General features: G+C 45.8%; 42 protein-coding genes (2 of these 42 cut by a window edge). 13 read left to right on the top strand and 29 right to left on the bottom strand.

Annotated features, from left to right (window positions below; genetic code table 11):
- Window positions 1-699, bottom strand: partial view of an amidohydrolase gene (locus B2U97_RS09465; protein WP_286823360.1) — the 5' portion only. Its footprint begins 585 nt before the window's first position; 699 of the gene's 1,284 nt are visible here — the first part of the coding sequence; it begins with the start codon at window positions 697-699; the stop codon falls past the left edge of the window.
- A 69-nt stretch (window positions 700-768) separates the two neighbouring features.
- Here B2U97_RS09465 and tadA point away from each other — a divergent pair, with 69 nt between their 5' ends.
- Window positions 769-1,242 (top strand): tRNA adenosine(34) deaminase TadA, encoded by a 474-nt coding sequence (tadA, locus tag B2U97_RS09460; RefSeq protein ID WP_286823361.1) that lies wholly within the window; start codon window positions 769-771, stop codon window positions 1,240-1,242.
- On the opposite strand, the gene B2U97_RS09455 is transcribed toward tadA, so the two are convergent.
- The 4 genes from B2U97_RS09455 to B2U97_RS09440 all read right to left on the bottom strand — a co-directional run bounded on the left by B2U97_RS09455 (window position 1,235) and on the right by B2U97_RS09440 (window position 12,619).
- On the bottom strand, window positions 1,235-2,704 hold the full coding sequence (locus B2U97_RS09455) for a Na+/H+ antiporter NhaC family protein (protein WP_286823362.1): 1,470 nt from the start codon (window positions 2,702-2,704) through the stop codon (window positions 1,235-1,237). The genes tadA and B2U97_RS09455 overlap by 8 nt on opposite strands.
- A gap of 107 nt (window positions 2,705-2,811) precedes the next feature.
- Window positions 2,812-5,964: a TonB-dependent receptor gene (locus B2U97_RS09450; RefSeq protein ID WP_286823363.1), complete on the bottom strand. Its 3,153-nt coding sequence runs from the start codon at window positions 5,962-5,964 to the stop codon at window positions 2,812-2,814.
- A 155-nt stretch (window positions 5,965-6,119) separates the two neighbouring features.
- Window positions 6,120-9,254, bottom strand: coding sequence for a TonB-dependent receptor (locus B2U97_RS09445; protein WP_286823364.1), 3,135 nt, complete (start codon window positions 9,252-9,254; stop codon window positions 6,120-6,122).
- Between the two features lie 143 nt (window positions 9,255-9,397).
- On the bottom strand, window positions 9,398-12,619 hold the full coding sequence (locus tag B2U97_RS09440) for a TonB-dependent receptor (RefSeq protein ID WP_286823365.1): 3,222 nt from the start codon (window positions 12,617-12,619) through the stop codon (window positions 9,398-9,400).
- Between the two features lie 437 nt (window positions 12,620-13,056).
- Between B2U97_RS09440 and B2U97_RS09435 the strand changes: the two genes are divergently transcribed.
- Window positions 13,057-14,220 carry an endonuclease/exonuclease/phosphatase family protein gene (locus tag B2U97_RS09435; protein ID WP_414019106.1) on the top strand — a complete coding sequence of 388 codons (1,164 nt, stop codon included), beginning with the start codon at window positions 13,057-13,059 and terminating at the stop codon, window positions 14,218-14,220.
- Window positions 14,221-14,408: 188 nt separating this feature from the next.
- Window positions 14,409-14,933, top strand: a complete 525-nt coding sequence (locus B2U97_RS09430) for a hypothetical protein (RefSeq protein ID WP_034818364.1) — start codon at window positions 14,409-14,411, stop codon at window positions 14,931-14,933.
- A 76-nt stretch (window positions 14,934-15,009) separates the two neighbouring features.
- Here B2U97_RS09430 and guaA read toward each other — a convergent pair whose 3' ends face one another.
- The 7 genes from guaA to B2U97_RS09395 all read right to left on the bottom strand — a co-directional run bounded on the left by guaA (window position 15,010) and on the right by B2U97_RS09395 (window position 20,113).
- Window positions 15,010-16,587 (bottom strand): glutamine-hydrolyzing GMP synthase, encoded by a 1,578-nt coding sequence (guaA, locus tag B2U97_RS09425; protein WP_034818366.1) that lies wholly within the window; start codon window positions 16,585-16,587, stop codon window positions 15,010-15,012.
- 80 nt (window positions 16,588-16,667) lie between these two features.
- A complete protein-coding gene (guaB, locus tag B2U97_RS09420; protein WP_034818368.1) occupies window positions 16,668-18,137 on the bottom strand; it encodes an IMP dehydrogenase in 1,470 nt (489 codons plus the stop codon).
- Window positions 18,138-18,277: 140 nt separating this feature from the next.
- Window positions 18,278-18,985 carry a nucleotidyl transferase AbiEii/AbiGii toxin family protein gene (locus B2U97_RS09415; protein WP_034818370.1) on the bottom strand — a complete coding sequence of 236 codons (708 nt, stop codon included), beginning with the start codon at window positions 18,983-18,985 and terminating at the stop codon, window positions 18,278-18,280.
- Window positions 18,986-18,991: 6 nt separating this feature from the next.
- Window positions 18,992-19,198, bottom strand: a complete 207-nt coding sequence (locus B2U97_RS09410; RefSeq protein ID WP_011233833.1) for a hypothetical protein — start codon at window positions 19,196-19,198, stop codon at window positions 18,992-18,994.
- Between the two features lie 65 nt (window positions 19,199-19,263).
- Window positions 19,264-19,617: a hypothetical protein gene (locus B2U97_RS09405; protein ID WP_034818510.1), complete on the bottom strand. Its 354-nt coding sequence runs from the start codon at window positions 19,615-19,617 to the stop codon at window positions 19,264-19,266.
- A 9-nt stretch (window positions 19,618-19,626) separates the two neighbouring features.
- On the bottom strand, window positions 19,627-19,860 hold the full coding sequence (gene brnA / locus B2U97_RS09400; protein ID WP_034818371.1) for a type II toxin-antitoxin system BrnA family antitoxin: 234 nt from the start codon (window positions 19,858-19,860) through the stop codon (window positions 19,627-19,629).
- Window positions 19,847-20,113 carry a BrnT family toxin gene (locus B2U97_RS09395; RefSeq protein ID WP_034818372.1) on the bottom strand — a complete coding sequence of 89 codons (267 nt, stop codon included), beginning with the start codon at window positions 20,111-20,113 and terminating at the stop codon, window positions 19,847-19,849. Before B2U97_RS09395 ends, brnA begins: the two co-directional genes overlap by 14 nt.
- A 362-nt stretch (window positions 20,114-20,475) precedes the next feature.
- Here B2U97_RS09395 and B2U97_RS09390 point away from each other — a divergent pair, with 362 nt between their 5' ends.
- From B2U97_RS09390 to B2U97_RS09380, 3 genes are all read left to right on the top strand, one after another.
- Window positions 20,476-22,224 carry a DUF5666 domain-containing protein gene (locus B2U97_RS09390; RefSeq protein WP_034818373.1) on the top strand — a complete coding sequence of 583 codons (1,749 nt, stop codon included), beginning with the start codon at window positions 20,476-20,478 and terminating at the stop codon, window positions 22,222-22,224.
- A 448-nt stretch (window positions 22,225-22,672) separates the two neighbouring features.
- Entirely contained in the window at window positions 22,673-24,010 is a 1,338-nt protein-coding gene (locus B2U97_RS09385; protein ID WP_286830475.1) for a sensor domain-containing diguanylate cyclase, read from the top strand.
- A gap of 67 nt (window positions 24,011-24,077) precedes the next feature.
- Window positions 24,078-24,362, top strand: a complete 285-nt coding sequence (locus B2U97_RS09380) for a hypothetical protein (RefSeq protein WP_145914798.1) — start codon at window positions 24,078-24,080, stop codon at window positions 24,360-24,362.
- Window positions 24,363-24,426: 64 nt separating this feature from the next.
- On the opposite strand, the gene cysQ is transcribed toward B2U97_RS09380, so the two are convergent.
- From cysQ to B2U97_RS09305, 15 genes are all read right to left on the bottom strand, one after another.
- Window positions 24,427-25,161, bottom strand: coding sequence for a 3'(2'),5'-bisphosphate nucleotidase CysQ (cysQ, locus tag B2U97_RS09375; protein ID WP_034818376.1), 735 nt, complete (start codon window positions 25,159-25,161; stop codon window positions 24,427-24,429).
- A 55-nt stretch (window positions 25,162-25,216) separates the two neighbouring features.
- Window positions 25,217-25,561, bottom strand: a complete 345-nt coding sequence (locus B2U97_RS09370) for a helix-turn-helix transcriptional regulator (protein ID WP_034818377.1) — start codon at window positions 25,559-25,561, stop codon at window positions 25,217-25,219.
- A 197-nt stretch (window positions 25,562-25,758) separates the two neighbouring features.
- Window positions 25,759-26,244, bottom strand: coding sequence for a S8 family serine peptidase (locus tag B2U97_RS09365; protein WP_034818378.1), 486 nt, complete (start codon window positions 26,242-26,244; stop codon window positions 25,759-25,761).
- A gap of 15 nt (window positions 26,245-26,259) precedes the next feature.
- A complete protein-coding gene (locus B2U97_RS09360) occupies window positions 26,260-28,464 on the bottom strand; it encodes a S8 family serine peptidase (protein ID WP_286823298.1) in 2,205 nt (734 codons plus the stop codon).
- 134 nt (window positions 28,465-28,598) lie between these two features.
- On the bottom strand, window positions 28,599-30,068 hold the full coding sequence (pgi, locus tag B2U97_RS09355) for a glucose-6-phosphate isomerase (protein ID WP_034818380.1): 1,470 nt from the start codon (window positions 30,066-30,068) through the stop codon (window positions 28,599-28,601).
- A gap of 19 nt (window positions 30,069-30,087) precedes the next feature.
- On the bottom strand, window positions 30,088-31,992 hold the full coding sequence (locus B2U97_RS09350; RefSeq protein ID WP_286823301.1) for a nucleoside-diphosphate sugar epimerase/dehydratase: 1,905 nt from the start codon (window positions 31,990-31,992) through the stop codon (window positions 30,088-30,090).
- 45 nt (window positions 31,993-32,037) lie between these two features.
- Window positions 32,038-34,905 (bottom strand): YjbH domain-containing protein, encoded by a 2,868-nt coding sequence (locus B2U97_RS09345; RefSeq protein WP_286830473.1) that lies wholly within the window; start codon window positions 34,903-34,905, stop codon window positions 32,038-32,040.
- Between the two features lie 8 nt (window positions 34,906-34,913).
- Entirely contained in the window at window positions 34,914-35,597 is a 684-nt protein-coding gene (locus tag B2U97_RS09340; RefSeq protein WP_286823297.1) for a YjbF family lipoprotein, read from the bottom strand.
- A gap of 140 nt (window positions 35,598-35,737) precedes the next feature.
- Window positions 35,738-36,046, bottom strand: a complete 309-nt coding sequence (locus B2U97_RS09335) for a hypothetical protein (protein WP_110013753.1) — start codon at window positions 36,044-36,046, stop codon at window positions 35,738-35,740.
- A 127-nt stretch (window positions 36,047-36,173) separates the two neighbouring features.
- Window positions 36,174-38,840 carry an SLBB domain-containing protein gene (locus tag B2U97_RS09330; protein ID WP_286830470.1) on the bottom strand — a complete coding sequence of 889 codons (2,667 nt, stop codon included), beginning with the start codon at window positions 38,838-38,840 and terminating at the stop codon, window positions 36,174-36,176.
- Window positions 38,841-39,099: 259 nt separating this feature from the next.
- Window positions 39,100-40,251, bottom strand: a complete 1,152-nt coding sequence (locus B2U97_RS09325) for a site-specific integrase (RefSeq protein ID WP_286823295.1) — start codon at window positions 40,249-40,251, stop codon at window positions 39,100-39,102.
- 124 nt (window positions 40,252-40,375) lie between these two features.
- Entirely contained in the window at window positions 40,376-41,608 is a 1,233-nt protein-coding gene (locus B2U97_RS09320) for a hypothetical protein (RefSeq protein ID WP_286823294.1), read from the bottom strand.
- Entirely contained in the window at window positions 41,605-44,562 is a 2,958-nt protein-coding gene (locus tag B2U97_RS09315; protein ID WP_286823293.1) for a tyrosine-type recombinase/integrase, read from the bottom strand. Before B2U97_RS09315 ends, B2U97_RS09320 begins: the two co-directional genes overlap by 4 nt.
- Complete coding sequence (locus tag B2U97_RS09310) at window positions 44,559-46,898, bottom strand: hypothetical protein (protein WP_286823292.1); 2,340 nt, start codon at window positions 46,896-46,898, stop codon at window positions 44,559-44,561. The genes B2U97_RS09315 and B2U97_RS09310 overlap by 4 nt, the downstream gene beginning before the upstream one ends.
- Window positions 46,891-47,448: a hypothetical protein gene (locus B2U97_RS09305; protein ID WP_286823291.1), complete on the bottom strand. Its 558-nt coding sequence runs from the start codon at window positions 47,446-47,448 to the stop codon at window positions 46,891-46,893. Before B2U97_RS09305 ends, B2U97_RS09310 begins: the two co-directional genes overlap by 8 nt.
- Window positions 47,449-48,441: 993 nt before the next feature.
- On the opposite strand from B2U97_RS09305, the gene B2U97_RS09300 reads away from it, so the two are divergent.
- The 3 genes from B2U97_RS09300 (at window position 48,442) to B2U97_RS09290 (ending at window position 49,661) form a co-directional block, all read left to right on the top strand.
- The gene (locus B2U97_RS09300; RefSeq protein WP_158511968.1) at window positions 48,442-48,618 is read left to right on the top strand and encodes a hypothetical protein; all 177 of its coding nucleotides are present in this window, start codon (window positions 48,442-48,444) and stop codon (window positions 48,616-48,618) included.
- A gap of 489 nt (window positions 48,619-49,107) precedes the next feature.
- Window positions 49,108-49,380 carry a CopG family ribbon-helix-helix protein gene (locus B2U97_RS09295; protein WP_034818393.1) on the top strand — a complete coding sequence of 91 codons (273 nt, stop codon included), beginning with the start codon at window positions 49,108-49,110 and terminating at the stop codon, window positions 49,378-49,380.
- Window positions 49,377-49,661, top strand: coding sequence for a type II toxin-antitoxin system RelE/ParE family toxin (locus B2U97_RS09290; protein WP_235598890.1), 285 nt, complete (start codon window positions 49,377-49,379; stop codon window positions 49,659-49,661). Before B2U97_RS09295 ends, B2U97_RS09290 begins: the two co-directional genes overlap by 4 nt.
- 1,080 nt (window positions 49,662-50,741) lie before the next feature.
- Here B2U97_RS09290 and yjjJ read toward each other — a convergent pair.
- Entirely contained in the window at window positions 50,742-52,121 is a 1,380-nt protein-coding gene (gene yjjJ, locus B2U97_RS09285) for a type II toxin-antitoxin system HipA family toxin YjjJ (RefSeq protein ID WP_286823290.1), read from the bottom strand.
- Window positions 52,122-52,594: 473 nt separating this feature from the next.
- Here yjjJ and B2U97_RS09280 point away from each other — a divergent pair, with 473 nt between their 5' ends.
- On the top strand, window positions 52,595-53,062 hold the full coding sequence (locus B2U97_RS09280; RefSeq protein WP_110013761.1) for a hypothetical protein: 468 nt from the start codon (window positions 52,595-52,597) through the stop codon (window positions 53,060-53,062).
- A gap of 308 nt (window positions 53,063-53,370) precedes the next feature.
- Here B2U97_RS09280 and B2U97_RS09275 read toward each other — a convergent pair whose 3' ends face one another.
- Window positions 53,371-53,787, bottom strand: a complete 417-nt coding sequence (locus B2U97_RS09275; RefSeq protein WP_110013762.1) for an MbcA/ParS/Xre antitoxin family protein — start codon at window positions 53,785-53,787, stop codon at window positions 53,371-53,373.
- Window positions 53,788-54,084: 297 nt separating this feature from the next.
- On the opposite strand from B2U97_RS09275, the gene B2U97_RS09270 reads away from it, so the two are divergent.
- The 3 genes from B2U97_RS09270 to B2U97_RS09260 all read left to right on the top strand — a co-directional run.
- On the top strand, window positions 54,085-54,951 hold the full coding sequence (locus tag B2U97_RS09270; protein WP_286830468.1) for a WYL domain-containing protein: 867 nt from the start codon (window positions 54,085-54,087) through the stop codon (window positions 54,949-54,951).
- A 116-nt stretch (window positions 54,952-55,067) separates the two neighbouring features.
- Window positions 55,068-55,733, top strand: coding sequence for a Wadjet anti-phage system protein JetD domain-containing protein (locus tag B2U97_RS09265; RefSeq protein WP_286823288.1), 666 nt, complete (start codon window positions 55,068-55,070; stop codon window positions 55,731-55,733).
- Window positions 55,730-57,671, top strand: the 5' portion of a protein-coding gene (locus B2U97_RS09260) for a hypothetical protein (RefSeq protein WP_286823287.1). It continues 995 nt past the right edge of the window; only the first 1,942 of its 2,937 coding nucleotides appear in the window; its start codon is at window positions 55,730-55,732; the stop codon falls past the right edge of the window. Before B2U97_RS09265 ends, B2U97_RS09260 begins: the two co-directional genes overlap by 4 nt.

Raw genomic sequence — 57,671 nt, 5'->3', positions numbered from 1 at the left:
GTGCGCTTGCTTACCCTTTACTTTAATTTCGAACTGATCCGAGGACGCCATCAGCGGACCTTTACGATAGCCAACATGACCTGTAGGGAAACCTGCCCAGACATGAATACCAAAGACTTTTTCTGGTTTATTGTCGGCAAACAAGCCTTCTTCAAGCATTAACTCAGCGCCGCCCTCTTCGCCTTCAGGCGCGCCTTCTTCAGCTGGCTGAAAGATAAACATAACGTTACCGGCAAGTTCATCCTTCATTTCGGCTAGCTTTTCCGCCGCCCCCATTAACATAGCAACGTGATTATCGTGTCCGCAGGCGTGCATTACACCCACTTCTTTACCACGATACTCCGACTTTACCGTCGACTTAAAAGGCACATCGGTCTGTTCAGTAACAGGCAATGCGTCCATATCCGCACGTAACGCTATGGTTGGGCCTGGCTTACCGCCTTTTAGCATACCCACAACACCGGTATGCGCCACACCGGTTTCCACTTCCATGCCCAGAGAGCGCAAATGCTCAGCTACCATTTTTGCGGTTTCAAATTCGCGGTTACTCAGTTCAGGGTTGGCATGAATATGACGACGCCATTCAATGACCTGAGCTTCTAAGTCACTGCTGACTTTTACCGGTGACTGCTGAGCAGCAGCCTGAGCGCTATAGGCAAAGCTACTGGCCAGCATTAAGCTAATAATGAGCTTTTTCATTGTTCTCTCCTGCATAAGTGCGGATTGTTATTCTGGTACTGGGTAATATCCTGCGCTAAAATCGCCCTCATGACAACCGATGAAATCTACATGCAGCGAGCCTTAGAACTTGCTGAACAGGCGCAAAACGCAGACGAAGTGCCCGTTGGCGCGGTGTTGGTCATGGACGATAAAATTGTTGGCGAAGGTTACAATCAGGTTATTTCTTTGTCCGACCCGTCCGCTCATGCCGAAGCACAAGCCATTCGTTCTGCCGGTCAGGCTATCGATAATTATCGGTTGGTCAACGCCACCCTGTACGTAACCCTCGAACCCTGCGCCATGTGTGCCGGTTTAATCACTCATGCACGAGTCAAACGCTTGGTGTTCGGCGCAACCGACCCGCGGACAGGAGCCACCGGTACCGCCATTGAGGTTATCAACCACGCCTCTATGAACCACAAAGTAGATGTGCAGAGCGGCGTACTGGCCGAAGAATGCGGCGACATTTTACGCCGCTTTTTCCGCGCCCGCCGCAAATCCGCCAAGGCTAACGCTAAATAAGCATGCCCGTTATAGCGTAAGCCACAGTCGCTGCAAGCCCGGCTAATAAAGCATAAGGTAATTGCGTACGCACATGGTCTATGTGCTCAACTCCCGACGCCATAGAAGCAATAATAGTGGTATCAGAAATAGGCGACGCATGGTCACCGAATATGCCACCGGAAATTGCCGCTGCTATAAAGGGCGCGGCCGGCAAACCTAACGTCATTGCCAACGGTATCGCCAGAGGCAGCATAATGGCAAAGGTTCCCCAACTGGAGCCAATAGAAAAACCGGTAATAGCCGACAGCACAAATATCAGCGGTAACAGCATCCACAATGCCACCGAACCATCCAGAGCAGCCGCCAAAAACTCTCCCGTACCTAAGTCGCGGGTTAAGCCACCCAGTGCAATAGACAACCACAAAATGACCGCCAGTGGCAGAATATTCCAGGCACCTTTTAACAGGTACTTACCAATATCGGCTAAACCTGCCGGCTGTGTCATCAGGGTTCCGGCTACAGCAATACCCAGCGCCACATAAATAGCGACAAACACACTTAAAGTGCCGTTGCCGTCAACCAATACGCCGTTCCCGGTAACCAGCAGCATAACCGGAACCATCACCACCAGCGAAATCAGGCTGGTCATAACCACCGCTGTGCCTTTGCCAAAACTGGCCTCATCATCCGGACCATCGCCCCAGGTATTTTTGGAAACCTGATCGGGCACAGCATTCTTTTCAAAAGCTTTCATGGGCCCAATGTTCCAGTCGAACAACGCCACAAACAGCGCCAGCAATACCGCAAAAATGGCATAGAAGTTAAAAGCAATAGACTGAATAAACACCAGCAATGGTTGCTCAACGCCCTGGTTCGTAATGAGCGTTAAATTAAACGCCCCCCAGGCATTCAGCGGAATTAAGATACAAATAGCAGCACAAGTGGAGTCGACAATATAAGCGAGCTTTTCGCGGGCAATGCCCAGGCGGTCATAAATAGGCCGCGAGGTGGTGCCGGAAATCATAATAGTCACGTTCGATTCAATAAAGACCACAACGCCCAGTATCCAGGTCATTAACCGTGCCCGGCGCTTGTTTTCTATCCACTGTTTTTTTTCCAGCTTCAGCACAAACTCTTTAAACGTACCGCCATTTTCCAGCACGCCAAACAACGCACCAATACCCAGAGTAAAAAACCACACCAGCATATTACTGGGGTCGATAAGGGTGTCCCAAGTGCTCTCTAAAGTGCCGTAAGCAATATTGTCAGGAGCAGGCCAGAACAGCAGTATATTGGCCAGAATAATACCGCCAATAAGCGCCAGCAGAACTTTTCGGGTGACTATGGCAAATACAATTGCCAATAAGGAAGGTAAAAGACTGGTCCAGCTCAGTTCCATTAGGGTGCGTTTGTAAATGTCTGATACTGGGAGGTTAAAACAATAAACCGCCGCGGGCAATACCAGCGGCGGTTTATTCATAACACTAACTCATAACCTGACATTCCGTAATCTGAAATGCCACCCCGTAGCCTGACATTTATGTCAGGTGGGATATCGTTCCTGACGTAAACGTCAGGTTACGTCCGTTAGAACTTGTATTCTACGCCTATGCGCACAGACCATAGTGAAGGTTCACCCTGGCGTGACTGAACGTTTGATACGTCGCGGAAATTGTTGAACTGGTACTGACCCGCGTCATTAATTTCAACGTCAGCAATATTGATGGCGCGTGGGAATCGAGCTTCATACAGCACGCCCCAGTCGTCGTTCAGCATATTACCTAAGTTTTCAATAACGAAGAAGGCAGATGCTTTGTGTCCGTCCATAAAGCCTGGTAATTCCTGCTCAACACGCAAGTCCACTTTAGTCCACCATTTGCTGTTGAACTCGTTACGTGGTGCTATGCCGCCCGCGTATTTGCTCAAACCAGACTCTTCAAGGAAGTCGAAGAAAGCACCTGTTTCAAATGGGTTACCATCACCGTCTGTACCGACGGCAAAGTTTGGATCATCCAGACCTGTTGGTACGTAAAGCAAGCTACGTCCCTGATAGGCTATGTCGCCAAAAGGACCATCGCTCATTGTATAAGAGAACGGACGACCTTTGTTGCGTGTACCAAACAAGGTCACAACAGTTTCGTAGCCATCAAAGAACTCTTTAGTGTAGTTCGCTTTAAAGGTAAAGCGGTGCGGTATTTCGTAGTTAGACGTAGAAACACCAGGATTCTGAGCGTTAGCTGTTGCCAGATTCGTGTAGTTAGAGAACGACACTGAACTGGTCATTGGGTTAACGTCTTCCGCTTTGTTGTAAGCATAACCAAAGGTCCAGTCCAGACCAAAGTCATGAGTCTTACTCAACGCCAGTGAAACAGTCGTCTGTGAGCCTGAATCACCATCAACATTCGTCAGCAGGAAGTCATCGCCCTGGTCACGTCCATCAGTCGACAACTCTTCAAAAATTGGACGACCGTCCGGTGCCGTACCAACCTGCTCCAGACCCATGTTGTAGATAACTGCAGCGTCTTTCTTATCAGTGTATAAGAAATCAGCCATCAGAATGTAGTTATCCGGCAAGGTGTAAGTTGCACCTAAAGCATATTTCCATTCTTTTGGTAATTCGAAGTTAGGGTCCATAGTATTAATTGGGCCCTGACCACTTGCGTTAGCCACCTCGTCGAACAGCTCTTGAGGAACATCATAAATTGGACGGCCTTCGCCAGTGTGCGGCACATTAAATAACGGCTCGTCTGCAAAGCTGCGAGAAGCCTCGTACTGAGTTACACCGTTATTTGAGTAGTTATTAGAAATCCACACGTTCGGGTTACCGCCAGAATACAAGCCAACACCACCGCGAACTTCTAAGTCCGGGTTAACAAACCAGTTGAAACCAAAACGGGGTTGCAATAAGTCCTGACCATCCATGTTTTGCTGGTTAGAGAAGCCGTACAGTTCCTGGTTCAATGGGTTATTCACCGGCAAGTCATCGCTGGTATACCAGTCATAACGCAAGCCATAAGTGAAAGTAATGTCCATTGGAGCGTAATAGTATTCGTCCTGAACATAAGCAGTATTTACCGCGTAAGCAAATTCAGCGGCTGCGTCTTGCGGATTGTTAGTACCGGCAGCGCTTTCATAAATTACAGTACTCGGTGTACCCGCTTCAAAGTCATCAATAGAGCCGAAACGGTACTCACCCTCTGCTTCCTGAACAAACAGGTTAAACACGTCATATTCTTCGCGCTCGATACCGGCAGAAATAACGTGATCACCGGCTAAGTAGGTACCTTTTAATTTGAAGAAGGTCGTATCGTATTTCAGCTTGTTCGCATGACGAGAGTCATCCGCACCTAAGTAAACCGTTGCGTCATTAACACCAATCTGCACTTCACCGAAATCGGTGCCGCCCAACGGGTTAACACGAGCATCTAACTCAGAGTAACCAATACGTGCTTCAGTCGAGAAGTTATCACTCCAGTCAGAGTATAACTCACCAACATAAGAAGTGAACTTAGCGCCACGCTCGTAGAAGTGGTTAGAAAACTCTAACTCGTCTGAATCACCATCAGACTCCGCAATAGAATAACCGTCGTTATAGTTGTAAGTTAATGACGCACGATGCGCATCATTAATATACCAATCTAACTTAGCAAGGAATTTTTCGTCTTCGACTGGCATGCTTGCCGGAAAACCACCAGGATTGTATCCGTAAACATTCTGTGCAATATCAGCGATACGCTCAACGTCAGCCTGGCTTACGCCAACAACTTCTGTCGCCGCACCTGAGCCTTCAGGACCACGATCAAAAGTGTCAGAACCTTCCAGTTTTTCGTACGCAGTAAAGAAGAATAATTTGTCTTCAATAAACGCACCACCAAGGTTGAAGCCATAACGTTTTTCGCTGAAGTCACCAACGTTAATACTGTCGCCTTCCAGCTCGTCACCTTGCAATGAATCGTTGGTGTAGTCATAGAACACACCACCGAACATTTCGTTGTCGCCAGTTTTGGTAACCGCGTTGATATTACAGGCAGTGAAACCACCGTACTGTACATCAAATGGTGCAAACTCTACCGCAACCTGCTCAATGGCATCGTAAGAGAACGGCATGCGTTCAGTCGGATAACCGCTGCTGTTCAGGCCGAAGTTATCATTCATACGAACGCCATCAACAGTCAAGCTGTTAAAACGAGGGTTAGCGCCGCCACACTGAATAGCACCAGAGTTCGTTTCATTGATATAGATGCGCGGATCAATCGACACAACATCACGCAAGTCACGGTCACTCGCCGGAGCGTTTTCTAAATCCTGAAGATTAAAGTTTGCAGCCGGACTGTTGCTACCATACAACGCATTGCTGGTCATAGAACCAGTAACGCTTAAGCGTTCCATCTCTTCCTGAGACTGAAGCATAACATTTACATTTTGTGAGTCACCTAAGGTCAGGTAAACGTCTTCTACAACCTGGGTGCGGCCGTTTGGACCTTCCACCACGATAGTGTACGGACCACCAACCGGCAAGCCCCGTGAAGAGAATGTGCCTTGCTCGTTTGAGCGTAAGGTTTTGGTTGTTCCAGTACGGTCATCGCGCAACTGGATAGTCGCGTTTGATACAACCTGTCCGGACTCAGTGGTAACAACACCACGCAGGCTGGATGAAGTTTCCTGAGCCATAGCAGCACCGCTAAGACCCATAGCAATAGCAGCTGCAACAGCTGTACGCTTGAAAGTGGCATTAAACATAGTGTGTTCTTCCCGGTTTTGTTTTTTTGGTGTTAACTGCAGATAAGGTATAGCTTATTTGTGACAGTTTTGTGAATTTTGGGTAAAAAAAAGCCGCGCTCAAGGCGCGGCTTTATATTCTTTTTGAATCAGCGCTTTTTGCGCTTAAATCTAAATTAGAAGCTGTACTTAATGCCGAGCTTCACACGCCAAGTTGATTCTTCAGCCTCGAAGATACTCCAGTTAGAGTTTTCGAATCCACCGAATACCGGAGCATATATGTAACGACCTTCACTATCCAGGCCGCCAAAATCAACTACTGCCTGATTAGTATATTGCTGACGCAACACTTCACCTTTCGAACTGTCAATCAAGTTCAGCAGGTTATTGATAGTGACATAAAACATGCCTTTATGACCTTCCATGAAGCCAGGAACTTCTTGCTGGAACTGGAAATCCATATTAGTTACCCACGGCGAACGGCCGGTACCTTTAGGTGCGAAACCACCAGCATACTGACTCAAACCTGCAGCATCAAAGTTAGCCATCATATCTTCATAGGAAATAGTGCTTTCCGGGCTGATATTTGGATCATCTGCGCCATTAGGAATGTATGGTAAGTAAGAGCTACCGCCCTGGAAGTATGGCTGGTCGCCGAAATCTCCATCTTGGTATAAGCCCATTACGTGGCTATACGCAGTACCTGAGCGGCGCTGGAAGAACAAATTAAACTTAGATGCATAACCATCAAAGAATTCAGTGCTGTAGCCTAAAGCTAATTTCAAGCTGTGCTCTACCTGATAGTCCGCTGTGCCAACTAACGCCTGATTACGGTCACGAACAATGTTGTACTGGTAGTTAGATGTTGCTGTTGAAGACGTTCCTGGGTTGCCTTCTTCAATGTCCTGATGCGTATAAGCAGCATAAGCACTGAAGCCATTATCCCAGTCTTTTGCCAAAGAAGCGGTGTAAATCCACGCTTTTCCGTTAGCATCTTCATTCGTCAGCATTAAGTCATAATGACCTGAAGGCGCTGTTGGGTCACATGGCTCGTAAATGTTAACTCCAGCAGCTGTTTCATCTGCAACACAGCGTGAGATATCTTTCCACTGGCTGTTATCAGTCATCCATTTACGCATAACTTCAGCAGTCATGTTGAAGTCGTCACCAACACCCGGAATATCAAAGCGGTAATCGACACCTACACGAGCAACCCAGTCAGACGGAATTTCGTAGTTAGGGTCGATGCTATTAGTATCGCCGTCACCTGCAACCATGCTATCCAGCACAGATTGTGGAACTTGGCTAACGTCCTGGTTATTCAGGTAGTCACTTTCAGCAACCGCATCGCGGTCAAACTGCACAAGCGTGTAACCATCGTTTGAGAACGAGTTTGAAATCCAAACATTAGGACGACCACCAGAGAAGCGACCAGCACCGGCGCGAACAACTACGTCGTCTGCTGCAAACCATTTGAAATCAACACGAGGAAGGAAAATATCCAGACCATCCAGGTTTTCCTGGTTGCTGAAGCCATAACGCTCTACGAAGTTTTCGTTCAACGTTGGCTTGTCACTTGAATCGTAGCGCTCATAACGTAAACCTAAACCTAACTCCATAGAGTCGTTAAGGTACCAGTTATCCTGTACGTACAAGTTAATTTGACCCAGGCTGAATTTCGCCGCTGCGTCATTTGCATCATTAGTGTATGCATTCTCGTAGAAGAACTCACTTGCGGTGCCATTTTCAAAATCATCAATTGACTCGAATGACCATGAACCTAAAGAGTTACGAACGAATACGTTGTAGACTTCAACTTCATCATATTCACCGCCGAATTCGATTTCGTGATCACCAATCAAGTAATCAAAACGGGCACCAATTTTGAAGTTATCGTTTTCTAACTGGTTTGCGTGGCGGTTGGAATCAGGACCAAAGTTCAAAGTACCTTCAGCTGTACGTACGCTTACATCACCAAAGTCTTTAGTAACCAAACCTGAGATAGCTTCAACCGCTTTATGGCTAACATAAAACTCACTTGAGAAATCAGCACTCCAGTCAGAGAACAAGGTCAAACGATACAGATCCATGTTTTGCTGATAGTTATACCAATTAGTATCCAGGTTTAATGAAGATTCACCACTGCTCACGTTACGCAGGTTATTACCTTCAGTGCGGTTGTAAGTAAACGCCGCACGGTGATCATTATTGATGTTCCAGTCTAACTTAACCAACAAGTTATCGTTTTCAGTATCCTGAACAGAATCCCAGTTACCGATATCAATACCGTACTGTGAACTCGCAATTTCTTTCACACGATTGTACTCTTCCTGAGTAACATCGCTATCGTTAGCGGCGCCTGCGCCTGCAGGACCAAATTCAATTTGAGCCGGCTCTTTAGCGTTTTCGTAGTTAACGAAGAAGAACAACTTGTCCTTAACGATTGGGCCGCCCAGTGCCAGACTGTATGTATCGCGCTCAAAGTCTAATGGTACTTCTTCACCCTCTGGGTTCTTAGGATCACCAGCCCACGCATCGCTCATACGCTCGTATGTCAATGAACCGTGAAATTCGTTTGTACCTGACTTAGTCACTGCGTTGATACGACCACCTGAGAAACCACCCTCTGCAGCGTCAAAGGGTGCGACATCAACAGCAACCTGTTCAACAGCGTCCAAAGAAATTGGTGAACGTTGGGTTGGGTAACCGTTACCGTTCAGACCAAAATCGTCGTTGACGCCAACACCATCAATCGCAATACTGTTGTAACGTGGGTTCGCACCGCCAATACTTAGTGGAGATTCGGAACCTGAAAGCAAGTTTACGTAAGGGTTTAATCGTGCAACTTCTTTTAGGTCACGATTAAAGGTTGGCGTATTGGCAATATCTTCTTCGCCAAAGTAACTGCTGCTACCGCTGTTCGCACCGCCAAGAATTGCGCTTCCTGTTACTTGCAAGCGTTCCATATCACTAGACTCTAGTTGAGCATTGACACGGTAAGGTTCGCCTAAAGACAGGTAAACATCTTCATAGACTTTTTTGCCTTCACTGCTTTCGATAACGATGATGTAAGGACCACCAACACGTAAACCTGAGTTAGAAAAGGCACCAGACTCATTCGTTGTAGCAACTGAACGAGTTCCGGTTGGAATGTGAATAATTTCAACGCGTGCGTTTGCAGCAACTTCGCCAGACTCAGTAACAACGTTACCGCGAACTACTGATGAAGTATCTTGTGCAATGGCCGCACCGCTAAGGCCTAAAGCTATAGCTGCTGCAACAGCTGTACGCTTGAAAGTAGAGTTAAACATAGTTTTGTTCTTCCCGATTTTGGTTTTGGGTATTTATGCGAGGAAGAGGGTAAAGCTTGTTTATGACAATTTAGTGAAAGTACTCCAAAAAAAAAGCCCCACAAAATTGTGAGGCTTTTATTTGTTTTAGTTTGTTTTTTGCTTTAGAAGGTATAACGAACACCTAATTTAGCGCTCCACGAAGAGCTGCTCATATCAACCGAGCTGTAATTATTTGGATAGTAGCCATTATAGACTGAGTCAATCTGGTACTTGCCTTCATCACTTAAACCACCAAAGTCATACAGGGCAACTTGCGGGTAAGTCAGATAGCGCTCAACACCCCAGTCACTGTTCAGTAGATTAGCAAAATTATCAATTGTTAAGTATAGAATTCCTTTGTGCCCATCCATAAAGCCCGGAATTTCCTGCTGGATACTTAAGTCGATATCCGTTACCCACGGTTGGTTGTGAGTATTGCGATCAAGGATATAGCCCTCGTCACCGCCATAGGCGATACCGGCGTTATCGAGTAACATTTTAATTTCATCCCAACTGATTGAGTTATCCCAATCAACGTTAGGATCTTCGCCGTTAGCTGGAATATATGGCAGATAGGCCGACTGAGTATACATACTCTCGAATGAACTATCCCCAAAGTCACCATCTTCGAACATACCCATAATATAGCTGAACGGACGACCTGAACGACGTTCAAAGAATAAGTTAAAGCGTGTTTCATAGTCGGCAAAAAACTCTTTCTTGTAACCCAGAGTAATTTTCACACTATGCTCAACTTCGAAGTTGCCCGTCGCAGAAAATGCCTGGTTACGACTTTTAGCGACGTAGTGCTTATAGTTGCTTGCCGCCTGGGACGATGAACCCGCGCCATTGTCTTCAACATCCTGATACGTATAGCTGGCGGTGAAACTTAAACCGTTATTCCATTGCTTAGCTAAAGACTGTGAGAAAATAAATGCACGACCGTCATCAGGTGAGTTAGTCAGCATAATATCGTAGTTCTGAGCTCGGTCACCGTCGTAGCGAGACTCATAAATAATACGCTCACCATCAGCAGCATAACCCACTTCTTCTATAGCGGTATTATACCAAACGGGCTGATCTTCTATGCGTTTATACATAAATGACGTTGTGGCATTAAACATGTCACCTAAGTATGGAATATCCAATTCATAGTCGAAGGCTAATTGGGCGCGCCAATCGCTAGGTAACTCAAAATTTGGATCAGTAAAGTTAGTGCTACCGTTACCTTGTTCCATAGAGTCCAGAATATCTTCCGGAACTTGAGTAAAGTCCACATCCGTACGACCATCGAAGTAGTTATTGATAACACTCGTCGGTGCCGAAACTAAAGTCACGCCATCCTTTGTAAATGGATTGGTATACCAAACATTCGGCACGCCACCATAGAAGCGACCAATGCCACCACGAACGACTAAACTGGTATCTGTATAGTATTTAAAGCCAACACGAGGCAAAATAATGTCCAGACCATCAAGATTCTCTTGGTTTGTTATTCCTTGCTCAGCGTAAGCCTGCTCGAAGTTTTCATTCAGGGTAGGCTTATCACTCGAACTCAAACGCTCATAGCGCAGGCCACCATTCACTTCCAGGTTAGGCGTAACGTAGAATGTGTCACCAACATAAAGCGCATAAGTTGTTCTATCAACTTCATACGCTGCATCTTCTGAATTATTGGTATACGCATTCTGATAAGCGAAATTACGGTTTCCGTTATCGTCAATCCCCACTACGCCTGCGGCAAAGTCTTCAAGAGAATCAAACTTCCAGTAACCTAATGAGTCGGGAACAAACTTATTATATAGAGTCAGTTCTTCAACTTGCGCACCGAATACAATTTCATGTTCTCCGTACAAGTACGTTGCATCAAAGTTGAAGGTTAAGTTGTCATTCTTTGCGACATTCGCATGGCGATAACGGTCACGTCCAAGTTCAAATGTCGGCCCGCGCTCTTCAAGGTCGACTTCAATGGCACCCAGGCTCGAATTGGTCAAAGAGTTGGCTTCAACATCTTTATATGTGATGCCAATTTCTGTAATGAAATTTGCGGACCAATCACTGTACAAACGTGCACTGACATTGTTCATGCGAGTATGGTAGGTATAACGACGTGAACTCAACGGAATCGTCGTACCACCGGTAGCAAACTCACGCTCATCAGCATTATCCTGCCACTGATAGGTGACATCAAAACGGTGGTCATTATTAATATTCCAACTGAGCTTAGTCAGCCACTTGCGGTCTTTACTTTCAGGGTCACCACCGAGCGAATCACTTAAACCGTAATTGTCGAGAGCACTCATGAACTCGTTAAATTCGGCTTCAGTGATATAAAACTCATTAGTCGCACCACTGTTTTCAAACCCGTAATCAAGGTCAACTTCGTTTGTCCACTCTTCGTAATTCGTAAAGAAGAACAGTTGATCTTTAATAATCGGACCACCTAGCGATAACCCAAAGGTTGAAATCGTATCATTCGATTCAACACTTTCCTCTCGATAGGTACGGTAGCCGTTATCGTCAGTCTGACGATAGTTTTCACGAATAACGTCAACGTCACCTTTTAAATCTGGGCTTGTGTATTCGTAAAAAACTTCGCCTTTAAACTCATTAGTACCCGATTTAGTAACAGCATTAATTGTGCCGCCAGAAAAGTCGCCTTTTTTTACAGAGAAAGGTGCAGCATCTACAGATATTTGTTCTATAGCGCCTAAAGAAACCGGAGGTTGCTCTGTGGGATAGCCACCGTAATTTAGACCAAAGTCATCATTCTGGCCAATCCCATCTACCGTGATGCTGTTCATACGAGGGTCGCCACCGGCAATCGTCATCTCGCCCGACCCATTAATAGTAACCAGAGGGTTAATGCGAGCTACGTCTTTTAAGTCACGGTTAAGGCTTGGCATGTTATTGATCGTATCTTCACCAAAGCTACTGCTGGCTCCGCCACTTTCCATCAGTATCGCAGAGCCAGTTACCACCAAACGTTCCATGTCAGCAGACTCAAGCTGACGTGTTAAACGGTAAGTGTCACCAAGGTTAAGATAAACTCCTTCAAGCACAGCATCACGATATTGCTCAGAGTCCAGAATAACCTGGTACGGCCCGCCAACACGTAGGCCTTTCGCGATGAAAGTACCATCTTCGTTTGTTACAAACTCATTCACTGTGCCTGTTGGCTGGTGGATAATAACAATTTTGGTGTTTGCCGCCGGGTTACCTTTTGGACCTGTGATAACACCGCGCATAGACGATGATGTTTCTTGAGCAAAAGCGCTTGTCGAAAGACCTACAGCTAAAGCAATAGCTGCAGAAATGCGACTCACCTTGGAGTTCAATCTCATGAGTTATTTCCTAGTTTTTTAGTAACGATAAAAAGAAAGTGTTTAAAAGGACGAAACGAGGTAAAGAAAAAATACGACAACTTAGTCAACATGTATGAAGCGGTAGAACTTTTTTGCGAACGCAGAAGGGAAAATTGGATCGTTCGCTTACTATTCGATGAAGAACCGCGGCATAACAGCTGATTCATTACCGGGAAACTCATAGCCTGAAAAGTATTCAGTGCGCGGCAAGAGGTCGGAGCTGTATGGGATCGGGCTGATTTCATTACACTTCTAAGACATTTTTGTGTCAGATATGTGACATATTTTAATCAAATTATTAGCTCTTGCCTAGTCATCCGGGAACCTTTATTCTCACTCACTGTCTTAGGCTGCTCTCAAACGGTTATCCCATGGGCTTTATACGGTTTTTATTAATTTTAACATTCGTTGTTCTTATGATTCCTACTTCTTTTAATGCATTCGCCGGTTCCGGCAAAGGCGAACCAGAAACCATTAGGGTTGCGACTTTTAATGTCAGTATGGACGCGTCTAATTACCTGAGCGACAGCGAGCTCCCGCAATTGGAAAAATCGCCTGTACCCGAGGTGTTACAGCAGGATCATGAACAAATTCGTGGTATTGCCGAAATACTGCAACGTGTGCGACCCGATATCGTTTTACTGAACGAGTTTGACTACGTTGATAAACAAGTTGGCGTAAATGTCTTTCAGGAAAAGTACTTGTCGATTTCCCAGAACGGACAAAAGGCAATTGAATACCCCTATACTTATATTGCTCCGGTAAATACAGGGGTGCCCTCGCCTTTTGATTTAAACCGCGACGGCAAAACACAAGGCACTGGCATCGACGCCTGGGGTTTTGGCTGGTATCCGGGTCAGTACGGTATGGTTATCTTATCGAAATATCCGTTACTAGCGGATAAAGCCCGAACCTTTCAGCACTTCTTGTGGAAAGACATGCCCGGCCGCCATATTCCTTACGTGATGAACGAACAGAAACAGCCTACTGACGAGCAATGGTACCCCGAGGAAGTTATGGCGCAGTATCCCTTAAGCTCAAAGTCGCATTGGGACATTCCGGTGCAAGTGGACGACAAAGTTATCCATTTATTGGCTGCGCACCCAGTACCACCAGCGTTCGACGGTCCGGAAAACAGCAACGGCATGCGTAACTACGATGAAATTCGCTTATTAGCTGACTATTTAACGCCAGGTAAAGACAATTACATCTATGACGATGAAGGCGCACGTGGCGGGCTAAGCGACGACAACAGCTTTATCGTTCTGGGCGATATGAACGCGGAAGCTGGCTCTGGTGGTGTTGATGGCGCTATAGAACAATTACTGCAACACCCTCGGGTAAATGACGTTAAACCCCAAAGCCACGGCGGTGAACAGCACTCACCAGACAAACAAGGCTCGCAGTATCATACAGCGGCCTGGCGCAAGCGCGTCGACTACGTGCTGCCGTCGAACGATTTAGTCGTTAAAGACGCTGGCGTGTTCTGGCCTGTAGGTGATGAAGCTGGCAGCAAGCTAATGGAAAAGCGCAGTGCCTCTTCCGACCATCGCATGGTCTGGCTGGATATCGTTAAATAGCCTGGCATGGCCGGATACGTAGCCTGACGTTTACGTCAGGAACAATATCTCACCTGACATAAATGTCAGGCTACAACGACACACACCACCTCTGCAGCCCTTTATTTTACTGAACCTTTACAGTTAAAGGGCTGCTATTTAGCCTTCTGGGTGCCATAATACAAATGTCATATCCAAGGAGGCAAACTATGAAAAAATTGATACTAACAACAGCTCTACTCGCAAGCGGCTCGCTTATGTTTTCAGCAGCCAGCAAAGCTGATGATCTAAACTATGTTAGCGGCGGCTTCTCCGATTTCTACGATTCCGATTTCTACGTAGAAGGCTCCAAAACTATCGCCCCAAACTGGGTGGGTGAAGTACAGTTACAAGATATGGGTGACTACTCACTTCGTGCTGGTGCTAAATACTTCATGGACATGGGCGCAGGCAAGCAATTCAATACTTTCCTGAAAGCAGGTGTTAGCCACTATGACTTTGGCAACTACGACGACACCAGCGCTTATGCCGGTATCGGTACCATGACTAAGTTAAGCCAGCAAACCACAGCTATTGTGGACGCCGGTTATGACTGGGGCTTAGATGGCTTTGCATCAGTTGGCGCGCGCTTACGTTACGCTTTCACTGAGCAGTTCTCTGCTGACGCCGGTTTCCGCGGAAACTTCAACAGCATCGACAACGAAGTACATTTAGGCGTGACTTACCACTTCTAAAAGTGCAGGACCTCACCTGATGTGAACATCAGGCTACAAGGATTCCGTAGCCTGACATTTATGTCAGGTGGGGTCTTTATTCCCACTCGATGGTGGCAGGTGGTTTACCTGAAATATCGTAGGTGACACGGGAAATGCCGTTCACTTCATTGATAATCCGGTTTGATACCTTTTCTAGCAACTCATACGGCAAATGTGCCCAGCGCGCGGTCATGAAGTCGATAGTTTCTACGGCGCGTATGGCAATAACCCAGTCGTACTTACGCTGATCACCCATAACACCAACAGAACGTACCGGCAGGAATACCGCAAAGGCCTGACTGACTTTGTTGTACCAGTCCGCATTGTGCAGCTCTTCAATGAAAATCGCATCGGCACGGCGCAGTAAATCACAGTACTCTTTCTTAATTTCACCCAATACACGAACACCCAAACCAGGCCCCGGGAACGGATGACGGTACAGCATGTTGTAAGGCAAGCCTAACTCAAGCCCAATTTTACGCACTTCGTCTTTAAACAACTCGCGTAGTGGCTCAACCAAACCTAACTTCATGTCTTCCGGCAAACCGCCTACGTTGTGGTGCGATTTAATAACATGCGCTTTACCGGTTTTAGAACCCGCAGACTCAATTACGTCAGGGTAAATAGTGCCCTGCGCCAGCCAGTCTACTTCGGTCAGCTTACCGGCTTCTTCATCAAAAATTTCAATGAAGGTGTTACCAATAATTTTGCGCTTCTTCTCCGGGTCGTTCTCACCTTTCAACGCATCTAAAAAGCGGTCTTCTGCACGTATTGGCAAAATGTTCAGACCATAGTGGTCGCCGAACATTTCCATTACCTGCTCTGCTTCGTTCAGACGCAGCAAACCGTTGTCGACAAATACGCAGGTTAGTTGCTCGCCAATAGCGCGGTGCAGCAGCATAGCCGTTACCGACGAATCAACACCGCCAGACAAACCAAGAATAACCTTGTCACTACCTACCTGTTCACGGATACGCTCAATAGCGTCATCGATGATTTTTGCCGGTGTCCATTGCTTCTCACAGCCACAGATATCGCTGACAAAATGCTCCAGCATACGCATGCCCTGACGCGTATGAGTCACTTCCGGGTGGAACTGCACACCATAAAACTGGCGTTCTTCATCAGCCATGGCAGCATACGGGCAATAAGAGGTTTTCGCTACGGTGTGGAAGCCTTCCGGAATCATTTCCACTTTGTCACCGTGGCTCATCCAAACATCCAGTAATGGTGCACCAGACTCAGACACAGCGTCTTCAATAGCTTTAAACAGAGGGCTTTGCTCTACCAGTTCAATTTGCGCGTAACCGAATTCACGCTCCAGCGAGCATTGCACCGAGCCACCCAGCTGGTGTGCCATAGTCTGCATGCCATAGCAAATACCAAACACCGGAACACCTGCGTTAAAAACATATTCAGGCGCACGCGGTGAACCTTCTTCAGCTACGCTTTCCGGGCCACCGGATAAAATAATGCCTTTAGGCGCAAATTCACGGATGTCGGCTTCATCAACATCCCAGGCCCAAAGCTCACAATAAACGCCAATTTCGCGAATACGGCGGGCAATCAGTTGAGTGTACTGAGAACCAAAATCTAAAATCAATATTCGGTGGTCGTGGATATCTCTAGTCATTAGTCATCCTGTTAGTAGCCTGACATTGATGTCAGGCGCTATCTCGTTCCTGACGTAAACGTCAGGCTACGTCAATCAAATTATGAACTGCGGTAATTCGGTGCTTCTTTGGTAATGTGCACATCGTGTACGTGTGATTCGCCCATGCCGGCTGCAGTTACTTTTACAAACTGCGGCTTAGTGCGCATGTCATCAATTGTCGGACAACCGGTTAAGCCCATAGCTGAACGCAGGCCGCCCATTTGCTGATGAATAATCGCAGAAATTGGTCCTTTGTAAGCTATACGCCCTTCAATTCCCTCAGGTACCAGCTTATCGGCTTCATCGCTCTTCTGGAAGTAACGGTCAGACGAACCATTACGCTGGTTCATAGCACCCAGGCTACCCATACCACGGTATGATTTGTAATAACGTCCCTGGTAAAGCTCAACTTCACCCGGCGACTCTTCCGTACCGGCCAGCATGCTGCCCACCATCACACAATGCGCGCCGGCAGCCAGAGCTTTAGCAATATCGCCTGAGAAGCGAATACCGCCGTCAGCAATAATCGGAACACCCGAGCCTTTAATGGCATCTACGGCATCGCTAATAGCGCTAATCTGCGGCACACCACAACCCGTAACAATACGCGTAGTACAAATTGAGCCCGGACCAATACCAACTTTAACCGCATCAACGCCCGCTTCAACCAGCGCCTTAGCGCCAGCGGCCGTTGCTACGTTACCGGCAATAATTTGTAATTCCGGGTAGTCTTTACGAGTTTGCTTAACGCGGTCTAAAACGCCCTGAGAGTGCCCGTGCGAAGTATCAATAAGCAATACATCAACGCCCGCCTCAACCAGTAATTGAATACGTTCTTCTGTGCCCGCGCCAACACCGACAGCAGCACCAACACGCAATGAGCCCAGTTCATCTTTACAAGCGTTCGGTTTGTTTTCCGCTTTTTCAAAGTCTTTCAGGGTGATCATACCCTTCAACTTGTGCGCGTCATCCACAACCAGAATTTTTTCAATACGGTGTTTGTGCATAAGCTGAAGAATTTCTTCGCTTTTTGCCGTTTCGTGCACAGTGACCAGGCGATCATTGCCGGTCATTACGTGGCGAATTTCTTTGCTGTCGTCGTCTTCAAAACGCGTATCCCGACCGGTAACAATACCAACCAAGTCGCCATTACCTTCAACCACAGGAAAACCCTGAAAGCCATGCTCGGCAGTCAGCTTTTTAATTTCACCAATGGTGGTAGTAGGTCTTACGGTAACCGGGTCAGAGACCATGCCACTTTCGTATTTTTTAACTTTACGAACGTGCGCGGCTTGTTGCTCTGCGGTCATATTTTTGTGGATAAATCCGAGCCCGCCTTCCTGCGCCAGCGCAATTGCCAGTGCCGATTCAGTAACGGTATCCATCGCAGCTGAAACCAAAGGAATATTTAAAGAAATTCCACGCGTTAATTGCGTGCGTAAATCAGCGGTATGGGGGAGAACTTCGGAATGACCGGGAACGAGCAAAACGTCGTCAAAGGTCAAGGCTTCTTGGGCAATTCGCAGCATGTGCAACACTCCGTGACTGGATTCATGTTGCGGGTGGATTTTACCCGTTTAGTGCGTGGAATGCAAGTAGCCTGACTACGTTGATTTCGTAGCCTGACGTTTACGTCAGGAAAGATATCTCACCTGACATGAATGTCAGGCTACATACCACTGACTGATGAAAGTAATCGCTCAGAACCAGGAACCACCACACTATCAAAGTATTCTTTTTTCACCCCCATAGCTTCTGCTTCTTTTCTATAGGTATCATGATTATTCAGAAGGTTCTGAAGTGCCCGCCTTAAGCTGTTATTTACGGCATCAATTCCATAATGGGTGTGAGCTTCCGCGTACGCCTCGGGTGGTATCTCCCCCCAGTTTTCAAACATAACAATCAAATCAAATATGTCTTTATAAGGTTTCTGCATCCACCTATCAGCATTTGCCAGAAGCTTGGTGATAAAACATGAAGTACGGTCAATAAAAGGCACATTAAATAAATCTGCTTCATTCCCTTTTTCTAACGCATAGTTATCAAAAGCTACGAACTCAAGCTTAATTCTCACACCATCAACATCCAGAAAGGTGCGCACACCATATCTATCAAACGAAATATCGCGAGAATAAATAAAATCCTCTTTTACCAGCTCACCTAGCGTTCTATTAGTTACCTGTTCTCTTACCGCTCGAAATGATTTTTTGTCTCTACAAAGAAAATCGATATCAACAGACTCACGATACTCGCCAAGCTCAAGAGCAATGCGAGTGCCACCGCCAAAAAGAATTGAGTGTTCCGTTAAGTAATGGCTATTAAAATTAACCAGGCAACGCTGAATTAACTGGTGGTGTTTACGCTGGTAAGTGCTCATAAATTTTTACGCTGCACTTGGGAGAAAACCGCCTGCATCTTTTGCCAATTTATCAATTAGCTGACGCTCGCGCTTAAGCAATTGCCTTTCTTCGACAAAACGCCAGCGAGTTTCATAAATATCCAATGCTTCTTTAGGCGTTAAGTATTTCGTATTGGTATCCCACAGAAGCTTGTCGAGCTCTGGATAATAAGCACGATCAATCTTGTCCATCAAGCCTCCGCTTACTCTTAAATATTGATACTAGTTAGTCTAATTAAGTGATTAGTATTTGTCCACTAGGGTATCCAGCACACACCGCCTTTTAACTGGGGTTCAGGCTCGGGAATAAACTGACAAGTAGAATAGCCTGTTTGAGCATCTTTTTCGGCCTTCTTATTGTAGCGATGCACAGCATCCAGCAGTTCTCTCTCATCGGTAATGGTTTCACTACTGTACACCACATAACTCGCTGGCCCACCACATGCCTTTTTACCTATTGGCAGTACCTTACAGCTATCTATACTTTGCGCTTCCGGTTTACCAATAAGTTCTGTAATATCGGCCATAGTAACCGGAGTATCTGTTGCTGACTGAGCGGTGCTGCAACCCGCCAATAGCGCAGCTGTTGCAAAAGCTAAAAGTAGTTTCATGTGTTTCACCTATAGGTTCCTTTCAATCTGCTCAAGCCGCTCAGCTAACCAGACTTTAATAATAGATTGTCTTGTTACTCCAATGCGGGCAGCCTCTTCATCTAAAGAGTCTAGCATCCATTCAGGAAAATCCACATTCACTCGCTTTTGTTTGCGCATGGGTCTTTTCGCCTTTTCCAGCTCAAGCTCATCCATAACGTCTTCATCTGAATCAAACTTTTTGTCAAATTCACTCGCTTTCATAAAGCTTCACCTCACTATGCCTAGAGCGTCTGACAGAAATAATTCTGATTGCTCTTGTTCGATAAGTAATCACAGCTGACCAATGCTTTCCTTTGTACTTAGCTATAACTAAATAACGCTTTTCATCTTCAGTTTTAGCCGGAATTTCAATTAACTCCGGGTCATTCCAAAGAGATTGAGCAGAGTAAAAATCAATTCCATGCTTTTGCATGTTTGATAAACTCTTTGCTCCATCAAACTCGAAAACCAACATTAAATATATACCATTTATGAATAAAAATTAAACTTAAATGGTATTAAAACGTCATTACTAAATCACCCGACGAAAGCGTATTTAGTCATGAGATATTACATCAACGACAGAAACATAAAATCACCGATACCGATTAATTTATATTGAAAAACACTAAAAACGACATACAGTCACTTTATTCGGTGAATAAAAGGAGATGGTATGCCTTGTATCTACACAAGCGAAATCTTATAACAAAAACCTAACGTAACAAGCATTCAAAAAACACAATCTATCTGCTGGCAGCCCCCAAAATCATGCGCTAAAGTGAAGCTACATACACTTTTGTAAAAAGTGTTTTAGCAACAATAAGAGGTAGTACCATGCGTTTTAAACAGTCCCTTTTAGTCTTAGCAATATCCGGCGCGCTCACGGCGTGTGGCGGAAGCTCAAGCGACTCTACCAACGACAATACAAGCGGCGAAAACAACAACGGCGACACATCAACCACAACAACGACCGTTGTCAGCGAAGGTGTGATCACTGGCTTTGGCAGTGTGTATGTCAATGGCCAGCGATACGGCTCTGACAATGCCACTATCGCGGTCGGTAACTCGCCAGCAGCCGATGAAGCGCAACTAAGAGTGGGCATGGTAGTCACTGTCGCCGCTTCTGCATCCGATGACGGCAACGACCCGGAGGCAGAGCAAATCACTTATGAAGAAAGCCTGCAAGGCCCGGTTGCCTTCATTGACAGAGAAGCAGAGCAAATTGAGGTACTGGGTCAAACGGTTATTTATGATGAGTTAACTGAGTTTGAAGAAGCCGATATTAACACTTTAACCATTGGCGATTTTGTCGAAATAAGCGGCTACGTCAATGAAGACGGTGCGTTTTACGCTACCCTGGTTGAGCTGGAAAACGATGAAACGGAAATTAAGCTCAAAGGCAACGTTGCCAATTTAAACACAGACACTGAAACGTTTACGCTGGGTGAGTTAACCATTAACTATTCTGCAGCAGAATTTGACGATATGAACGCCGACGACCTTGCTGACGGACTGTTCGTGAAAGTCGAAGGCGAAGCTTACGATAATGAGTCCATGACCCTCACGGCAGATGAGGTCGAGAACAAAGAGCAGAATGGCCTCGACGAAGACACCGATGAAATCACCATTGCCGGTATCGTTAAAAACTATGACGCCGATGCCGGAACGTTCTCAGTAAATCAATACGACTTCGTCTTGGGTGAAAGCACTGAGTTTGAAGACGGCACTGCCGATACCTTAGCCAACGGTATTATCGTAAAAGTCGAAGCCGAGTTTGACGGTGAGCAGTTGGTTGCCGATGAGATAGAGTTCAAGGCCCGGAACGCGCGCAGTAAAGTCGAAGGTCAAGTAACAGACATTGACAGTGAAGCCATGACGTTTGTGCTTAATGGGACAACCTTTAGTATCACACCAGAGACCCAGTATGAGGATGAATCGGACTTAGACGAGCGCCGCTTCACATTTGAAAACATTGCTGCTAACGACTGGCTGAAGGTCGTCTCGCGTCAGAACCAAGAAGGCGATACGGTTGCACTGAAAGTAAAACGCATTGACGAAGATGACCGCGACGGCGAAGTGAAAGGCCGCGTGACGGATGTTACGACCGACGGTATGCGTGTCGCAAATGTCGCCGTACGTTTTGCCGACAACGTAGAATTTGAAGACGATGACGGCACAATTTCTATTGATGACTTTATTGCATTAGTCGAAAGCCGTAATGCGGTTATTGTGGAAGCCGAACGTGAATACGTTAACGGCTCGCTACTGGCCACTGAAGTTGAGATTGAAAACGTTAGCGGAGAGGATGACGATAGTGACGATGAACGTCCTGGCAATACAGGCAAAGCAGAATTTGAGGGCGCCGTAGAATCTATTGAAGGTGAGTTTGTTTTTGTGAACGGCAAAAAGCTTCGCTTTGCTGAAGACGCAGAGCTTGAATTCAACGATGGAAAAGTCGACGTCGCAACATTTATCGCAGCCCTTGAAGTCGGCACGGTTATTGAAATAGAAGGCCGCTGGGTTGAACAAAGCTACATCCTAGTAGAAGAAGCCGAAATCGAAAACGACAACGGCGAAGAATAATACCCTTCCAGTTACGCTTGGTTCAGTGGCTAAACCGCCACTGAACCAAGTTGCGCTTTAAACATTAAAAGCACTTTGCATGGTCAACTGCTCTGCTCGCCTTATTCCCCTTAAAATTATCCAAGATCCAAAAAAACCTCTGTGTTAACATTTAAATAATATATGCTTCATAAGTAATCTAGGTATTTAGTTAATTTCAGCGCATTCTGTAGGTTTCATGTCTAAATTGAGAAGAAACAGTTGTTATTTGATCGTCAATAACGACGGTCGCGTCATAGGTCAGTGCAACGGTAACCATGTTGATGGAACGCCGCCTGAACGCGTAACTGCTTACAGTAAACATACCCATGAAGCTGTTTCCTGGGATACTCTCATTCAAGACAAAAACGCTCCCGTTGAAGTTTATATAAACGCATTAGATAAACAGTTTGATGTAACCGCGACACCAATGACTATTGAAGGTATTCCATGCTGCCTGGTCGAATTTCTCAGTAATGACCCACACGGTTCTTGTTACTTATCATTGCCAAGCTCTCATCGACTCAATAGCATTATCGAAAGCACTGATGCTGGCACTTGGGAATGGAACGTACAAACTGATGAACTCATTATTAATGAGCGATGGGCGTCTATGGTCGGCTACACCATCGAGGAACTTAAACCAATCAGTACTAAAACCTGGCTCAGTATCCTCCATAAAGCTGACCATGAAAAGTTTCAGCGAGTTTTCCAGTCGCATGTTCTTGGCAAAACATCTTTTTACAGCGCAGATTTAAGACTAAAGCATAAACAAGGGCATGAGGTATGGATCAGGGATCACGGCAAAATTGTTACGCGCACTGAAGAAGGTGAGCCAGAGTGGTTCTCCGGAACGCATATTGATATTACAGAACTAAAACAGTTAGAGCGTGAACTTAAAAGCAGCCAAAAAACACTTCAAACTGCACAAGAAATAGCTCAGCTGGGCTATTGGTCTTTCACACTATCGGATAACTCATTGACCTGGTCACCCATTATTTTCAATATGCTTGGCCTCAGCCCTAAAACAACAGCAGCATCCCTGTCCTTGTTCAAAGAGCTGTTACACCCTGATGATGAGAATCTTTTTGAGGACAGCCGAGAGCGTTTATTTAATTCAAAAGTCTTCGATAAGACTCACCGTATCCGACACTCAGACGGACACTACTTATGGGTTCATATATATGCTCAATGGCAGCAAGATGGAGAGGTATTAGTTGGGACCATACATGACATTACCCAACAAAAAGAGCTGGAGCTAGAACTACTTAATCAATCACGTATTGACTCGTTAACGGGCCTAGCCAACCGGCGCTATTTTATTGAGCAAATTGAGCGCGCAATTACACGCTCAAAAAGAACATCAAGCCAGCTTTCTCTGCTGGTCATCGACGTTGACCTTTTCAAAAAGATAAATGACAGATTCGGTCACAGTACAGGCGACCGCGTCTTAGAGAAGTTGGCAAAAATTATGAGCGAAAGAGTTAGGAGCTCTGATCTTGTCGCCCGTATTGGTGGTGAAGAGTTTGCTGTCATGTTGCCAGATACCACTATTAATGACGCATTCAAACTCGCTGAAGAATTGAAAGAAGCCGTTAACTCTCAACCTATACAACTTAAAGACAATCAACTTTCTCTTTCTGTCACTATTGGAGTCAGCAGCCTATCTGACGAAAACTCAAACTGGTCCTCGCTCTATGGCGAAGCCGATAATGCCATGTATCAAGGCAAAAAAGACGGCCGAAACCGTGTTTTTATCACTAAGTAGTAGCGTTTTCCCAATAAAAGAGTGTTACTTTTAAATCGCGCAAACCCCGAGATCTGTCAGACGCTGGGTGCCATTGGGCTTTAGTGAAAAAGAGATATTCTCAGTTTTAGAATGGGATATATCGACGTACTATGATGAGTACGGAGAGGCCACCAATGGCGGGTATTACATTCTGCCTCGTTTCAACCACTACCAGCTGGCAGAGCGCCCTGAGTCTGAACCTTATGAGCCTCAGTCTGCAACAAAGTCTCAGTTAGAAAAGGTGGATGTCTCTAACACAGATAAATCAAGCAACTTGGGTTACACCATTGTGGATCCTCAGGCGGCAGCAACATCGACAAGCAAGCATTAATACTGCGTTGTGAATGACATAAATGTCAGGTCAGATCCGGCCCTGACGTTCACGTCAGGCTACCTCACCGGGCAATAAAATGCGGGTTCAAATAGTCTTCTTTTTGGTTATACAGCAGCGGGGCACCGGCAACGGTTGTAACTTCTCCGCCCGCTGCACCTAGTACCGCATGGGCTGCGGCGGTATCCCACTCACTTGTAGGTCCTAAGCGCGGATAAATGTCGGCTTTGCCTTCTGCTACCAGGCAAAATTTTAGCGAACTGCCTACTCCCAGCATCTCATACGGTTTGTCTAAAGCATCCAGCCAGTCGGTAGTTTCCTGCGACGGATGTGAACGCGAGCCTACTACGCGCAAGGTTTCCGACTTCCTCGAGGCAACGGAAATAACTTTGTCGTTTAAGAACGCTCCGCGGTCACGCTCGCCGGTGTACATAGCATTCAGAGCCGGAGCATACACCACTCCTAAAATGGGCACGCCCTTTTCTATCAAAGCAATGTTCACGGTAAACTCGTCGTTGCGCTTAATAAACTCTTTGGTGCCGTCAAGCGGGTCGACTAACCAATAGCGACACCAGTGCTTACGCTGCGCCCAGCTAATATTCGATGACTCTTCTGAAATAACCGGATACTGAATATCCAGAGCGCGCAAACCATCACAAATGATATTATGCGCGGCTAAGTCTGCTTTTGTCAGCGGGCTGTCGTCGGCTTTTTTCTGCACATCAAAGTCATCGCTTCGGTAAATGTCCATAATGGCAGCGCCAGCCTCGCGGGCTATTTCCTTTACTTCTTTAAGCATGAATCATTCCGTTAAGTCACGTCTGTAATGAAAATGGGTTGAGAAATTGAAGAGCTCAGAAATCATCATCAACGGCCTTTTGCGGTTTACGCGCTCTTTGCGGCAGCAGAGCAAGTTTCTCCTCGGTACGCTTAATGTTATTCGCTAATTTTGGAGAAGACAGTTCTGCATTGAATAGCGGCACACCGACAATACTGGCCACCTCGAATACGGCACCTATTTCACACTTAGGATCAGCCTTTTCAATACGCTGAAGCATACTTCTTGAAATACCTGCGCGCTCTGCAACTTCCTGAGTACTAAGCTTGCGCTCAATGCGCGCAGCACGAATAAGCCCAGACAGTAGAGTCAGGGCTTCTTTGGTGTATTGTGAGTAGGTACGTACTATAGATTTTGGCATGCAATTGATTTATATATAAACCATTAAACTGCTTAATGAGTTACTTATAAATCAATTTAGTTTGCAGCCGCGAGTTTGTCAAATGTTTTGCGGGCTTATCTCTTCGTAGCCTGATATTCATGTCAGTCTACATCGAAAACAAAAAAACCGCATTCAGGCAAAACCCGAATGCGGTTTTCACTTAATCATACTACAACTTAAAGTGTATGAGGCTTACGAAGGTTTTCCACAATCTCAACTTTAATGCTGTTAACACCGCTTACACTGCGTAACTCATCACGCAGTTTTAACATATTGGTGCCGTCAGGCGCTTTAAGCATAGCCAGGTTTAAACGTGAATAAACACGCTCAACCGTCAAACCAAATTGAGACGCTAAAGCATCAGCGTCAACATCACTAGCTAGAACAGTAATAATTCCTGATACATATGCCTTCTCACCAGTAATGCGGTTAATCATTTCAGTTCCGGCTAACAACACATTATCTTCATCTCCCGAAAGCTTTGCAGACTCAGGTAGCTTAGTGAAACTGTATTGCTGATAATCGCGCTTTGCATCCATTTGAGGTAATTGCTTTTTAGCCGGTTGTTGTTTTTTCATCGGCTCAGGAATTTCCTGTGCCGTGGCCGATACAGCAACTACGCCACTGACGGCCACCGCTAATAGTGCTTTTGTTAAATTCATATCACTTTGCTCCTATTAATGACCGAACGCACGAACGCTAACGGTTTCTAAAACTGAAGGTACTGAGTTGTTTGATACCGGTAGGCCACTAAGGTTCAAGTCTTCACCATTAGTATCAACGAAACGTACCGTCCATTCACCCGCGAGACTTTCACCATAAAAGGCATTTGCCAGAAATACAGTATCTTCAAGAATATATGGGCTACATTGGCCATTAGCACCAGCTAAAATTTCCTGACGACCCGACAGTAGCTGAGTAGTTGTACCCGCCGGAGAAGTTACTTCAATAGCTAAATCTGAACCTGCAGTACTGTAAAAAGAACAACCAGACCCATCAAAGTCTACGTTGCTAACCGTTAACGAGAACTGTAAGCCTTCTAGCGTCATGTCATCTTCGACAGTGAAACTATAACTGGCTCCATCAGCATCGTTATCAGGAATATCAATCGCTGTTTCTGGTGAGACATTCATCCAGTCAGTTTCAATTAGCTCAGCCATTGAACCGGCTTCCATTTCTTTTGCCATTGCGACAGCTGCACCTGCATTAACACGGCCAAAACCGTATTTCAGGTTAAACGGATAACCAGCCGAGTTTTCAATCCAGCCAGCGTCTGCAACAAACTCACCGCCGTTAACTTCAATAACAACAGCTTCGTCTTCTGCGTCTACTTGGTCAGCAGTATTTGCCATAATATGGCGAATTTCTCGCGCGCTCAGCGCAGGGTTTGCAGAGCCAATTAAAGCAACTACACCCGTCGTGTTAGGAGCCGCAGACGAGGTTCCATTAAAGGTACTAGTAAAGTTACACGACGGATTCTCCTCGTGACCCGGGGCATTAAAGTTGCTGAACGCTTCAAAATACCCAGGAGCTCCCGCTTGAGCATCAATTGCATCCTGATACGGGAAGCTACTATACCCCTGTAAACAAGTTGACTGGTCAGTTGTGACCATAGCCGGAGCAAATTCACCATATTCACCCGCTGGCGCAGAAATAAACGTATTAGCTCCCGCAGTTGAATAACTTGCGTGGTTACCATCAGAATTCACAGCTGCAACAGTTGTGGTATAGAAGTTAGAATTTGAAGGATCCATATTACCATTTAAGCAAGTAAGACCCGTGCTGATAGCACCATTTACAGCACATAATTCCCAAACACCACCGTCAAAGGAGTTGCCAGCCGACTTCACGTTAATAGCGCCAAGGCCATTACGTAACGCAGTCGCTGCGTACTTTTCAAACACTTCGTCCGTTGGAGATGTGTAATAAACATAAGGAGCTGAGTAACCGTAGCTGCGGTTATAAGCTATGATAGGATCGCTTTCAGAAACGCCGCTGCCTGGCAAACCATGGATTAAAGCTGAGTTCAGCTCGTTCTGATCAACATTTCCACCCAGGTAGTTAGCTCCGAACACTTGAGCCTGCGGAGCTACGCCGCGTCCACCCAGGCCATTTCCAGCAACGGCTGCAATCAAGCCCGCAACAGAGGTACCGTGATCACCGGTGTTGCTCAACGTATTAGTAGGATCCATTTTATTAGTTGCATCAGGATCAAAGTTTAATGACATATTTGGCGCAATATTGTCACGCAAATCCGGGTGCTGAATTTCCAAACCAGAATCAGCTACACCAACAATCATTCCCTGACCAAAAGCACCTTGCGCATAAGCTTCAATAACGTTCATGTCTTCGCCGGGAACATAAATGCTTTCATCAAAAAATTGGGCTAGCGCATCTTCTTCTGTCCAACCAAAATTGTTTACTAAGAAGTCCAATGCCGCCTGTGTTTGAGTGTAAGTTTTCTGACCGGTGTTATTTAAATGCCACTGCTGGTAAGCCAGCGGATCACTTTTAATAGTCGAGCTTTCAACCGTCACCGTTTCAGTGGTGCTTAATTCGCCGTCACTAACCGTAATTTCAATTGTCGCGGTTTCAGCACGCAACGGAATATACGTGAACTCCCCTTCACCATTAATTTCCACATTGCCTGGCGCAGTTCCGTCTTCAGGAGCCACAACCGATGCAGAATAAGTAACATCACTACCGTTAGGATCGGTAGCAGTTACTTGACCTGTCATAGGTTCCCACTGAGTTCCTTCTGCAGCAACTTCGACTGCCGAAACCGTTGGTGCGTAATTATCATCGTCACTGCCACCGCAGGCTGCTAACCCCATGACAACAGCAGCTGATAATGCCGTTAGTTTAAATTGTTTTATTGGCATTTTTACCTCGTTATTGTTGTTCCCCTTAAAGGAACGACACTATAACGAGACTGTTGTAATTTTGTAAATAAAAAATGTAACAAACCTTTAACGGAAACTTAATTTCAAAACAACAATCAGGCTACATAATCAAATCACCGCATACGCTGAATGATGGCGTCGGTACTCTCGTCAAAGGACTCGTCGCTTTCGCCGTCCAGTACGCGCAGTACGTCCATGGCAATTTTCTTGCCCTTTTCCACGCCGGGCTGGTCAAAGCTGTTCAGGCCCCAAATAACGCCCTGGGTAAACACTTTGTGCTCATAGGCGGCTATTAAGGCGCCAAAGCTCTCGGGGGTCAGTTCGTCCATTATCAGCAGGTTAGACGGGTGCCTGCCCGGATAATGGTCACTGGGTGAACCGGCATTCTCGCTGCCGTCCCACATTAAACGCCGGTGCGCCAGACAGTTGGCTACAGCCAAACGCTGCTGCTCTGCAAGACCACTGCGGGTAGCTTCCGAAAAGCCCGGGGCTTCGCGTTTAAGCACGGTGACAAAGTCCGCAGTAAACTGATCATAACCCTGATGCAAATGCTGGAAAAACGCGTGCTGTCCGTTAGGTCCAAAACCGCCCCAAATAATAGGGCCAGTGGGGTAATCAATGGCCTCATTCTCGGCAGTGTACTGCTTACCATTGCTTTCCATATCCAGCTGTTGCAGGTAGTTAGGTAACATACGTAAGCGACCGTCGTAAGGCAAAATGGCTAAGTTATTAATGCCCAGTTGCTCGCGGTTATACACCCCATACAAAGCCAGTAATACCGGCAAATTTTCTTTCAACGGCGCGCCTAAAAAGTGTTCGTCCATGGTTTTTGCGCCTTCCAGCATGCGCTCAAAAGGTCTAATGCCAGTGGTTAACGCTATGCTCAAACCTAACGCCGACCACAACGAAAAACGCCCACCTACGCCTTCGCCAAAGGTAAACTGCTGAGCCGGTGGTATACCGTAATCCGTCATTCCCTGTACATTGGCCGACACGCCTATCACGTGGTTTGCCAGCCATTGCTCCTGAGTTAACTGAGGCTCTACCCATTTTCGTACTGTGTCCACATTAGCAAAAGTGTCTACCGTGCCAAACGACTTAGACGAAACAATAAATACGGTAGTTTCAGGATCAACAATAGGCAACACGGCATACAGCTGGCCGCCATCCATAGAGGACACAAAATGCACCTGCAAATCGTGCACTGCGGCGTCATCCGCAAATTCACGCAAGGCAAAAGCGCCCATCTGCGGCCCCAGGTCAGAGCCACCCACGCCAATGTTCACTACGTCGGTAATGGGTTTTCCGGTGCTGCCTAACCAACGGCCGGAACGCAGCTTTTGCACGGTATCCACAAAGCGGGTTTTGCGGTTACTTTGTTTTGCCACCGCGTGCACGGAACGGCTGAGTACATGAGTGACCGGGCGGTCTTCGCTTATATTGCGGTATTCGCCGCGGCACAGTTGCTGGCGGTGTTCATCGAAGTGTTCAGGTAGGCGTTTGCCGGCCGTTTCAAGCAGTTCGTCCACTGAAAGTTTTTGGTAGCTGGTATCTAAAGCTAAGTAAGGTCCGTTTTTAATCATTATTTCGTCCTTTTATACGTCAGGCAACATCGGTTTCGTCTTCACTACAGGTGCGGTGTTTATTCCAAATAACATCACAAATCTGGTTGTCAGCTGGTGCGTAGCCGGTTGGGGCGTCCAGCAATAATTGACGCAGCTCGTCTATCGCAAACCGCTGACAGGCGTCATCCAACAGTCCCAGCAGTTTCTCCATTTCGTCCCAACTTAGCGACTGCTCATTGGCACGCAATATACGCGAGTGGTCACTGGCTTCCACATTGTCGCCAATTAGCAGTTCTTCGTATAGCTTTTCACCCGGGCGCAAACCACTAAACTCTATGGCAATGTCACCATGCGGGTTCTTCTCGGTACGCTCTTCGAGGCCAGACAAGCGGATCATTTTACGAGCTAAATCGACAATTTTAACCGAGTCACCCATATCCAGCACAAACACCGAGCCGGAATGTCCCATGGTGCCAGCCTGTATCACGAGCTGCGCAGCCTCGGGTATGGTCATAAAAAAGCGGGTAATATCGGGGTGCGTTACGGTGACCGGCCCGCCGTGTTCAATTTGCTCTTTAAACAACGGCACCACGGAGCCCGACGAGCCCAATACATTACCAAAACGCACCATAGAAAAGCGCGTTTCGCGTTGGCGTTGTGCCAGCCCCTGCAATACTAATTCTGACAAGCGCTTGGTGGTACCCATGACATTAGTGGGCCGCACGGCTTTATCGGTGGAAATTAACACAAACTGCTTAACACCAGCCGAGATAGCTGCTTCCGCCGTATGCCAGGTACCAAATACATTGTTGCGCACGCCTTCAACCATGTTGTACTCAACTAAAGGCACATGCTTATAAGCCGCCGCATGGTATACAGTGTCCACGGTAAAAGCCTTCAGCACGGTTTCAATGCGGTTGCGCCGCTGTACTGTGCCTATCACTGGAATGATCTCAGCACCAATGCCCTGTTGCTGGCAAATTTGCGTTAACTCGCGCTCAATAGCGTATAAAGCAAATTCAGACAACTCATACAATACCAACGCCTTAGGTCGCTGCTTAAGTATTTGCCTGCAAAGCTCAGAGCCAATAGAGCCACCAGCTCCCGTTACCAACACGGTTTGCCCGGTAATATGCTTTTCCATTAACTGCGGCTCAGGAGTCACTGGGTCCCGGCCTAATAAATCTTCTACCCGTACATCCTGTAGCTGGTCAATCGACAAGTCGCCATTCACCATATCGGCCATGCCGGGTACGGTTTGTACTTTTACCGGCAGGGCTTCCAAAGCATCAAGTATTTGACGGCGCCGCGAACGCAGCGTGCTCGGTAAAGCCAACAAAATGCGTTGAATATCCAAGTCGCGAATAGCGCTATCGATATGTTCTGGCGAAATAACTTTTAACCCCAGAACCGAGGTGTTCTGTAAGCCACTGTCATCATCAACAAACAGCACCGGGTGAAACTCATCACCGTTAGATATCGCCTGCGCTAATTGCCGCCCGGCAGAGCCCGCGCCATAAATAATGACTTTGTCTTTTTGCCGGCTCATAACTCGTTGATAACCTTCTCGAACTACAAGACGGCTGCCGCCTGTCAGTAAAAAAGCAATAAGCACATAATTCACAACAGCGGACACAGGCAAAGAAATACCCATTACCCATGCCCCAACGAACAATAGTACGCCGCTAAAAATAACGCTAAAAAATACCAAGCTCAGCACTTTAAAGCCAACATAGCGCACTACAGCTCTATACAAACCAAAACGAATAAAAGCAAGTAGCGTAATGCCTAAAACGACTCCGCCCAGAATAATCCATTGCGACCAACGCAACGGCACAATGGCATCAAAGCTTAATAAGTACGCCAAAACCATAGCAACAGTTATTGATCCTATATCAATAACCAAGCCAATGCCCCGCTTCACGTTGCGGGGCAGCTGCATCAGTAGCTTAAAAAGTTTCAATGTCTACATCCTATTTAGACTGTTTTAACGATTATAAAACGGCGCTCTGTCATCAGTGTAATCATACAAACGCGCTCTGCGTTGCAACTGCTGACCACCATTTCGGGACAATGGTACCCAGCTAAAACCAATGCGTTCACGTGTATTGCGTACGCTCATTAAGTCAAACGGAATACTAATGAAAAAGCCTTTGGTAAAGCTACCTTCACCATACTCTTCGGCCGACACATTGGTAAAGGCAGCAAATGCACCGGCAATTACGCCGCTATCAAAACGCTTCTGCATGGTCACATTAACGCCTTTATCACCCGCTAAGAACTGGCCAAAGTCTAGCTGTAATAAAGTATCAGACAACCACGGCATTTGGTAATAAGCGCTAACAAAACCCGTAGTTACCTCATAATCTAAGAAGCCACTACCGCCTGTATAGTTCCGTTGACGCACTCGGTTAATATGCGCACCAAAAGCCCAGGGGCTGTCTATAGGCCGGTACAATATTTCAGCCCCGGCACCACCAAACATCCGCTCAAGGTACCCAGCGTACGCCATAGCGAACCAATCCTGACTAAGCCGTTTATGATAAGTCACCTGTGCAGAGTCTAGCCACGCGTCATTCTTAATGTAACGTCTTACTTGAGTACGCACTTCCGGTAATTCAGACGGCCCACCACCCAGGAAGTTAAACTCGTCGTAGTTATTTGCCACGTTAAAGCCAACTTCACCAAACACTTCTAAGTTTTCCGCTAACCAACGGCGTCCAAAAGCAAAGACACCCAACTGATACGTCTGAAAGTTTTCGGGGCTGCCGAAGTCTTGTTTGAAGAAGGGTTTTAGCCCGTAACTGTTACTGAAACGATAGTCGGGGTTAAGTTTCCACTCGTCACTGTCTTTAACCGGTGGCTCTTCCGGATACAAACGCGTGAAAAGCTCCTTGGTTTCATCAACGCCCTTACCTGGCTCTTCGTTTCGAATTCGCCGTTTAAATTCTTCGGCATCAACCTGTGTATTCACACTCGGGTTAAACAGCGCCTGATCAACCATATTGTAAGTTTTTACTGACTCAGGAAGCTCTGCGGCCATAATACGCGCAGCACGGTCGAAAGCCTCATCACTGTTCCGGAAACGACGATGATACGCGTACATAGTCACTTCATCATCGGTTGCGGCAAAACGAGCGCCACTAAACGCACCCTGTTTAATCATTTCGCTCCGCATGGCTATCCAGTCAACATCCTTCAGCTTATTAGCGTTTGGCTTCTGCGGCTGGGTTTTAGGCGGAGTGGTTTTCACCTGATTTAGCTCATTAAAGTTGGTGCGCAAACTAAAGTTAAACATGAGCGTATCGCCACGCTCGTAACTGAGCTGTACGTCGAAGTAATCCGTGACCTGGTAGTTCGCTCCAAAGTTCCAGCGGCTGTCTGCAACAATAGGCACACCGGCATTGTCACGGCTATAGTCATTGCCTTCATACTCAGCTTTTAATGTTAAAGGCTCCCAGGGAGTTTGGTATTCAACACCACCAAACAACGCCATGGGCCCGGTAAACCACTGGTCGTATTCCAGCTCCCCCCCTTTTCCGCTAAATCCTGTTTTTCTATCGCAGTACTCGTCAGATATCTCGCAAAAAGGGTTAGACACATCATCGTACGTCCCTAAACGTCCAAAACCGACGCCTAAGCTAATATCGACTGGACCAAAACGTTTACTGCCCACAATATACTCGGCATCAAAAAGCCCCGTGCCCGCTAAGTCTCGTAAGCCCACACTCACTTCAGGTAACCAGTAACTTTCTTGCCATAAGCGGGCTTTTACATCAAAGCCTTTGTCGGTCAATATTGAGTCACCGCTAAACCCTGGAACCTGGCTGTATAGACGGTTAGGGAATCGTGTATAGAATGCGGTGGCTTCAAGCCAGGGTAAGAGTTGCAAGTTGACTGTGTAACGTCGGTACTCGTCCATATCAGAATAAGTGATCGCTAACTCACCCTCTTTCGCCATACGCGCAGTTGGATTTTGCATTAAACCTACAGAGCCATAATTATTATAGCTAGGCGATAAATCCATACGCGACCAATGGTTTTTAGGTGTCGGTGCATCACTCAGTGTATATAAAGGCGTATTCGTTTTACTTCTGACAGACTCATCCGCAACAAAATGCTTTAAAAGCTCCCTAATATTACTGTTCAAATTCTTAAACTTGGGCGGCAGCTGATTTTGCTCAAAACCTAACCATAAAATATTGCCCGGTAAAAGCTCTGTATCATCCTGTTTGAAGTAACCCCAGTTACTCTCAGTTTCACCCGAGACGGATACTTTTACAGCTTTAGTTTTATTATAAGCTCTCAGTAATTGAGCTTCTGCTTCAATACTGTTTATCCAATGAGCCACGGTTTTACCTGAGTGAAACTCATATCGTCCCGGCTCAGAAAACAAACCATAGGCATAGACAAAATTTGGCCTATTGCTCACTACCAACTCGTAACGGCCTTTCGGCAACAACGGGTTATCAGTTAGCTGCTGACGCGCGCCCTCAATACTTATTTCGCCTACCAGTTGCTTGCCTAAGTGCCAAGCTTTTATCTGACGAGCCACTATAGCAGCGGAGTCGGCTTTATTCGTTTCTCTGCGGTTACGCCAGTAGTTTTCCAACTCGGCTAACTCTGCCAGCACTTTTCGCTTTTTTTCATCTACCGTTTTTTGTTCATCAACCTTGACCAAACGAGCTGTTGGCCAATAAATGTTTTCTAACTCCCCCCGCTCTTCCATTGCTGATAACGCCTGCTGCAGACGCACCGGTCCGTCAAACGCAATTTTCTGAGTTTCGCCGATTGCCGGAAAAGCAGAAATTGAAAACGCGGCTAACAGGAGGAGAAGTAACAATGTTTTTTTCATGAACGGACTCATTTCGCTGCTTTATTAGAATAATCACGACCTATCCAGGTCACTTGAGTTAAGGTAAGAGAAGTTTCACCGGGAAATAGCTGTTGCTCACTTTTTACCACATGCCCGTCGCTTTCAATCCAAAAACGATTTGTAAAGGTTTCACCGCTAAGCTCAAAGCGGCCTTTCTCTTGCACTAAAGTGGCGTTCACTTTACCAAAAGGCATTTCCAGAGTTTGCTCTTCCACAACCGAAAACTGAGATACAACAGTACGGCTAAATGTTCGTTCCTGCATTTGGTAGTCGTAGTTACGCTGCCAGCGGCTCTTGCAATCATTAGGTTGATTTACAATGCATTGCAACGGGTCTTGCTCTAGATTTGAAGCGGCTAGTAAGTCACCGTTTAAATTCTGAGTTCGAATAATACGTCCGTTACGTATAACTAACGTCTCTTTCTCGGCTGTAATAAAGTGCCTGTCGTTCGGTTTATCTATAAAACCCAGCACTATTAAAGTGCGTGGCTTTTCTTCCCACTGTGCGTAAAGCGAGGTATAAGGAAATTTTTCTATTTCTTCAGAAGAAAGCTCAGCGTCCTGCTGTGTTTTAAAAGCGTATTCAACCGTTTCGCGAACCTCGTCGGTAACGGCGGTGCATCCGTAGGTAACAACCCCAAACAAAGCGAGCAGGCAATAGCGAATTAACATGAACGAGTCTCTTATTCAGCTTAAGTCAAAAGTAAAGTTCACCGGACAAAAAAATACCGCCCTACGGCGGTATTTTATCACAGTTTCTTTTCAGTAAGTTCAGCGAAGCGCTTCACCAACTTACACTAAACCGCAAACAATTACTGAACAGGAACAGTAATTGTGTAAGTATTTGTACCAGTACCAGTAACGGTTACTGTTGTACCTGGCTCTTCTGGGTTTTCAGGATCTTCGTCATCAATAATTGAATTAGAAGAGCTGTCAGAAACCGCTGCCACAGTTGCTGCCCCTGCAACACCTGCAAAAACTAATGCCTGAGTAGACAAACCACCAATACCGGCAGTTGAAGCAGATGCGCCGGCTGCACCGGTCGAACCTTCTTGCTGTGCCATTGCTGGTGCGGTCGCTAAACCTAACGCAGCAATAACTGATAATGCTAAAGTTTTCATAATATTCACCTCACTCCAGAGATATAGATACATGTATCGCTGTGACTGAAAACATTCCAGTTAACAGCAACCTTTATACTATGCCTATGCACCTTAAAATGCAAATAGCATCCATACGAATTTACAGTCAAAGTCCGTTTATTGCCGCAATCGCTATAGCTGAATTATAAACAATGCCGGTCACCTGTGACCACAACTCTAAATTCTCAGTGTAGGTTGTATCCATAGGCACAATGATGGTGTCACCCGGCGCTAATTGGCTATTACTGCTAAAGCTAAACCAGCTGCTACCACTCTCATAAGGTTCAATGGCACCGTTCGCTTTAACAATATAAATACGTTCTTCGTCGGCTTTTTCTTTCGTTCCGCCGCTGCGTTCAATGTATTCACCCACGCTCACTTCAGGGTCGAAACGATATGAAGTTGCCATTTGCACTTCACCCATAATGCTAACCGAGTCAGTTTTAGAGGGCACATGCAATGTATCCCCGTCTTTTAACTGGACATCGTTGGCACCGTTGCTACTGAGTAACTTGGGTAAATCCATAATCAGCCGGCCAACCGGTTTGGCATTAAGCAAGTCAGATAAAAGCGTTCGCATTTCACTGTAAGACACACGGCTGTCGCCTGTCCCGGTCATCATGTTACCGGCAATTTCCCTTTGCAGCTCCTGTGCCAGCATGCGCTTACGCTCCTGCTCTCGAGCTTTCAGCTCTTCGCGAGTGAATATTGCACCCTCTATAAAAGCATGCTCGGTAAACCCTCCGGCTCGCTCAATAAGCTGGGTTAAAGTCTCACCACGCTTTATGGCATAAGTCCCCGGGAAGCGAACCTCACCTTTTAAAGTTACCTCATAAGTGTTCTGCCACTCTGGAATGCTCAATACGTTTAAACGATCACGGCCTTGCAGTGGCACATCCATTTCGTCATTTAAAACGTCGTTCAAAGCGACAGAAAGGTAGTCAGTCTGGGCGGTGTCCTTATTAAACTGAAAACGTGTTACTTCCGCACGCTTAAGGTACGCAGAGTCTTTAACGCCGCCAGCTGCATCCAATAAACGGCTGACACTGGCATTTTCAACTAAAGGGTAGACCCCGGGGTGGTTAACCTCACCGGCTACGTACACCAAAGGCGTATTACCATTGCGGGTACGCTGACGCTCAATGCGCTGCATAATAGGCTCTAACAGCTTATCGCGAGAATAAAGCGCTAAGTCTTCATCGGCAATCTCAATATCGTCTTCATCGGGCGAGCCAAATAAATCAGCTAATGGCGCCCGCTGTCTATTGCTCAAACTCTCTTCATTCCCCGTTTTCGACTGAACCAAATCTTGCAAAAAGGCCTGCCGATACTCCGCTAACATTTCTTGTCGTTCGTCAGCTTGACGCTCTTGCTCTGTTAAAGCAAAGCGTGACAATTGTTGTTCTTCTTGCTTCTGGGTTTGGTAGCGACTAAAAATAACAATTTGATCACGCTCTTGCAGCACAAGGTTTTCTTCTGCTTTACCGGTAATCGCTTCCGCTACGTTAAACTGATATAAGCTTAAATCACGTTGAGAGCCCGTCTCACGCACTACCAGCCCGAACGCTAAATCAGCCTGTTCTAAAAGGTCATGTCGGCTGTCACGTAAAACATCATTAAGCCGTATACCTTCATACCACTCGTAATGTCCGGGCCGAGTAACTGCCCCAACCAATAGTAAACTGTTATCTAAAGAGTCCGACACCTCACGCAGTGTTAAAACATCACCGCCTTTTAGCGCTTCACTTAGTTGAGTGTCTGACGTTAAATCAACGGTACTGATCAACCGCTTGCCGTTTACAATCCGCTCAAGCTGAGCGGCCGCTAAGTAGGCGTCTTCTTCGCTGCCACCAGCAAAGCGTAGCGCGTCCCTTAGCGTTTCATCGCCTTCCAATTCATACAACGCAGGGCGTTTTACCTGACCTTTAACGGTAACCATGTCACCTCGAGCGGGAATAAACACCACATCACCACTTTGCAGCATTTTGTCGTCAGAGGTATCGCCCTCTAACAGCAAATCGTATAAATCGAATTCAGAAACCACCTCTCCTGCACGCATTAAACGAACAGAACGTAGTGAAGCAATGTCGGAAACACCACCGGCAACATAAAGCGCCTGGCTAATGGTCGATAAGGAACTAACCGTGTACGAACCCGGTTTATAAGCCTCACCGGCAATAAATATTTGAATAGAGCGCAACTCACCCATAGAAACCGCAGCATTAAAGCCAATTAAGCGCTGCTTCACCTGGTTTTGAATCATGTCCTGCATTAAGGTGTAAGTTAAACCAGCAACGGTTAACTCGCCTAAGTCAGGAATAACCACTTTGCCTTCGCGGTCTATAGTTAAATCGTAACTGCGGTTTTCCTTACCAAAAAGCTGTACTTTTATGGTATCGCCCACACCCATAATATAATTGGAAGGAACCGGAGCATAAGAAGTAGGCGAAAAGCTTTTCGGCTCCCCTGCAAATAATTCGTAACCAAAAGGCTTTAATTCACCGGCTTCACGCGAGAACTGGCTTTCTAAATCGTCAGGAATTACCGGATTACCGCTTTCATCAAAACTGGTACCACGAGGAAACACCACATTGTTCTGCTGCTTTTTCTGGCTATCGTTAGATGAACTAGACGAATTGCCACTTAAGCTGTCAAGCATGCTAACATCAACACCATACTGACGTGCCAAAGCTTCTTGCTGGGCCCGGGGGAGCTTTTTAAATTGCTCTATTTGGCTCTGACTTGGCATAGACTGCGCGCTAGCCGAATTCATTACTCCAAAAGTTGAAGCAACCAATAGCAGCACCGCACAGTATAATGCCGAACCAGACAAGAAAGATTTCAACGAGACCAAAGTATTTCCCCTTTATGCGTTTTTTTAAACACTTCAATAATCGCAGCATTTTATAAGTTAACTAACAAAAAAGCTACGGTAGTCTTTTACAATAAGACGTTAAAGCTTGTCCTCCAGAGACGATAGAGTTACCGGTCGCAACTCTGTTACATATTGTGTTCCACAACTCTCTTAATATTCATTGCATTAACCGCTCAAAGGCACTCCCATCATTCCGTACAGCATCCACCACGTAAGGCGCATAGACATCATAAAGCATGCGAGTTGAACTGTGTCCTAACAGTCTGGAAACAAACAGCGGGTTTTCATGAGCCGCCAGATGCAATACTGCGGCTGTATGCCTAGTGACATAGGGCGTCCTTGGAGCAATGCCTATTTTTTCAAGTGTCGGGTACCATACTTTATTGGACACTTCATACATGGTTACTGGCTTACCTCCCTGGGAATTGAAAACAAAATTCCCTTTTGGGGCTCTACTATTCATTGTTCGTTTAAGAGCCGCGGCAACGGTTGGCGTCATTACAATGTCTCGGCGGGACTTTGGTGTTTTTACGTCGGTTAGCCGGCCTCGCACATAATTAAACCGAATGTGGATCAACTGATGCTCAAAATCGATATTTTCCAGCTGTAATCCATGGATTTCACAGCTTCGCATTCCTGTATGAAAACGAACTAAAAAGTAGTCGTGCCAATTTCTCTGCACTGCGCTCAGAAACGACTTCACTTGTTGTTGAGTCATCGGTCGCGGATCGCTTGGCTCTTCTCTCAGCGGCTTAAGCTTTTTTAGCGGATACTCAAAGTCCCACTCTTCGGATGCCAGATAAAGTAAACTGATCAGTGGGACAAGAATGATATTTATTCGTTTATTAGACAAACATCGGCCACCTTCATTATTAATACGCTCACACAACTTACTTCTAAACCGCTGTACCTGAGCTAACGTAATGTCACTGACAATGGTGTTACCGAATTCCGGTAAAAGATAGCGGGATAACGTCGACTCCAAGCTTTCACAGTAACTGACTTTCCACTCGTGACGCTTTCGCTCGAACCACTGCTGCGCGTAATCAGAAAATAATGGCGCCACCTGATCGGGTTGTTTTGCGCGTCTCAGTCGTGCGTATTTTTCTAACTTCTTTGACTCAGGGAAATGCTCTGCATAATCAAAAACCCCCAAGGCCAACTCCGCATTCATCTGTTTTACGTGCTTTTCCAGCTTTTTCTGATTCGCAGGCGTTGCGATCAGTCGTGATGACTCTCGAAATCGCCTGCCAAAGCAGCAAATATCATATTCGAGAATATTGTCATGGCGTGTGCGCAAGTGAATCATGGCCAGGCTTCCTTCATATATCAGTCAACACTGTATAAATATACAGCGTTTTGAGGAAAGGTCAAATTTCGAACAAAGCCTTATTGAACCATTGAGCACATAGATTGTTTATTAGTTAAGCTTATTAAGAAGGGCTGATCAGTCGAGCATCTAACAACACAGTGCTTTTTGATTGCTTAGATGAGAACTCTACCATGAGCGCTTCTTTTTTTTCCTCAAAGGTCATTAACAGATCCTCGTCGGCAAATAATTCGGTTGATCGAAACATCAACGCGCGACTGACCTCTATCGTTTTATGAGTAAATGCGGCGGCATCATCAACTTTCAATGCGACCCGGTGAGCCGCATAACGAGACTTGTTTGCTAACGATACTTCCAGTGCCCTCTCTCCGGTTAACTTCAAATTCAGTGGGTACTTTTGAGAAGCAACATCAATTTCTTTTAAGGCATGAATTAACTTGTTCGCCATTACCACGATCTTCCCTTCTTGCTTTGAAAGCCTCAGCGGCGTTAATTTCCTATCTGCATCCCCCAAATCAATCCTAAACTCCATTGAATGTGAATGGACAACAATCTGCGAGCGAGAGAAGCTGATACCACTATTTCTCTGACGAGCAACAATCGACAGCGCATGATTCAGAAGGCCAAGTTTATCCCGCTTCACCGTAAGCCGGAGCGGCTCTTTATTGACATTGTCGTGCGACTCATCAACAAATGCGCGTGCGAGCACTTGAAACCCTTTTCCTTTGACGAGCAACGCTACCCCTCGCGGAAACATAGATATATTACCGACGGCAGAATTTCCGCCGGTAGAATGGCGCGTTAATTTTAACGTTCGCTCGAACAACATAATGTCTTTGTGCTCAATCTGATAAGAGAACTGATATTCATCTCTCACCCCGACTGCTTCCATCCGTTCGTTACGCTCAATCACCTGAGCGCTCATTCGATAAACGGCCTGCTCACTATGCATGGTTTCATCTTCAAAAAGCCCACGTTGCATGAGCTTTTCTGACAAATTAGTTGCACCGGAAAACACCAGCTGCTCATTTTCTAAGTCAACGTCGAGCTCTAGATACGGTAGCTTCTTTAGCTGTGCGCTAAAGCGCCGTATGGCTGCCAAATCGATTTTAAGTAATGCGCTCTTTGCTTCTTCTTTGTAAAGAATGGTGCGCTTAACTTCAGAGAAACCTTTTTTCAATCCGGGAGGCGTAGCGATAGCAAGACAATTCTGCAAAAGGTCGATTTCCATGACGGACGAATAGTCGACGTCAACATTGTTTCTCGTTTTTTCAGAGAGCTTCATCATAAGCTCTATTGATTGCACTAAGTTATCGTTGTTTATCGTTAACTTCATTTCTTCGTCTCATCATCAACGTTTCGAAATACGGTATAGAGCTCCAATGAGCACACGATATTCTGTAATTTATCCCAAAGTGGCCAGCGTAAGCGGTACGGTTTTATCCGCATTTCAATTTGCAAAGCTTTCTTCTGTTGCCCTGTTTCTTTGATCCTAACTTGATGGTCAGCTCTCTCAACTATTGCTCTCCATGAGTCATCATCACAATTTAGCTCCATAATGCAATCACCTAAGCCCAAGATTTTAAATGCACGAAGTGTCTGCTCGGCATCGCGCTTATTACTGACCGTCTCGTTTTCTAAACACCTTTTCAACGTGCTGATTGCATTTTGCTCAACCGACAGCCAACGCTGCGCTGTCATTCGCTCCTGAAAACGGATCCAGGTCGGGAAAGCTCTCGGCGATAATTGCTGTAAAAACTGTACATCGGGAAGCTCAGTTAACCCATCGAAATAGCGTTGTAAGTGCTTACTTATCGATAAATCACTTAAGGGACGATACTGATAATCATAAAGCGCATCAATGAAGTCACTGAACGTGATAACCGTATCAACAGTCTGAACTGCCGGTTGCATCTGCGTCTTGAGTTTTCTCGCATCCGCTAAGCCAAAAGCCGCTGTTTTGAATAGCGCGTTTTCTTTGTTGTTACTTGTAAACACGCGGTTGATTGTCTCGAAGCGCGCGTTCGTCTGCGGCAACAGATTATGCAATACGCTTTTGTTAAGCGGTGAGGCGCGCATAGAGCTTAATTCAACTGTCACCAGGTCAAAAAAGTGGAGGTAGCTTGCCGCTGAGGTTCCCGGCGTCGCGTGACCTAAGATCATCGCTAAAAAGTCAAGGATCGGAAAGTAACTATTAAGCGCTCGCCCTTCCGCTGACAAAGCCTGCTTGATACGCTCTAACTGCTTAGAGGAGAAAAGTTCGTGCGGCTCTATGGCTTGAGTCCCACTCAGGCTCTTTTGTGCTAAAAAATATTCAGCAACGTTAGCCTGGATGGACGGAAACGCACCTTGCGCTAAAACAAGCAATAAATTATTCGCTGCGCAGTGACGTAGCGAATGAACAACCAGATCGGGGATCTGAGTTTGCTCACGCAAAAGCGCCATAAACTCGCGCTCATGCACTTGCACGGTTTGCGCATCAAACAGCCGCTCATGGGTTTTAGAGCGCGTCTCAACGTAATTCAAAAGCGACAGATAAAACGACTGCGGTAATAACGCCAGAGAAATTTTACGTGGCGCATTGACCGTTTTTCGACCGGCAAACTTTGTCACATAAAGCACATCGCTCTCGACATTGATATCATCAACGGCAAGCAGTAACGCTTCGTTGCGCCGTAAACCACAGTAATAACAAAGTTGCATCATTAAAACAGTTTGTTCACGCGCGCTTGAGCACATCGCAAGAAACGCATGACAAGTCGAGTCAAATAGTTGCGCAGGAATGAAGTGTGCTCTGACACTCTCTATCGTTACGCCGGCGAGCTCAAGCTCATCAAAGTCATACAATCGAAGCTCTGATATTTCATGAACGTACTGCAAAAATCGCAGCACCGTGCTTTGCTTATCTGCGCCTTCGAGATCAGAAATGGCGTCAGCTAAACGATGCGTGAGCTTATAGAGCACATCAACATTAGACTGGGCATCAACAACTAATTCCTCATCGCTCATCGTCTTAGCCAAAAAAACCTTGAGGGTCGACCGATAGCTTCGTATCGAGCTTGCTTCTAAATTCTTTTTGCTCGGACTACCGTGTACAAAAAGATCTGCACAAAAAAGCGTTAATAGTTTTGTTAATAACGATGGTGCCTGCTCGCTACCCTCAGCCAGTGCGTTATAAAGCAAGTGCTCAATCGCAGAGCGCGCATTCTTGAAGGCTTTTCCGCTTCTGCCCGATATGGCGGTTTGCTTTTCATACGTCAACAAAATGCGACCCATTGCATCAATCAACTGCCTATCCGCATTCCCGGCGCTGTGCTCAGGCGAAAACGCAAGTCTAATCCCAGGATCAGCACTCAACTTTTTTTTGCCGGATGCATTCGCTATCAACGCCGCAATCGCTGTCTTGCGTTGTCGTTTACGACTGACATGATGCGTTTGAGCCTCGCTTTCCTCCTCATTAATTTGACCTGATAGCGCCAATATCAACGACTCGTCAGACAATACTGTGGTCACCGTTGATAGCGATATTGCAGCAAGCGGTGTTGTCTGAAAGTTAAGTGCCAATAACGCATCATCAACCGACAGCGCGGTAGACGCCATCGCCGGCTCTGTCGCTCGAACCTTCTGCCACCACTGCTCAAATGCCTTGTTTAAAAGTTGCTTTTTTGAAGCATTAATCGACTGTGCTCGGCGCAGGTGCAACAAAGCTTCCGCGTCTAACCACACACGCTGGCGACGCGGCGTTTCTATCAGTAACGATGCTCTGTGTAAGTCGCTGAAACACAATAAGTCACTCTGCTTAGCCTCAAACACCGACAATAACGTTTTGCTATCGCTGATGTGCGAGCGCTTGGCAATGGATAACGCGTGTAACAAATAGCGCTGGGGGTCGCTAAATTGATGAAACAATGATGAGGCGATTGCGTCTTCAAGCTTTCGCTCGAGCAATGATTGGAGCAAAAAGACAGGGTTATGCTCATTTATGATCGTTTCTCGTTGCTTAAAGGGTCGAAACTCCATGGGCTGAATTAACGCCTGATGTTCGCTTTTAAAGTGATAAAGCGCACGCATACTCAGCCACAGCGCTTCAAGCAACTCGTTGGTATTGGCATATTGATAAACCCTCAGTGCGCGGCGTTGTAGATAGTTTTCTGCAACCTGTTTATTTGCATTAAGCGCGTCCCGACAATGCTTATTTAATACCGCAAAAACAACGTCGAGTTCGTTCCGAACCAGCTTATGCGAGCTGCTTAGCGCACTGGCGATATTTGTTTGAGTAAAATCGCTCATAACACACTTCCCAAACAATTTATTAGATCTAGAACGCATGCATCGTTTGCTGTTATTTGCTCACCGTCCAGTTGCATACGATCCCTTTGCTGAGCGGTGATATGGTGGATATCAAACAGGCTGTAATTCGACAACAAACCGGCGCCAGAGCGCGAGTGATTCATAAAGCCGTTGAGCGCCGTTTGAGAAAAGTCATCGAGCGATGCATTAAGAAACGCGTTCGCCGCGACATGGCGAAATGCCTGGCTGGATACCTCATCATAAATAAGCGTTTTAATTTGTGCATCAACGCGCGTTTTGGATAAATGCTCCCAGCGAAATGTGCCAGTCTCGTCAACAGACAATATCATTACTAAAGCCGGTGGCCGCTCTATCGCCAGGCGAGCAGACAGCGTGTCGCATAATGTGCTGGTTGCACAAAGTAGCTGACACAATGCGTCGTTTAGCACAATAAGACGTCGCTCATCTTTATAATGAGCCCGCTTATCTCGCACACTTAATAACCCGCTTATTTTGTCAAAGTGATGGTGTGCCGGAAAGGGCTTTGACACGGGTCTTAGCGCCACATTTGTCGCGATACGCATATAGCAATAAAGCGCGACATTATTGAATGCGTCAACAGTCGCTCTATCATCAATTTGCTGTGACAGTGTGTTAATTAACTGCTCGTATAAAAGTGTTAACGCGTCATCTTTTATCGAGCGAACGGAGCCCTGGCGTTCATTATCGGTAAAGTCAGACAAGCCGGAGCTTGATTTATTTTCGTGTGTATCCTTGCCATCGATACATATACCGACGTTGTCGACAAAATTATCCCAAGCGCTTAACAGCCTTGTCTCGAGCTCCTTATTCGTCACATTGATATAGTGGCTCTGCACAGTACTCTGATTTTTTAAAAAGTTAAGAAACGTTTCGGGTGTTTGCTCTCGTGCGAACTGAAAAAATGCTGTTTCAAGTGCGCGTCGTGTGACGCCTCTTTTTTTTAGCCCGGTCTCGTTAAGTACATGATTAATGAAACTGCGATAACCCTTTTCATCGACTGACAGTACGTTACTGATCTCAGCGTCATTACGCTCCGTCGAGTTGCTTTTATTGCGTAAAACAATATTCAATAGACTGCCGATTGGGCGCGGCAATGTTAGCTTTAAGCTCTTGCGACTCTCTTCATATAAATAATCAGCATCAGGGAGGCTTGTATCAATGAGCGTGGCAGGCAATATCAGCTGCGCAAATATATGCTTTCGCGCTCTGTCGAAATCGTAACGCAGCACCTTCATGTCATGCGCATCAGTACGTTTTCTACTCGAGCTTCTCGCGCTCACGTTTTGCAAATAAAACGCATCGACATCCGATAACGTCAACATTTTGAGCATGAGGCGCAAAAGAATACTTGCTAATTCCGCATCCACGTCTTCCAGTTCACCGGAAACAAAACTTTGACTGATGTATTCTAGCGCTGTGCGCAGCTCACCAACGGTTGCGCTCGAAAACGAGAAAGGAAGTGCTAACTCATGCTTTCTCAGCGCATTACTAATAGCCGCTTGTTGAGCCTGATAAGAGCGTTTCCGTTGTGATTTTGTGCGCTCAAGATGCGGTGTCACTTGAGTAAAGCGCCCGACTTCCTCACCAGCTTGATTTGTCGTTTGCATTAACGCAATCTCAGCCTCATCCACGCTGACCTCTGCGATGGTATGCTTGTTCGCCGTATCGATGATGCTGTTTTTTCGAAGCGCGGCTAAATCCATTCGCCGCTGCTGTGCTGGCTGAAAATAGCGCGCTGCTTTGTCTAACCTTTTATTGCCGTTTTTAAACGCGACTCCCAGCAGCTCGTGTCGCACTTCTGATAACGTGCTATCAAGCGCAAATTGTATCGAGATACCCTGCGTTTTTAATTCATCAACACGGCAACATTCAGACGAGTCGACTTTTAAAAACGCATTATAAAATTGCAAGCAAGCTGAGTAGTCGTTAAAGCGGCGCGCACTGCATAAGTGCGCGAGTAAGATATAAAGAAGCTGTGTGTCTTGTGACTCAGCGTATCGCTCGGACACGTCAGGCAATAACGACACCGTCGAGAAAAACGGATGCTCCTGCAGCTGCGAGTGCAAGTCTTTGCGCATGATGTTTTGCTTAACAGCGCTCGTTCGTTTCTCTGCGTCGAGCCGGTCAATAAATGTACGATAACGATTAATCTGATATGCGCTTAAGCTCAAATTGACGTCGATAAAATAGCGACAGAAGATGCTTAGTTTGCCGGCGTGCTCGACGATGCTACCGGGCGGGTAATGAAAGTGCGCAATCATCTCATCAAGCAAACTATCGTCAACACTACTCATCTTCAAACAACTCACTGCCAAAGGTTTCGTTTGCCTCAAGTGTGTTTTTTAAACTTGCTCGCTTCGAGGGCGCCTGACTTTTCGATATCGACAGTTTTTCACCTTCGAATCGCATCTTTTTGATTGCTGTCGTTATCTTGTCAGTGCTTCCTCCAAATACATAGGACCAACGATTAAGGCGAAGTAAGGCGCGTACTTTGAATTGTTCAACTCCAAATTTCTGATGAGCATAAAGTTCGAATGAACTTGTAACGCTGAGGTGTTGCGTTACCGTACTGTCAATCAGCACTTTATTAAATTCGTGCTCGTCATCAAAGTTGATGACTGCAAATTTCAGTTTTAAGTCATGAAAACGCAGGCTGAGCTCGCGAAGTAACAAGACGTCATCGAGCGCAATATATTTTGTACTTAGCCTCGCGACTCGAACGCAATGCAGTGACTTACAAATGCGCTCTAATAAGTCACGCTCAACTATTTCGTCAATAAAGCGCTCAACGCGCGCGACCGCTTCTAAATTAAATTTTCGTACGTCAAATGTTATCTCACTCAATTTCAAGCGTTTTTGTCTCATAGCAACCGTTTTTTAACTACATTTGCGACGAGCTTATCGCTTTTTTAAGCTTTTTGAAGTCCTCAGAGGAGGTGAAATTTGCTTGTACAGTCGTAGACAACAGAAACGGTATCGTGCAGCGTATATAACAAAATATTTTTTATAAAAATCGATGGTAAGCGCTCACTTTTAACACCTCCCCCTAATTTTATAAGGGTTATTGAAAATTATTGCTTTTTTAAATGATTACTTAGACTGACTCTCCGAAAGTAACATTTTGTTACAAACTTCTTCAAAAAAAGTTTTTCTACGCTCAAATACCGTCAGGATTTGTCCATAGAACGCCATTGATCTGTAAGAAAGTAACTCCAACCACACAACCGGCCAAAATAATTGCCTCTGAGAGGGTTAAAGGCTTCGGGCATCACTGTCTACGAAGCCCTCCGAAGACTGAGAGCCCCTATCTGGCCTGATGGGCTTTTCTTTCGTACCTTTGGTCAGAAGCTTACCCGTAAGTGCGTTAACGTATGAATCACGTCTGGGAGTTATTCTCTGACGCACCGAGTCGATTGATACCCCAGATACCGATACCAAAAAAGATTATTAATCCAACAATTAGCATCAACAGTAGCCATAATTGTCCAGTTGTCATAGCACGTAACCCTTTTAAAAATAGTCTCTCGATGAGAAGATTTTCTGAAGATTTAACTCTAATCATAACGCCTTAATCAGGATTTTTGCTAAAAATTTAAAGACGCATCATACTAGTCAATATCAGCATCGCTGATGACTATTCGCTATTAATGAGGTAATTAAAAAAAATAACGCTCGATAATCCGTTGCCTAGAAAAGGGGCGCAGGGAATGAATGAGACAACGGCAGAAAAATTAAAGCCTTCACACAAAGAGTCGGAGCTTTTGCTTGGGCTCAATGAATATACCAGTCAGGCGCAAGAGCTAGCCGAGCCAATTCTTTAAACAGAAGGAGTGTCGAATGAACCGTCAGACCCCAAATAGTGAACAAAAAACGAAAGACGATAAGCCGGGACATGTCAACAAGTACAGCCTTGACGAGTTATTATCAAAAAGCCCGGCTGGCAGTTTCAAACTCAACTCTAAAGATAAGCAGTGGTTAAGTGGCCCGATTGTTGATGACAATAACGTAAGCTGAGATAAATAGTTCTGCTGATAATGAGTAGAAGTGGTATCGAGTGTGTTTGCTGTTTAGTCGCAGCACTGAGTAAAACGACTTAACCGACTGCATCAAGAACGCGTGTCTTAATCCTTGCTTTTCCGACTTCCCGGAAAAACGAAAAGTGTTAGTGCAACCGCGACTACCAAGACAAATGGTGCGGCACCGACAAAAATCGCTTCGAGCGTATTCATTTTTGCTTCCTCAAGCACAACAACCGATTTAAGTAGTTTAGCGCAAGATTTCCGAATGTGTAAAAGCTTTTTGCCTTGGTCATGAACACTCCTTATCGGCATATAACGCCTCGTTTTAGATGTGTCCGTAAAATCTGGGTAGAACCCGAGCAGACCGATTAGTTAATTATGCGGTAAGACACTGATTTGGTATTCAGTAAACATCATTGGATAACACGACATTTATGCGATAGTATTAGAAGGTATTACCTTTTAATACTTAGGTAGGTTAAAAATGGCAACATCCGTAAAACTGAATGATGATATGAAAAAACGCGTGCAGCATTTGGCAGATGTTCGTCATCGTTCAGCACATTGGATCATGCGTCAGGCGATCCAGGATTATGTTGAACGAGAAGAAAAACGAGAAGCTTTTAAGCAAGACGCACTTCGTGCCTGGGAAGATTATCAGCGTAATGGCTTGCATTTGACGCAAACGGAAACCGATGAATGGTTGTCCATACTTGAATCGGGTGACGATGCCGAGCTGCCAACGTGTCACACGTGATCTGGTCTCCGGCCGCCTTAGCAGACGTTCAACGTTTACATGATTTTTTGCGAGATAACGATCCGATAGTGGCTCGCGAGGCCGTCAAAAGCATTCGTAAGAACGCCCATATTTTGGCTTACCAACCTGAGATTGGCCGTCCGCTGGATGATATGCCTATTGAATTTAGAGAGTGGCTCATTGATTTTGGCCAGAGCGGTTATGTCGCGCTGTACCGTTACGATGGTATTAAAACGATTATTCTTGCAGTTCGACATCAGAAAGAAGTTGGTTATTCGTAAGTCTCCAGCGGTTTTTGATTCCGGCTCATTTGTCGGTTCACACCAAGCGAAAGCCTGAAAGTTTGGGTTGTTGACACCATTGCTCAGAGAACTTAAATGAAGCCGCTAACAATACAGACATTGTTGGTGCATTAAATATTTTAGAGCGGGGACACCGCTTGTTAGCCTGTGGAGAGTCGGCGTTAGCCGCTCGATGAAGCAGGAACTTGCACCTAAAGCAATTTAGTGTGCGCCCATGTAATGGGAATCCCCCACCGATTTAGGTGGGGGAGGATGTCAATTTACCTGCCTGATATTAATCAGTACCCAGCCGAGCGAGCGTCGCACGTCACCTGAAAATTTAACCGAGCCAACACCAAAATCCCCCATAGCTGGGCCACTTTGCCAAGGAAACCGGCCTAAGTGGCCCAGTTTTGGGATAAATTACACCGACCAAATCCGATCCAAGACCCAACCTCCCATAGCTGGGCCACTTTGCCAAGGAAACCGGCTTAAGTGACCCAGTTTTGGGATAAATTAAACCTATCAAATCCGATCAAATGCCAAAACCTCCCATAGCGGGGCCACTCCGATGAAGAAAATCGGCGTAAGTGGCCCAGTTTTGGGATAAATTAGTCCGATCAAAGCCGGTCCAACACCACTCCTCCCATAGCTGGGCCACTCCGATGAGGAGAATCGGCGTAAGTGGCCCAGTTTTGGGATAAATTAGTCCGATCAAAGCGGCTTCAATGCCCCAAATTCCATAACTTCGACAAAATGAGAAAAGAGCTGGCGTAGTCTGTGATACTTGGAAGGTCCAAATCACTAACTTATCGAGGGCGTTTATGGGTAAAACAACTAATGAAAGCAAAAACCCAGGAGTCCCTAAGATTTTACCTTCGCAGCATTTACATCTTAAACTCAGGCCTACCCTTGCTTTGTATGCGTAGGCTCCAGTGTTCCAAACGGTGTCTTGAATGTTCAACTTCTGCCCGTCATCATTACCGTGGCATAATCAAACATCTGCTGACTAATCACACCGTATTTGCTGAGAACAGGCTCTAAACTTAAGTAATTAATACTCGACAGCTATTTGTAAATTTATGCCATCCTCTCTATCGTGACCGCATAGTCCTCAACAACTTTTAGTTGCTGTTCTGCCAGGCTTTTAAAGTGGCGACTAATAACACTGCTTTCCATCACACGGGACCAAAAGTCATGTGCCGCTGCATAGGCGGTTTCCCAACAAATCCGTGGGACATTCGGATGAAAACGTATGTTAAACGGCTCCGATGGCAAATCACCGGCACTGGTTGGCGAGTAATGCATTGGCAGCATGTCATAAACCGGCGCTAACTCATAAGGTCGCCCATCAAAATTCAGCGCGGAAACGTTACCTAAATGCATGTCGGAGTTTGCGATAAGTTGTCCAAAAGCCCAGGCAACCTTGCATCGCGTCACCGCTTCTTCGGTGATAACACCTTGCTGATTCAAAGCGTCTGCAATGTCAGGCCAATGCCCATTAGCCTGCCCCACAAACTCTAAATCCAAACTCGCAAAGGATACCACGCCAACTCGCCCCCCTTTTGAGGTTCGGTCAAACCGCCGAGACGCGAGCAACGTTCTTTCATCAATATTGAAAGCGCGATTATAAGCAGCAACGTCGGAAATCATAGCATTAAGCGCTGCAGCTGCTAGTGCTTCTGAGTTCAGTAAATCCGCCCACCGATTCGCGACTGAATCAACCTCAGTTTGCATCACTCTTCCAGAGAATTTAACGATACATTCTCCCTCATCAAGGTTTGCAATGAATTTAGGCTGTTCACCTTTAGCCGATGAATCGAAATGCTCACCACGGGCTATAGCATCAGCCTTGATGCCTGCTTGCTCATGACTGATCACAGTGTCCTGCGGACGCTCTAACCATCGGGAGTATGCCTCATCGCCCAGTAAGAGGTTACCAACATGATCTTGCGGAAACTTCGCTAGTACCGCAAGTACCGTATCTTCCGACCATTTATTAGGATCAGGATCCAGACGTTCGCCTTGCTCCCTTAGCTGTTTAGCAAAAGAGCGCCCCAGGAACCCTTGCGGTCTCATATCAGACAACCACCATGGCAACGACTCATAGAACTTCCACTCTGACATAACCTTGCTGTTATCGTTATCCGAGCGAAAATATTCCACCAAATAACTATCATCCGGATATACGATATGTAACAGCGCTATTTTCTCCGCCTTTCCATTATCATTAACACGATAAATTGGCAGTACAGATTGTTCCGGAAGCATAGGCAAGGTACGTCGCAGTAGCCAGCGAGTAGCACGGCCTTCGCCTGCTTTTATCACCACTTGTGAACCCAATCGATTCAGCCGCCGAGTAACCGTTGTTGCATCAACCCGCAAACCTCGAGCAAGCTCAGCCGCCGACATCGGTCCAGACTTCAATGATAAAGTTATGTTATCGGCAACCTCAGTCATGGATTAAATAGCTCTCGTTATTACTAATAAAACAGTAAGAAAATCAAATTCCGCATAGATAATGCAGGTATAAAAATAATCATAAGACACTGTTATTAATGAATTATTTAATAAAATCTACAAGTTTTAGCAGGCTTGAATGCATTGATTTACAATGTTCGTTTAATTGTTATAGCAGATGCCAGTAAATTTGTCAGTATGTACTTGGATTGTCTTGTTTGAAGCTAGCCAAGTGAAATTGAATCAACGCTATCTCCCCCAGCCATCACAAGCGAATACGACCATCTTTTTGTGACTATAAATTCATCGAAAAAAATATTTTTTAGTAGCTTATTCAAGATATTATCCTTTTAAAACAACAACTTGGATAATTACAGAAGTATCGATAGACTAAATCCTGAGTTCAAAAACTGATTGAATTCTCAGCAAATTAGAGCCCGACCCGATTGACAAAATGAAAAAGGACTCACAATATGTTCATTGCAGTGCATAAAACGTGGCAAATTAACGATGCGTTCACGACTGCGTTCGATGATAAAGAGCTCATGCGCTTTAACTTTGTCGAACTCACAGTTAACGCAGAAAGATTTATTGTTGAACTAACTTTTGAAGAAAAAGATACGGATGCTGATACTGATGATGAGTATACAGTTACGAATCAGTATTTAGCTGTTACCTGGCGGGAAGCAGTTGAACTTACTAAAGTGGAAGGTGTTGTCAAAAAAAGGATATCGATCATCATTCCGCGTCACGCCAATCGTAAAGAGTATGATAAGTACGCGATTCAGGATATTGACGAGATTTTTCGTGTAGAAAACACCGAAAAAAACGGTGACTTCGGTATTCTATTTCGACTCGCAGACGAAACAGAGTACTTTGACTATCGTTGCGAACATTTTGAAAAATACAGAATTAAAGACTGCGTCTACAGCAATAAATAAGCAGCATTTATAACATTGGCACCAACAAGTGGTGACTTATACTGCCTAAAACTGTATCAACTCACCACTTAACCATGAAGAAAGAGCTACCAATTCAGAGATTAAATGAACTCTGTGTATTTCGCTGATTCGGAACAGCGATTCCGGACTTATCACGAAAATTGCGCAGAAACAGGTTTTTAACGCTTTTGTCACTGAGCTGATCACAAAATTTGGGCAGAAAAGCATTAAAGTGTGTTTTAGTAACCCAGCCGACCCAATGTTACAGCTTGCTACGGCAAAGGAGCGAGCCTGCTCTTTAACGTCAATTAGCTCCTTGAGGCGTCCAGATAACGACGGATCTCATACAGACCAACGAGCGAGCCTGAGAGCATGACATCTTTCGGTGAGTTCTCGCCAAAAGCTCGGTTGCAATTGTTGATCCATTCCTGTTTATGCGCGTCCTGTAAAAATAAAATTCGTAACGCTCCATGAATACCGAGGATCAATGAAACACGCGTGCGACGGTCTGTTGTCAGCTTGGATCGCATTCTGCCACTTTTCATCCGACGAAAGGTTGCTATAGGAATATCTCCCAATACAACGGCTTTCTCTGCGTCCGAAAATCCCCAAAAGTCCAGTATACGAACGGCAATGTTAAAAGCCACCTGGTCTTTCTCCACGGTTTTCCCTTCGTGATTTTCCCGAAACTGCGCGGGATCAAACGTTAATGCTTGTGCGTGCATGACTCAACACCTCTATCAAACGACAGTTAGAGTTTAACGCTATCAAATGATACTGCAAGTGCTCGTTATTTATTTTTCGATTTCGATACCGCCATGGTTAGCACTCTTTTTTGTGTAGTTCCAATGTAGTTGATTGCTAAAGACTAATTCGGATCCGCGCATGGTTGTGTCCTTAAAACCTGGATCGAGCCCAACAGAGAAACAGCTACTACTGTACGTATACACAGGTTGCCTCACCTATATGTAGGAACTATTATCGTATACACGGAAACAATACATACAATACAATACAATACAATGCCAAATAATAAACCCGCTATCGATGAGAAGATGTACGAGCGATATAAAGCAATCGAATACCTCGCTTTCTGGGAAGGCGGTGTTAATGCGTCTCGACTATCACGGTTATTTGGGGTGCAGGCTAATGTCATAAGCAAAGCGATTACAAATTATCGCAAACATTATCCTGATGCATTGGTGTATATGCCAAGCGATCCGGAGAAGCTGTTTGTCGCGACAGACGCATTTGAAACGCACTTCATTCGACCACAATGGGCGGACTACATTCAGTTTATACTCGCCGTTGGCTCTCATTATATTGAGGGGCTTTATGGATCTGATGCCTTCCATAATGCCGTTACACCGCTTGCGATGCCAAGTCCTGTTATTACACGAATGTTATTAAAAACCATCCGTAACAATGCAAAGGCCACCATCCTTTATAAAAGCCGTACGCACCCCCAAGGGCTGAAACGAGACATTATGCCACAGCAATTAAGCCATGATGGGTTGCGCTGGCACTGTCGAGCATACTGCTGCCGACGCGATCGTTTTTCCGATTTCAATCTCGGGCGTATCAGTGACATTGTTATGACTGAAAAAGGTGTCACTCTCCCAGCTATCGATACGTTGTGGCATCAGTACGCGCCCATTGAAATTGCACCACATCCGTCGCTTAATGAAACTGAGAAAATGCTGGTATTAAACGACTATGGTCAAACAGCGCCCTTTGTCATTAAAGCGCGCTGCGCCATGGTTGATTACACCCTGCAATATTACCGCCTGGGTCGTCACGGCATACAAAGCGATCCGCGTCAGCATCCATTAATTGTTGCCAATATTGAGGCACTGCGCCCCTACCTGTTTGAGCAGGCCAGCCAATGAACATTTATAAGTACCTACAGCAGATAAAAGCCGACAAACCAGTCAACGCGATACGGCTCGATGAGCTTTTACATCAACATGCTCTCTCTTTAGAGACGCTTGGGAAACCTTCATTTGTGAGCCGAAATACATATCTGATCGAGTCAGTTGATAACGCACTGCTGGCACAGTGGCTAGAGCGCTTCGCGCCGGCGACATCGCGTGTCGATGCCTCCCGGCGCGCAAAGGATTCACACCAACATCGTACCTCTGCAGCCTATTTTACGGCCAAATTACTGAGTGATCCGGATAATCATTTTGCCATTGCCTGTCGCATTAGTGGCGCCTCTACCGGACGAACAGTCATCCCCGCTGATGCTACGCTGGTATTAATTGAGAACAGTGAGTGCTATACCCAGCATGAACGCTTTTTACTAAACGTAGGCTTAGGGGACTTATCGTCCAACACGGTTATTTTGCTCTCCGGTGGTAATGCCATCACACATCCGGCCGCACTGACCTATTTATCTCAATTCCCGCGCATACATTACTGCCCGGATTACGACTTAGCTGGCATCGAAATATACGAAACCGCGAGCCAAACGCTAGCGCATAAGCTGCACTTTGTGATGCCCGATGACTTAGTCAGTTACGCACGTTACTGCAAAAAGCCAAAACACCAAGCCCATTATTTAAAGGCTATTGAAAAGGCCAGGTACCACAACTTTGACGCGATGGTTGAGTTATTAATTGCCGGTCAGGGCGTTTTAGAGCAAGAAGTCCTTATAGGAGAAGACAAGTGAATACGAGCACTACCAAGATCATCATCAAGCGTATCGTTGCTGTTGATTCATCATCCATGGCTTATGCTGAAGCGCTATTAAATGACAATATCTTGCTGATGGGGCTTGGTAATGTCGGTAAATCAAGTCTGGTCAATGCGGTACGCTTTTTCTTGTTACCGGATACCAACGTAAACCAGGCAAAAGATAAGTTTGCCTTTCGCTCTGGTGCAGACAGCGACGACAAAGAGAGTTACTACGACAAGGACGAACTCTATAATTACTACTTCCCGACCGTGCATTCGCGCCTCATTCTTGAGGTGGAGCATCAGCTTCTTGGTGGCGGGACGCAAAGTCACTGCCAAATCATCTCAAGAGGCGGGGATTACAAAATACAGCGTGTCTTTATCCCGGAGCCTTACGAAGCCATTGAGCATCTGTTCTGGCAAAAAGACGACGGCAACGGTACCCGACCGACAAGTCCGGTCGGCTCGGACCTGGTACCTCGACTGCGTGAAGTGAATAAAAATGCTAAGCAGTATTCACAGCGCGACCAGCTGATAGAAGCGCTCTATTCATTTAATGCCATGAACCCGGCAAGCACACCGTTTGCTATCTTTCCACTTAGTAATATCCGTGCGAATTCAGTCGACTCCGTCAGGGCGCTGGTCAAAATGCTGTTTAATCAAGATGCGGGCTCTCTTAGGCTAATGACAGCCACTGCTGTTGAGGCACAGGACGCATTTGATGAAACACTGGAAATCGATATCAACGAAATTATCGGCAAAAAGCATGAGCTGACTCAGCGCAAAGAGCAGTTAGTAAAATTACGTGCGCTTGAGCCTCAATTCACCGAGCTTCAGGAGCAGTTTTCGAGACTTCAGCAAAAAAGCGCCGCAACCTCACAATTTATAAGTCTGTATCAAAATACGACGGTGCATTGTCAATCGCTTGAGGAGCAAGCTGACGCCATTGGTCGTCGCGTTGAAACCTTGAGACAAAAATGCAAGACGCTAAGCCAACAGAAGCAAAATGCCTTAACTGATATGCAGGTTAGTCAGAAACAAGTCAATCGATTAAATAAAGAGATTGAACAGAAAACGGCAATAAAAAACCAATGCGATCAGATCATCGCATCGTATCCCGATGAGGGTATATCGTTCGTCCTAGGCTCACTCGAAGATTACCTAGAGGAAAAACAAAGCGACTATAAGAACCGTACAGAGCAAAATACCCGGGAGCGACGCATTACAGAACTTGAGGAGCTCATTAAAGGCAAAGAGCAAGAGCTAAAAAAAGCAGAGGCTAAAATCCGGGACAAATCAAAAAGCCTGCATGCCCAGCTGCCGGAGCCGCTTTACAACAAGCTGTATTCAGTCAATAGCGATCTTGCAAAAGCGAATCCTGGTCGCGATTTAACCACCGATGAATTGTCGCAAATTAACCAATTTTGCGAGCTTTTAATAGAGCGCGGCGGATCACTTGATTTTTTTGATGAGTCAATTCCGCTGCTCAGTGAGCCCTATCAGCCCATCACAGAAAAAGATATCACGGGTATTGAGAGTGAACTGTTCGATTTAAAAGAAGAGCTCAAGGAATTAAAAGAGCTCAACACCAACGCAGTCAATAGCACGCACAAGGTTGAAGTGCTAACCCGAGAAATTAAAAGCGCCGAATCTGACATTGAAAAAATCGAGGGTTATACCGCGACTTGCCAGAGAATCATTTCAGCAACCGCTGATCATGAACAAGAGCTCAAAGACCGGGATGAGTATGCTGAATTACACCAGGAGCTAGAGACGGCTTACGAGCGAGATAATAGTGAACTGACCCGTTTACGCAGTGAGTTATCAGCAACGCAAGATAAGGCTAGAGCGCTGAGTATGATGCTATCCCAGTATCATAACGCGATCTGTCGCTTCCCGGCTACGAAAACGCGCCTCGATGCGGTATTAGAAG

This window comes from Idiomarina sp. UBA3176 (genome assembly GCF_002364295.1).
In the GTDB taxonomy this organism is placed as follows: domain Bacteria; phylum Pseudomonadota; class Gammaproteobacteria; order Enterobacterales; family Alteromonadaceae; genus Idiomarina; species Idiomarina loihiensis.
This window is presented reverse-complemented; position numbering and strand designations above follow the sequence as displayed.

Excerpts from the sequence above, each read along its gene's own strand:
- tadA (WP_286823361.1), top strand. The coding sequence starts at position 769 with ATGACAACCGATGAAATCTACATGCAGCGAGCCTTAGAACTTGCTGAA.
- B2U97_RS09455 (WP_286823362.1), bottom strand. The coding sequence starts at position 2,704 with ATGAATAAACCGCCGCTGGTATTGCCCGCGGCGGTTTATTGTTTTAAC.
- B2U97_RS09450 (WP_286823363.1), bottom strand. The coding sequence starts at position 5,964 with ATGTTTAATGCCACTTTCAAGCGTACAGCTGTTGCAGCTGCTATTGCT.
- B2U97_RS09445 (WP_286823364.1), bottom strand. The coding sequence starts at position 9,254 with ATGTTTAACTCTACTTTCAAGCGTACAGCTGTTGCAGCAGCTATAGCT.
- B2U97_RS09440 (WP_286823365.1), bottom strand. The coding sequence starts at position 12,619 with ATGAGATTGAACTCCAAGGTGAGTCGCATTTCTGCAGCTATTGCTTTA.
- B2U97_RS09435 (WP_414019106.1), top strand. The coding sequence starts at position 13,057 with ATGATTCCTACTTCTTTTAATGCATTCGCCGGTTCCGGCAAAGGCGAA.
- B2U97_RS09430 (WP_034818364.1), top strand. The coding sequence starts at position 14,409 with ATGAAAAAATTGATACTAACAACAGCTCTACTCGCAAGCGGCTCGCTT.
- guaA (WP_034818366.1), bottom strand. The coding sequence starts at position 16,587 with ATGACTAGAGATATCCACGACCACCGAATATTGATTTTAGATTTTGGT.
- guaB (WP_034818368.1), bottom strand. The coding sequence starts at position 18,137 with ATGCTGCGAATTGCCCAAGAAGCCTTGACCTTTGACGACGTTTTGCTC.
- B2U97_RS09415 (WP_034818370.1), bottom strand. The coding sequence starts at position 18,985 with ATGAGCACTTACCAGCGTAAACACCACCAGTTAATTCAGCGTTGCCTG.
- B2U97_RS09410 (WP_011233833.1), bottom strand. The coding sequence starts at position 19,198 with ATGGACAAGATTGATCGTGCTTATTATCCAGAGCTCGACAAGCTTCTG.
- B2U97_RS09405 (WP_034818510.1), bottom strand. The coding sequence starts at position 19,617 with ATGAAACTACTTTTAGCTTTTGCAACAGCTGCGCTATTGGCGGGTTGC.
- brnA (WP_034818371.1), bottom strand. The coding sequence starts at position 19,860 with ATGAAAGCGAGTGAATTTGACAAAAAGTTTGATTCAGATGAAGACGTT.
- B2U97_RS09395 (WP_034818372.1), bottom strand. The coding sequence starts at position 20,113 with ATGTTGGTTTTCGAGTTTGATGGAGCAAAGAGTTTATCAAACATGCAA.
- B2U97_RS09390 (WP_034818373.1), top strand. The coding sequence starts at position 20,476 with ATGCGTTTTAAACAGTCCCTTTTAGTCTTAGCAATATCCGGCGCGCTC.
- B2U97_RS09385 (WP_286830475.1), top strand. The coding sequence starts at position 22,673 with ATGACTATTGAAGGTATTCCATGCTGCCTGGTCGAATTTCTCAGTAAT.
- cysQ (WP_034818376.1), bottom strand. The coding sequence starts at position 25,161 with ATGCTTAAAGAAGTAAAGGAAATAGCCCGCGAGGCTGGCGCTGCCATT.
- B2U97_RS09370 (WP_034818377.1), bottom strand. The coding sequence starts at position 25,561 with ATGCCAAAATCTATAGTACGTACCTACTCACAATACACCAAAGAAGCC.
- B2U97_RS09365 (WP_034818378.1), bottom strand. The coding sequence starts at position 26,244 with ATGAATTTAACAAAAGCACTATTAGCGGTGGCCGTCAGTGGCGTAGTT.
- B2U97_RS09360 (WP_286823298.1), bottom strand. The coding sequence starts at position 28,464 with ATGCCAATAAAACAATTTAAACTAACGGCATTATCAGCTGCTGTTGTC.
- pgi (WP_034818380.1), bottom strand. The coding sequence starts at position 30,068 with ATGATTAAAAACGGACCTTACTTAGCTTTAGATACCAGCTACCAAAAA.
- B2U97_RS09350 (WP_286823301.1), bottom strand. The coding sequence starts at position 31,992 with ATGCAGCTGCCCCGCAACGTGAAGCGGGGCATTGGCTTGGTTATTGAT.
- B2U97_RS09345 (WP_286830473.1), bottom strand. The coding sequence starts at position 34,905 with ATGAAAAAAACATTGTTACTTCTCCTCCTGTTAGCCGCGTTTTCAATT.
- B2U97_RS09340 (WP_286823297.1), bottom strand. The coding sequence starts at position 35,597 with ATGTTAATTCGCTATTGCCTGCTCGCTTTGTTTGGGGTTGTTACCTAC.
- B2U97_RS09335 (WP_110013753.1), bottom strand. The coding sequence starts at position 36,046 with ATGAAAACTTTAGCATTATCAGTTATTGCTGCGTTAGGTTTAGCGACC.
- B2U97_RS09330 (WP_286830470.1), bottom strand. The coding sequence starts at position 38,840 with ATGAATTCGGCTAGCGCGCAGTCTATGCCAAGTCAGAGCCAAATAGAG.
- B2U97_RS09325 (WP_286823295.1), bottom strand. The coding sequence starts at position 40,251 with ATGATTCACTTGCGCACACGCCATGACAATATTCTCGAATATGATATT.
- B2U97_RS09320 (WP_286823294.1), bottom strand. The coding sequence starts at position 41,608 with ATGAAGTTAACGATAAACAACGATAACTTAGTGCAATCAATAGAGCTT.
- B2U97_RS09315 (WP_286823293.1), bottom strand. The coding sequence starts at position 44,562 with ATGAGCGATTTTACTCAAACAAATATCGCCAGTGCGCTAAGCAGCTCG.
- B2U97_RS09310 (WP_286823292.1), bottom strand. The coding sequence starts at position 46,898 with ATGAGTAGTGTTGACGATAGTTTGCTTGATGAGATGATTGCGCACTTT.
- B2U97_RS09300 (WP_158511968.1), top strand. The coding sequence starts at position 48,442 with ATGAACCGTCAGACCCCAAATAGTGAACAAAAAACGAAAGACGATAAG.
- B2U97_RS09295 (WP_034818393.1), top strand. The coding sequence starts at position 49,108 with ATGGCAACATCCGTAAAACTGAATGATGATATGAAAAAACGCGTGCAG.
- yjjJ (WP_286823290.1), bottom strand. The coding sequence starts at position 52,121 with ATGACTGAGGTTGCCGATAACATAACTTTATCATTGAAGTCTGGACCG.
- B2U97_RS09280 (WP_110013761.1), top strand. The coding sequence starts at position 52,595 with ATGTTCATTGCAGTGCATAAAACGTGGCAAATTAACGATGCGTTCACG.
- B2U97_RS09275 (WP_110013762.1), bottom strand. The coding sequence starts at position 53,787 with ATGCACGCACAAGCATTAACGTTTGATCCCGCGCAGTTTCGGGAAAAT.
- B2U97_RS09270 (WP_286830468.1), top strand. The coding sequence starts at position 54,085 with ATGCCAAATAATAAACCCGCTATCGATGAGAAGATGTACGAGCGATAT.